This is a genomic window from Chthoniobacter sp. (genome assembly GCF_040003245.1).
In the GTDB taxonomy this organism is placed as follows: domain Bacteria; phylum Verrucomicrobiota; class Verrucomicrobiia; order Chthoniobacterales; family Chthoniobacteraceae; genus Chthoniobacter.
This window is the reverse complement of sequence record NZ_JBDUCX010000012.1, coordinates 1-43,867: the sequence shown is the minus strand read 5'-3', so window position 1 is coordinate 43,867 and position 43,867 is coordinate 1. Positions and strand designations below refer to the sequence as shown.

Genomic DNA, 43,867 nt, shown 5'->3' with positions numbered 1-43,867 from the left:
GCGGAGATCGAAAACCAGACCGTCTTCGGCGGAGTCGATCTTTCCATCGTCTGGCGTTTCATCACCGTCACCACCGTCGGCCAGCTCAATTTGACGCGCGGCCTCCTGCTGCTACTCGCGGCGGCCGCGGTGCGTTTTCTGCCCGGCCTGTGGAAATGGAGTATCACCGGCTTGCTCACTTTCGGCGCACTGGTCGCCACCGCCTTTGTCAGCCACGCCGCCGCGCAACCCGACGGACGCGCCGTCTTCATCGCCTGCCAGATCGCGCATCTCGCTGCCGTCACCGGGTGGATGGGAGTGCTGCTGCACCTCTTTGTCGCGCGACGCCATTTGCTCACGCCGGACGCCGCGCCGCTGCTGGCGGAAATCGTCCGCCGCTTCTCTCCTTTCGCCATCGCCGCGACCTCCCTCCTCGCACTCACCGGCGTCCTGACCGCCTGCCGTTTCCTGCAATCGACCGGCGCCCTCTTCACCTCCGCCTACGGCCTCACGCTCCTGGTGAAGCTGACTCTGCTCGCTCCCGCCCTGTCCGCGGGGTTCATTAACTACCGCATCATCCGTCCGGCGTTGCTCGGCGCGGCCGGCGATGTGCTCCCGATCTTGCGGCGCTTCCGGTGCACGCTGGAATTGGAAGTCACCGCCGGTGTCCTCGTCATCACCGTCGCCGGCATCCTCGGTTCGGTGTCGCCGCCCGGCGCCGATGGCGAGCTCTGCCTCGCAAAACATCAGACGCAAGCCCTGCTCACCCCGCACTGGCCGACCAGCCATGTCGACGACTGGATGGCGCCTGATGACCCTCGCGGTCCCACGCTCGACGACCTCCACTATTCGGAATTCACCCATAACTGGTCCGGCGTCATCGTCACCTTGCTCGGCATCGGCTGGATGGTCCAGGCTTCCGGCGGACGGTTCAGCCTCTGGGCCGGCCGCATCAATCCCTTCCTGCTTCTGCCCTTCGGCGGGTTCATCGCCGTGCTGGCCAATCCCGAACTCTGGCTGCTGCACTACGTCAGCCCATGGGAAGCCATCACCAATCCGCAAATCCTCGAGCACCAGATCGGCGCCGCGCTCGTCTTCGTACTCGCCTGGCTGAGCTGGCGCGACCTGCGCAAGCCCGCCGCCCTGCGGCCGCTCGGCTACCCGCTGCCCGTCATCATGATCGTCGGCAGCCTTCTCCTGCTCGGCCACGCGCACTCCACCCCCGCCGTGTCCGACGAACTGACCAATCTCATCAACGTCCAGCACGCCGTCCTCGGTGCCTGCGGACTGTTCGCCGGCACGGTGCGCTGGTGCGTCCTGCGCGACTTGATCCGCGGCCGCTGGGCCAACCTGCTCTGGCCGGCATGGATCATCGCGCTCGGGCTTTTCATGGCATTCGTCTACCGAGAGGCGGTCTGAAGACAAATAAAGCTTGACTTTTATCTCAGGGCGTGCTAGCCTGTTCGTCTCAATATAGGGAGAGGTATGGCCGCTGGGGTTCCGGAGGGTTTGAGCGGCAGGGGAATGGAAGCTCTCAGTTCACGTATGCATCATGACATTTCATCAGTTAAAACGGCTCGTCGCTCCGGCGGCGGCCGCAAGCCTGCCGCTGGCGTTTGGACTCCAGTGTAATCCAGCTCAATCGTGCCTGATCGTGCTTAATCGTGCCTCAAAAATGATTCCCCGGGCAAACGGTGGCCTTCCAAAAGCCAATCAAGGCGGATCAAGGCCAATCAAGGTAAATCAAGCCTTTGAAATTTTCTCCCCGCCCCTCCTCCCCGCAGCTCCCAAACCCCTGATGCCACGCAGATTTACGCACTCCCGTATTACGGAATCCCGTAACTAGGCTCAGAGGATTCTCAAGGTAGTCTAGCCGCCGTTTCCCGCACCAAACTTGAACATGAATTCCGGCCGTATTTGCCGCTCCCTTTCCACCCTGTTTCTTTCCACCGCCCTGGCCGTCTCGGCCTCGGCGGCTTCCGCGCCCAAGATGGCCGAAAAAGAAGATCCCAACGCCCCGGTCAGCTATTTCAAGAAGATCCGCCCGATCCTCCAGGCCCAATGCCAGGGCTGCCATCAGCCGGCCAAGTCCAAGGGCGGCTATGTAATGACCGATTTCGCCAAGCTGCTCGCCGGCGGCGAGGAGTGCACCAAGGACAAAAAGCAGGCCGTCGTCGCCAAGGATCCGGCCAAGTCGTTTCTCATCGAGCAGATCACCCCCGACGGTGGCAAAGCCGAGATGCCGCCCAAGAAAGCGCCGCTGCCCGATACGGATATCCAGCTCATCCGCCGCTGGATCAGTGAAGGCGCCATCGACGACACGCCGCCCAATGCCCGCCAGCGTTTCGATCTCGACCATCCTCCGATCTATCAGCGCCCGCCCGTCATCACCTCGCTCGCCTTTTCGCCCGATGGCACTCTGCTCGCCGTCGCGGGCTTCCACGAAGTGCTCCTGTGGAAAGCCGACGGCTCGGAACTTGTCGCCCGCCTCATCGGCCTCAGCGAACGCATCCAGAGTGTGCGCTTCTCACCCGATGGCAAGCGCCTGGCCGCCGTCGGCGGGCGCCCGGCGCAGATGGGCGAAGTGCAGATCTGGGACGTCGAAAAACGCAAGCTCACGCTCAGCGCGGCCATCGGCTTCGACACCGTCTACGGTGTGAGCTGGTCGCCGGACGGCAAGGTGGTGGCCTTCGGCTGCCCGGACAACTCGATGCGCGCCATCAACGCGGAAACCGGCAAGCAAGTGCTCCAGGCCAACTCCCACAGCGACTGGGTGCTCGGCACCGTATTCACCCACAAGGGCGACCAGCTCGTGAGCGTGGGCCGCGACATGAGCGCCAAGCTGACCGAAGTTGAATCCCAGCGCTTCATCGACAATATCTCGTCCATTACTCCCGGCGCCTTGCGCGGCGGCTTGCAAAGCGTGGCGCGGCATCCCGAGCGCGATGAATTTCTCGTCGGCGGCGCGGATGGCGTGCCGCAAGCCTATCGCCTGGTCCGCAAGGTGCAGCGTCGCATCGGCGATAATGCGCTTTGCATTCGCAAATGGCCCGCCATGGAAGGCCGCATCTACGCCGTGCAGTTTGCGCCGGATGGCAAGTCCTTCGCCGCCACCAGCTCGCTCGACGGCACCGGCACGGTGAATTTCTACAACTACGATTTCGACACCGAGATGCCCGCCGACATCCTCGCCATCGAGAACAAGGCGGGCCGCACCGAGGAGGAGAAGAAGAAGGAGGAGGATCACTTCACCAGCAATGTGAAGCTGCTCGCCAGCGTGCCCTTCAACGCCGGCGTCTACGCCCTCTCCTACCAGCCCGACGGCAAGGCCGTGGCCGTGGCCGGTGAAGATGGCAAGGTGCGCATGATCAGTGCGGCGGACGCCAAGGTTCTCAAGGAATTTGTGCCCGTGCCGATCGGCGCCGGGCCGCTCACCACTCAAACCGTCAAGCTCGACTCGAAGTAATTTTTCCCAAATCCATGAAATCCGTTGTTCGTTTCGCCTCCCTTTTCGCTCTCGGCGCCGCCTCCGTCTGGGCCAATGCGCTGACCCCTGAAATGGCCAAGACGCCCGCGCCGGAGGCTCTGCCCCCCGGTGCGCAAGTGACTGCCCTCGAGGTGCAGCCCACAAAGATCGCGCTCAGCGGCAAGTACGAAGCGACGCAACTCGTCGTCACCGCCCGTCTCGCCAGCGGCGATATGGTCGATGTCACGCGTCTCGCCAAGCTCGCTCTCGATGGCGGCGTAGCCGAAGTCACGTCCACTGGCCAGGTCAAGCCACTGCACAATGGCACCGGCGCCCTGCGCGCGGAAATCGGCGGCAAGAGCATTTCCGCACCGGTCCTCGTCGCCGATATCGTCGACAACCAAACCGTGGATTTCATTCGCGACGTGAATCCCGTGATGACCAAGCTCGGTTGCAACGCCGGCACCTGCCACGGCGCGAAGGAAGGCAAGTACGGCTTCAAGCTCTCATTGCGTGGCTACGATCCGATCTTCGACGTCCGCGCGCTCAAGGACGATCTCGCCGGTCGCCGCCTCAATACGGCTTCTCCGGAAGACTCGCTCATGCTCCTCAAGGCCACCGCCGGCGTGCCGCACGAAGGCGGCCAGCGGACCAAGCTCGGCGACAAGTATTACGAAATCCTCCGCTCGTGGATCGCCGATGGCGCCAAGCTCGACCTGAAAGCACCGCGCGTCACAAAGATCGAGGTTTTCCCGCACGATCCCGTCGTCCAGGTGGTCGGTTCGCGCCAGCAGGTGCGCATCGTCGCCACTTTCAGCGACGGCAAGATGCGCGACGTCACTGCCGAGGCCTTCGTCGAGAGTGGCAATAGCGACGTGGCCAAGACCGATGGCGGCGGGCTCATCGATACCCTGCGCCGCGGCGAGGCGCCATTGCTCGCCCGTTACGAGGGCAATTACGCCGCCACCACGCTTACCGTCATGGGCGACCGCACTGGTTTTGCCTGGCAGCAACCCGAGACCTGGAGCCGCATCGACGAACTCGTGGCCGCAAAGTGGGAGCGAATGAAGATCCAGCCTTCGGACCTGTGCAGCGATGCGGATTTCCTGCGCCGCGTTTATCTCGATCTGACCGGCCTGCCGCCGAGCGCCGAGGAGATGCGCGCCTTTGTCGCCGAGACCAGCCCGGCCCGCGAGAAGCGCAATGCGGTGATCGACAAGCTCATCGGCTCGCCGGCCTTCATCGAGCACTGGACGAACAAGTGGGCGGACATGCTGCAGGTGAATTCGAAATTCCTCGGCGGCGAAGGAGCGAAAAACTTCCGCATCTGGATTCGCGAGCAGGTCGCGAACAACAAACCGTACGACCAATTCGCCCGCGAGATCCTCACCGCCACAGGCTCGACCAAGGACAACCCCGCCGCCAATTACTGGAAGATCCTGCGCGAGCCGTCGGAAGCGATGGAAAACACCACGCACCTCTTCCTCGCTACGCGCTTCAACTGCAACAAGTGCCACGACCATCCGTTCGAGCGCTGGACGCAGGACCAATACTACCGCCTCGGCGCTTACTTCACGCAGGTGCAACTCACCGGCGATCCTGCCAGTGGCAAAGCGGTCATCGCCGGCACCGCGGTGGAAAAAGCCCGCCCGCTTTACGAGATTGTGAAGGACACGACCGTGGGGGACATGATTCACCTGCGCACCAACAAGGTCGCCCCGCCCACCTTCCCCTTCGAGACGAAGATCGAGACGCCGGTGGCGGAAAAGGCTCCCCGCCGCGAGCAACTCGCCGCCTGGATGACCAGCCCGGACAATCGCTACTTCGCCGCCAGCTACGTAAACCGCCTCTGGGGTTACCTCACCGGTGTCGGCGTGATCGAGCCGCTCGACGATATCCGCGCCGGCAATCCGCCGACCAATCCGGAGCTGCTCGACTATCTCAAGACCGAGTTCATCAATCACGGCTTCGACGTGCGCCATGTGCTGCGCCTCATCTGCCAGTCGCGCACTTATCAGCTCGGCGTCTCCACCAACAAGTGGAACGAAGACGACAAGATCAACTACTCCCACGCCACCGCACGCCGCTTGCCCGCGGAAGTGCTCTATGACGCGGTGCTCAAGGTCACCGGCGCAACCACCCATCTCCCCGGCGGCGTGGGCGCGCAGCAACTCCCCGATTCGGCGCTCGATCTACCCAGCGGCTTCCTCGCCAATCTCGGCCGGCCCGCTCGCGAGAGCGCCTGCGAATGCGAGCGTTCCAGTGACCTCCGGCTCGGCAGCGTCATGGCGCTGCTCGGGGGCCCGGCGGTCGCCGACGCCATCGGCGATAACAAGAACGCCCTTGCCAAGCTGGTCTCCACGCAGACCGACGATGCCAAACTGGTCGACGAAGTTTTCGCCCGCGTGCTGAACCGGCCCGCGACCGCGGAGGAAATCAAGAAGACCCTCGCCGCCTGGGCGACGATCACTCCCGAAAACACCACGCTCGTCGCCGAGTGGCAGGCCAAGGAAAAAGAGCAGGCCCCGATCATCGCGAAGATGGAAGCCGACCGCGTCGCCGCCATCGACGCCGCCAGGAAAGAGCTCGCGCGTTACGAAACGGAAATCGCTCCGAAGGTCGCTGCCGCGGAAAAGAAGCGGCAGGCCGATATCGTCGCCGCGGATGCCGCCGCGAAGGATTACGAGAAAACCAAGCTCGCGGCTGCCCAGGCGAAGTTCGAGGAGACGGTGCCGATCGCGCGCACCTACACCGGCTGGCAGCTTCTCGACCCCACGGACTTGAAGGCCACCAACAACATCACGCTCACCAAGCAGGCCGATGGCTCCATCAAGGCCGGCCCGCAGACCGCGCAGAATGCCGACTACGTCGTGACGGTGGACACCAAGCTCGCCGCCATCACCGGCGTGCTGCTGGAAGTGCTGCCCAGCGCCGATGAGCCGGGCTTCGGCCCTGGCCGCGCCGGGGGCAATTTCGTCCTCACCGAGTTGGTGGTGAAGGCCGCCGAATACCGCGCCAATCCGGTGAACGAAGTGGACTTCGCCAGCGCCATAGCGGACCACAGCCAGGAGAAGTTCGACATCAAGGGCGCCATCGACGGCAAGAAGGGCGACGCCAACAATGGCTGGGCCATCGCGCCGCAAGTGGGCGTACCGCACTATGCTGCGTTCACCTTCAAGAAGCCGCTCGGCGATGACAAAGGCTCGCGCCTGCGCTTCGAGATGAACATGCCACGCGCCGGCATGTTCACCATCGCGCACTTCCGCCTCTGGGCCACCACGTCAAAACAGCCACTCACCATCGGCCTGCCGCTGGCGGTCGTCGACGCACTGAAGAAGCCCGTCCCGACGCGCACGAAGGAAGACCAAATGGCGCTGACCAACTACTGGAAGGAAGCCGATCCCGACTTCCGCAAGCTCACCCTCACGCTGGGCAAGAACCAGATGCCGCTGGCCATCGACCCGGGCGTGCTCGAGCGCCGCGCTGTGCTCGCGAAAAATGAGGAGCCGATCAAGCTCGATCCCAAGCTCGTGCAGCTCCGCCAGGATTCCACGCAAAGCAACACCCAGAACGCGAACAAGCGCCTCACCGGCGCGCAGGATCTCGCTTGGGCGCTCATCAACAGCTCCTCTTTCCTCTTCAACCACTAACCCACCCAGACCACACCAAAACTATGCTGCGTATCCCTGGACAACCCGGTCGCGATCTCTGCGACACTCATCTCGGCGTCACCCGCCGCGATCTCATCCGTATCGGCGGCTCCGCCATTCTCGGCTGCACGCTCGGCTCCCTGCTGAGCTTGAAGGCCCGGGCAGCAGCGGCGCCTCTCACCGACGCGGTCGGCAAGGGCGGCCCCGGCTGGGGCAAGGCCAAGAGCGTCGTCATGGTCTACCTGCAAGGTGGACCGAGCCATCTCGACATGTGGGACCCGAAGGAAAACGTGCCGGATAAAATCCGCAGCCCCTTCACCAATATCAAGACGCAGATTCCCGGCATCAATTTCACCGAGATCCTGCCCAAGCTCGCGAAGATCAACGACAAGTTCACGATGATCCGCTCGATGAGCTACACGCCCAACGGGCTCTTCAATCACACCGCCGCGATCTATCAGATCATGACCGGCTACACGACGGACAAGGTCTCGCCCTCTGGCCAGCTCGAGCCACCCAGCCCGAAAGATTATCCGAATTTCGGCTCCAATATCATCCGCCTCAAACCGCCGGAGGTGCCGATGCTGCCCTTCGTGGTGCTGCCCCGGCCGTTGCAGGAATCGAACGTCGTCGGCAAAGGTGGCAATGCCGGCTTCCTCGGCAAGAACTACGATCCTTACACGCTTTTCCCCGATGGCGACGATCTCGATATGACGAAGATGAACCGCATCAAGGTCGACGACCTGAACCTGCGGCCCGACGTCTACGCCCAGCGCCTGAAACGCCGGGCCTCCCTGCGCCAATCGATCGAGGACACCATGCCCGACATCGACAAGGCCGTGGAGAATTATCACCTCGATGAATACTACGGCAAAGCGCTCGACCTCATCACCAGTGGCAAGGCACGCGACGCTTTCGCCATCGATCGTGAAGACGAGAAGACCCGCGCCAGCTATGGCCTGAACACCTTCGGCCAGTCGCTGCTCCTCGCCCGCCGTCTCGTGGAAGCCGGCACCCGTGTCGTCGAAGTCATCTGGCCCAAGGTCGCCAATTCCGACAACCATTCGTGGGACATGCACGTTGGCCTGAGCAGCCGCTTGAAGAACCAGGCCGGACCGATGTTCGACCAGGCCTTCAGCGCCTTCATCGAGGACCTCGATCAGCGCGGTCTGCTCGACGAAACGCTCATCGTCACCCTCGGCGAATTCGGGCGCAGCCCGGAGAAAGGCCTCAGCACCAGCGGCAACGTCAATAGCGCCGATGGCCGCGACCACTGGCCCTACTGCTACACCGCGTGCCTCGCTGGTGCCGGCGTCAAGCGTGGCTACGTCCACGGCGAATCCGACGCCACCGGCTCCAGTCCGAAGTCCGACCCCGTGCATCCCACCGAACTGCTGGCCACCATCTACCACGCCTTCGGCATCGACTCCGACACCATCGTCTACAACCATCTCAACCAACCGCGCGAGCTGGTCAAAGCGAAGCCGAACACCGCGTTCTTCGCCTAAGAGGCTATACTCAGATCATAGCAACCTCGCCTTGGAATCTCCGCGGCGAGGTTGTTTGCTTTAGTGGTTCCAAATCAAGACCCACCGGCCGTATGCGCCCGGTGTATTCTCGACTTTGGCGGGCGATCCGGCTATAATGACCCCATGCCGTTAAGCGACGAAATGATCGACCGCCTGCTCGCTTCGCTAACGGCGGAATGGGACGTCAACAATCAGGATGTCGACCTTACCCGGCGTCTGGCCAGTGCGTGGGAGGATCGCTTTGGCCAGAAGCGCGACGAAGAAAGTCTGGACGGCGCGTATTACTACTATCACCACCTCAACAAGCTGCTTGCCGAAAGCGACTCTCTGGTGGCTCGCAAAGTAATTATCTTGCAGAAGCAAAAAATCGAGCTGCGCATCAAATCCATCGAAGACTGGCTCGCACAAGGCGGCGCTTTACACGCAGAGGCGCAAGCCTATCGAACGGAATTGCAGGAACTTAAAATGGAATTGGCCGTTCTGTTCTCCAAACCGATGCCTCCTGGCCCTCCCGCCAAACTCTTCCTGGATCTCTCCGCGGACAGAGACTCGCCGCCCTCGTCCGGTTCGGCGAGTTTCAGCGCAAACTGATCGCGGGATCGACTATTTGGCTGCTGTCGCTGAGACGAGCTTCGCCTTCGTCTCTTCCCAGTTCTTATTCGGCGTCGCTTCCCACACGCGGAGGTTTTTGAAAGACGCGGTCTGACCTGAAATCGTGAAGCCAAAGTTGTCTTTCTCTTGCGCGATCACTTCGTGCGCACCGAAACCGACTTTGTCTCCATCCAGACTGGCCAGCATCTCCTTGCCGAGAAGTTCGATCACCAGCGTGTGCCACTCACCCGCGCTGACCGGCGTCGTAATATTCTGAAACACCACCGCCTTGTCCGGCCCATCGTGGTCATGATCGTCTTTCTGCACGGTGAAGCCATTCGGGCGGATCAGCACCCGGCAGAGATGCCCCTTCGCATCGTTGATACTGAAGGTCGTCGTTTTCGCACCGTCGAGTTTGAAGGAATACTGGAAGACGACGTCCTGAAATTTGAACTGGCGGCGAACCACGCCGGGATGGTTGTCCGCCGGCACTTCCTCCGCATGCCACGCTCCGTCCACCACCTCCCACTTCCCTTTCGCCACGTGCCATTCCTTGGCCGGCGCCGCATTGAGATCATCGCTCAAGAGCAATTTACCCCGCTCCGCGAGCAGGGTCTTCGGCTCGGCAGAAGCATCGGCCGCCCAAGCGGAGATGCCGAAGGAACCAGCGGCCAGCGCGACGCAAAGATGCAAACAGAAACGACGGGAGAAGGAGGAGGGCAACATAGGTTTGTTATGAGTTGCGATGAAACGCTGACCACTCCGAAAAGTTGCAGATCTGTTTCCTACTGTTCCGCCGGCGCTTTCTTCTTCGCCACCTCATTCGGATGTGCGGGATCGTAGTCCGGATTCGGCGTCGGCATTTGCGCGCCCATTGCTTCCCGCCAGGCATGCAGCGTAGCTTTCATTTCCGCCGCCTTGGCGGGCTGGCTCGTGGCGAGATCGAGCTTCTCCTCCGGATCGTCGCTCAAGTGAAACAGCTCCACGTGATTGTCTTCGAAGAATTCGACGAGGCGCCAGTTGTCCTCCAGCACCGCGCTGTATGGCGTCGCACCACCGGGATGATAGTGCGGATAATGCCAGAAGAGCGGTCGCGGCGGAATCGCACCGCCCCGCAGCACCGGCGCGAGACTCACTCCCCGCTGCTGGTCGAGTGGCTTTGCGCCGGCCAGATCCAGCATGGTTGCCGTCCAATCCAGCGAGATCAACGGCGTGGCATTGACGGTTCCGGCCTGGGTGACTCCCGGCACGAGCGCAATCGCCGGTACCCGCACCCCGCCTTCATAAGCCGAACCTTTGCCCGCGCGCAGCCCGAGATTCGATGTCACCTGGTTGAGGATCAGCCCGCCGTTGTCCGAGGTGAAGATCACGATCGTCCGGTCGGAAAGCTTGAACTCATCGAGCTTCGCGCGCAAATGCCCCACGCTGTCATCCACGCTTTCCACCAGCGCGGCGTAAGTGGCGTTGTGCTGCGGATCATTCGCCGACGCACGATCCTTGTATTTCGCAATCACTTCCGGCTTCCCCATCAGCGGCGTGTGCACAGCGTAATGCGCGAAGTAGAGGAAGAAGGGATGGTCCTTGTTTTGCTCGATGAATTTCTCGGCTTCGACAGTCAACCGGTCGGTCAGGAATTCGCCCGGCGGGCCATCGGCAAGATTAGGATTCTTGTAGGGCGAGAAATAGGTGCCTGGCTGACCCTTGCCGTTATCCGCAATGGCCACGTCGAATCCATATTTCTCCGGTCCGTCTTCGCCGAGATGCCACTTGCCAATCGCCGCGGTTGTATATCCCGCCGCGTGCATCGCCTGCGGCAGCGTCCGTACATCGTGCGTCAATTGCTTCGACCAATCCGGGATGCGCAGCTTCGCCTTTGGCCGGTTATGGCCGGCGATCCAGTCAGTAAGATGCAGTTCCGCCGGGTAGCGGCCCGAGATGATCGAGGCGCGTGTGGGAGAGCAGACGGTGCACGCCGAATAGGCATGGGTGAATTTCATCCCATCGTGCGCCAGCCTATCGATATTTGGGGTCTGATAATATGGGCTGCCGAAACAGGTGAGATCCGTCGCCCCAAGGTCATCGACGAGGATGAATATGATGTTTGGCTTGCCCGGCACCGCATCCGCCGCGCTGCCAGTAGCCGTCAGCGCCGCAATGCTAATGAGCCCAATCGCTCTCATGAAAAAAGAAGATAGATGCATAACGAAATCAGTCCCCCGCGTCGGTAAAGGGTGGGCGTTCGAAGGTCAGACCGTCGCCGGTTACACGCGGGTCAGCGGCGTCCTTGAGCTTTTTCATCAGGTCCGCCGCCAGCTTTTCCTTCGTGGCGGTATAAGCTGGGTCGGCGGCGACGTTCTGCGTTTGATCCGGATCCTTGCGCAGGTCGTACAATTCCTCCGCCGGCCGTTTGCCAAAGGCGTGGTCGAAGTGCCATTTCCACTGCGGGTCGTCGCGATGCATGATCAGCCAGGCCTTCGTCGGGCTCGCATCCATGTCGGGATACGCCGCGTGCGTGTTCGTCTCCAATTCCTCCACCGGCGGAAAGCCGCCCGCGCCCGCGGAATACGGCGCGCCCATGGGCCAGCGGTCTGGCGCGAAATTGCGGATGTAGAGATACTCCAGCGTGCGCAGACAACGCATCGGATATGGCAGATTATCCTCCCTCGCGGTGGCCACGTGTCGCTCGCGGCCGCTCAGCACCCACGTGCGCTCGGGATCGATCTGCCCGCTCTTGTCCGACTGCAACAACGGTTTCAAGCTGCGCCCATACAGGTCCGCGGGCGGCGTCACTCCACCCACTTCCATGAAGGTCGGCGCGAGATCCGGCAGGCGCACGAAATCGTCCACCACCCGCCCACCCTTGCCGCCCGGCACCCGTGCGACCAACGCCACGCCGAGCCCGAAATCGTAGAGATTGCACTTGGCCCCCGGCATGCCGCCCATCCCGTGATCACCGCTGATCACGATGAGCGTGTGATCCAGTGCACCGGCCTCTTCGACCATTTTCACTAGCACGCCCACGTAGGCATCCACGGCCTGCGCCTCGCCCAGATTGTCGGCCACGTCCTGCCGCACTTCCGGCACATCCGGGAGAAGCTTCGGCATCTTGCCTTTCACCGCCTCCGGATCGATGCCCCAGAGTTGCTTGCCCGAGCCCTTCACCCATGGGCGATGCGTGTTCGTCGGGCCAAAGAAATACAGCCACGGCTGACCCTGCTTTTGGTCGGCGAGAAACGCCTTAAAGTTGCCGCGCACCTGGTCGAGAATCTTCTCCCGCGCGGCGTCCACCGTTGCCCCGTCGGCCACCATCTTGGTCACGTTGCTGGAAAACTTATTCGGCAGGCGGCCGGATTTTTCGTAGGCGTACTGCTGTCCGCCGATCGGCGCATCCGCCGGCTTCCCAGGGCTCCACACCTTGTAGCTCTTCCCAATCTGATAGCCGGAATCGCGCAGCAGCAGCGGGAATGACGGGATCGCACTGTCCCAGACGGCACCATTGAGGATCGCCCCACGGCCGCAGTTGAAAAAGTATCTCCCGGAAAGCAACGAACTGCGGCACGGCGTGCAACTGGGCGCATTGACGAACGCGTTCTTGAAGAGGACGCCTTCGTGGGCCATCCGATCAATATTCGGCGTCTTGACCACGTCGTTCAGCGTCGGGCGGCCATCGAGTCCCTTATAGCAGCTCGCATAGCGCCCCCAATCGTCGGCAAAGATGAACAGGATATTCCAGCGCTCGGCGGCGGCAAACGCGTGGCCGGCAAAGAACAAGGCGAAACCAACGAGGAGCAAACGTTTCATGGGGGATGGTAGGACAACGACGATGTAGCAGTCAGCTTAGGGGGGTTGAACCGCAGAGTTCGAGAAATGGCGCACACTAATTTCCATCTGCCTGCACTTTTCCGCGCCGGCTTCTTCCCCTGCACGCGTCCGCATGCTAGCTGTCGCCATGGCCCAGACATCCGAAAGTTCCCCTTCCCTCACGAGTTCGCTCTCCCGCCGCACGTTCCTCGGCCGGACTGCCGCCGCGCTGGGCCTCACTGCGCTCGGCTCGCCGCTGCGCGCACAAGGCAAGGCCGTCGCCACCTTCGGCCTCGGCTACACTTTATACGGCATGAAATCGCTGACGCTCGACGACGCACTCAAGACGTGCGCCGAGATCGGCTATGACGGGGTCGAGTTGTGTCTCCTCGATGGTTATCCGACCACGCCGGCGCAATTCGGAGCAGCCGAGCGCACAAAGCTTCGCGAATCCCTCGCTTCGCTCAAACTGCGCGTCTCCGGCTTGATGGAAAACTTCAGCGCAATCGCGGACGACACCCAGCAGGCGAAGATCCTCGAGCGGATCAAGGCAGCCGGACAACTCGCGCACGATCTCGCCCCGGACTCTCTGCCACCGCTCGAGACCGTGCTCGGCGGTAAACCCGCCGAGTGGGACCAAGTAAAGGATCGCATGGTCGAAAACCTGCGCGCCTGGGCCAAAACCGCGGAGGAGGCGAAGATCATCCTGGCAATCAAGGCGCACGTGATGAACGCCGTCCAAACCCCGGAGCGCCTGCTGTGGCTGTGGCACGCGGTCAATCACCCCTCCCTCCAACTCGCCTACGACTACAGCCATTTCCAAGTGCAGAACCTGACACTCGATGAAACCCTCGCCGCGATCCTGCCGCACACGAGCTTCATCCACGTGAAAGACGCCAGCGGCACACCGGAGAAAGTGAAGTTCCAGCTACCCGGCGAAGGCACCATCGACTACGGCGCATACTTCAAGAAGCTACAGTCATTCGGCTACCGCGGCGATGTCGTCGTCGAGGTCAGCGCCATGCTCTTCAAACAGCCGGAGTATGATCCCAAGGAAGCGGCCCGCAAATCGTACGCCGGCTTGATGGCGGGTCTCGAGAAGGCCGGTCTCACCCGCAAGCGTTAAGCCGCGCGCCAGTTCAACCGGCTCACCTTTCCATGCGCCGGATGTGCCGTGTCGTGCGCGTGCACTTCCAGCGACATACCGTCCGGACGGAGGTTGCAATCCACCCAACCAGTGACTTCCGCCTTGTTGAAGGGATACCCGATCGCCGGCAGATTCACGAGGAGCAGGCCGTCCTGCTCAGTGAGCCGCCACGTGTGGGTATGACCGAAGATCAACGCCTTCACGTGGCGGCGGGGCTGCAGAATTTCCATCAACTCCGCCGTATCGAGCAGCCCGGTCTTTTTCCCTTCGATGAATACCGGGTCGTGATGCACCATGACCAGGGCCGGTTTGTCTGCGCGTGCATCGAGCGCCTTGGAAAGCCAGGTGCGCTGCTCGTCGCCCAGGACTCCCGGTGTTTTGTTGGTCACATCCAGCGAATCGAGCATGAACCAATTGGCGTGGCCGGCTTCCACGATCGAGACCTGCTTGCTGGCCAGCGGTGGAGCCGCGGGACGCGCGTCCTTGATGGCTCCCCAGAATACCTCCCGATCATCGTGATTGCCGAGGGTCATATGAAGCGGCAGGCCCGCCTCGGAGAGCGGCTTCAGAAGACCGGTGAACGTCGCGTAATCCTCCGCCAACCCGTGGTTAAACGCGCAGTCGCCATTCACCAGCACTCCAGCGGGCGACGAGGAAAGAGCGCGCACTCCGTCCACCACCGCGCGCAAATGATCGGCCATGTTCACATCGAATCTGATCATGGAGGCATCCGCCGCCACGTGGGTATCGGAGAAAAGCGCCCACCGATTGGGATCGGCTTTCAAATCCGCCGCGCGCAATGCCGGGATCGTGAGCAAACCGGCACCTGCGACCAGCGAACGACGCAGGAACTCGCGGCGGGAAACAGGAGGAAGATGAAAGGGCATGGGGCGGTGTTTGGACTGAACCCTACATTCTCATTTCGTCAAAATGCTTTCGAGCACCTGTCCGTCGCTATCCGGCATTTTCAAGCCGAGCAACGCAGCCATGGTCGGCGCCACGTCGGTATTGTTGATCGTCCCGAGCTGGGAGCCGGTCTTGATGCCCGCACCCCACGCGACAAACGTCCCATGCAATCCTGCCTGGTTCCGATCGTAGCCGTGCGTCCCTTTCACATCGTCCGTCTTCGGCGTGACCAATAGATCGCCGGCGAGGGAGTCGGAAAACGAATACCCTTTCTTCGCCGAGAGCACCACGTCGGCCATCTGTGGGTTCTTCAACGGATCGGCCATGCCATATTTTGCATAGTCCTTCGGGGTGATCACGAGATCGACGCCCTCGACCTCCTTGAACATCCCCGTCAGGCGGGCGATGAGCGCTTCGCGATTCGCCTGGTCGAGCACATAGAGGAAAGTCGCGCCGCCCTGGTTGACCGCACGCACCTGGCCGCCGGTAATCTTCGTCCCTTCCGCCGTCAGCAGGCCTTCCTTGCGCAGCAACACGTTGGGCTGAATCTGCTGCTGGTAGGGGAAGAAACCGTGATCGGAGGCCACGATGAGCGTCGCCTTTCCGGGGAAACTCTTCTTCAACTCCTCCCACACTTCACGCACGCGTTCGTCCGCGAATTTCACCGCCGCGTACGCCTCCGGTGATTGCGGACCGTGCGCGTGCTCCACATGGTCCACCTCCACGAGGTGCAACAGCGCGACATTCGGGCGGTGCGTGCGCACCACGAAGTCGAGCATCTGCGCATACATGCGGTCCCGGTCCTGCCCTTTCCCCGTCTTCCACCATTCACCCTGCTTTTCGTAGGGAATGCCGGCAGCCTTGAACTCGGTGAGCAAGGACGGCGTGCCGTATTTTTGAAACAGCTCGTCGGTCGCCACGTCGGGTACCGTCCAGTCGAGCGTCTGCGCGCCGCGGCTCGCAGGCCAAATGATCGCCGCGGTCTTCAAGCCGGCCGCCTTGGCGACGTCGTAGATGGTAGGTGTCTTCACGATCTCGTCCTTATTGAAAATCGGATCTGGAAGCAGCGAGACCACGGCGCCCTTGGCGCGGTCGAAATAGCTATTGCCGATCACCCCGTGTTTGCCCGGGTTCACGCCAGTCACGAGGGTCGTGTGGTTCGGCCACGTCACCGTCGGCATCGAAACCTTCATCTTTTCCGCCCGCGCTCCTTCCGCGGCCAGTTGGCGGATCGTGGGCATCTCCGCCTTGGGATCGTCGAAGTAGTAATGCGCGAGGCCATCGACGCTGATCAGCACGACGATGCGCTCGGACGCGGGATCGAGCGCGAAGGACGGTGTCAGCACGGCGAGGGACACGACGAGGAGGGAGAGGAGTCTTTTCATCAGGAGGAGTTTCAGGGGTAATGGGACAACCCTAATAAAGCCTTCGCCATTAGGGTTGGAACGGTAAATAGGCTTGTTGCATTAGGCATCAGGTCAGATTGTGAAAGCGATCACGGTATCCCGTGCATGAATGCGCATCCCCCAGTGGTACGACTCCTGACTTTCCTGCTCGCCATCGGCGCGCTGGCCGCGCGCGGTGACGAACTGGTCAAGCCGCACGAAGCGCAACTCCGCGCCAGCGTCACCAAGAGTCTCGCCTTCCTCGACAAAGAAACCGACGCGTGGATGAACGAGCGGGATTGCAACGCCTGCCACCACATGCCGGGATTGATCTGGAGCCATCGGGAAGCGCAGCGGCGCGGTTTTGCCATTGATCAGGCCAAGTTTGATGAGTTTCTGGACTGGTCGGTTTCGCGGGCGAAGAAAGGCAAATCGGCCGACGAGGTCATCGCTCTCATGAAGCTCGCGATGGGCGAGCAAGCGCCGCCGGAGTTCACCAAGCTCGTCGTCGACAGCCAGCTCCCCGATGGTTCGTGGAAACTTGGCGGGCAGTTTGCCACCATGCAGCGGCGGGAAGCTCCCGAGGCGACAGGGAACTCGCTGCGACTTTTCCTACTCGCTCTCGGCTCGCAGCCGGCGGAGCAGTCCCTAGCCGATGGGGCACGCACCAAGGCCGCAGCAGCACTCGCGAAACGTGATCCGCCAAAGTCCTTGGAGACGCTCATTTTCCGCGCTCTTTATGCCCGGCGTTTCGGCCCGCCGGATGAAGTCACCAACGCCCGCGAGGAAGTCCTGAAACTTCAGCACCCCGATGGCGGCTGGGGCTGGATGATTGGCGAGGAACAAAGCGACTCTCTCGCCACCGGCCAGGCGCTCTACCTTCTGCAGCAGTCACCCGAGGTCTCTTCCGTGGAAGCCATCGCCCGCGCGCAGGGCTGGCTGGTCAGCCATCAGCGCGAAGACGGTGGTTGGTCCATCGACATCACGCGCATCAGCCGGCTCGACCGGAGCGGGCCGGCAAAAGCCAAGTCGTTCAAGGACGCCACCGGCATCTACACGTTCTGGGGAAGCGCCTGGGCGACCATCGGTCTGGAGCAAGGCTTCCCGATCAAAGAGCCGCAAAGCGCTGCGGCGCAGTAACCGCCGCCTGGCAAGGGTAACCTTCGCCGGCTACTTGGTCGTCGGCATGTACCGGTAGTACACTTCGAGCATCAAGATGCAGAAGTTCGTCCGGTAAAGCGGCCCGTTGCCCTCCACATTGCGCTGAAATTCACCGACGGCCTGCCCCGCCATCGGCGGCCAGCTACCGTCGGGAGCTTGATTCTTGACGAGTTCACCTTGGAAAAGGCGGTTCCAGGTATTCCACGCCGCACCGCCCACCATGAGGCAAGCCTGCGTATTGTAATACCACGCGTAGAGATCGGCCTTGTCACCCTTGTACTCGACCGGGAAATCCTTTTTCGTGTGGTCCATGATGTATTCGATGCCCTCACGGACGCTCTTGTCCTTCTCCTGTTTCCAGAAGTAGGTGCACAACACACCGACGCCGGTGAGGCTGTATTTTTCCGAGGCGGCATTACGGTAACCGAAGCCACCGTTTTTACCGCGCACGCGCTGCAAATTGAGCATGGCCTTGTCCAGCGAGGCATCCACGCCGGCGATGTCCAAGCCGCTCAGGTGCGCGGCCTTGAGCGCCTGAATTTGCCAGCCGCTCACCGAAGTATCGCTCTCGGTCTTGTCGTAGGAATACATCCAGCCGCCGTCCGGTCCCTGCCCATCGATGATATAGCCGACAGACTTCTTCAAAAGATCCACAACCCGCTCGTCCTTTGTCATCGTGTAGTACTCACCCAAGGCGTAGGTGACGATTCCATGGGCGTAGACGCCGCCCTGACTGAAAGCTTTCTCCATGCTGAGACGCCCGTCGTTTTTCGCGCCATTCGTCCTCACCCAATCCAACGCCTTCTGAACCGTCGGCCCGAACTCGGCCGAGACCGGAGTTTCCCCGTGACCGAGGAAGGAGAGGATCGAGAAACCGGTAAACGCCGCCTGGATTGGCCCCCCACCTTTTCCCCAGGAGCCATCGGGATTCTGGATCTTCACCAGCCAGCGCAGACCTTTCATCACCGCTTCTTCGCTCTCCTTTTTGCCGCCATTCATCTGCATGGCCGCTGCGCGGGCGGTGCCACCGACGCGTGAAGCCATCGTTCCCGGGATACCTGCCCCACTTTTCCCGATCGCCTTGGAAGCGCTCTGAATGGCCTTGGTCATGTCATTGGTCGGCGCGCTCATCACGGGCGCAGCCGACGCCACCTGGAAGGTCGGCGTGCTGATATTGTTCGTGGTGATCGCGCTCAGCGACGGCGCATTCAGCTGCGGAGTCTGCGGCGTGAATTCCTGCTGCGTCAAATCCGGCGGCTGTTCCGGCGGAGCCTGGACTTGCGTATCACTCGCCACGAGATCGCCACCCGACGCCGCAAAGTCAGGCGTATCGGTCGCTTGTTTGTAAAGGACAACGCCGCCGCCGAGGAAAATGAGGATGGCGTGCAGGAGGGCCGAAAAAGTCAGGAAGCGCGAAGCCGCGAGGCGTTCCTGGATCCGAACGAACAAGGGTTGCTTCTTCTCGGGGGTATACATGGAGATAATAATTGCCCTCAGACCGTTACCCTGTCAATGGCAACTCCTTCTGTGGAGGTGTCATTTTCGCCCGAATTCGACAAAAGTGGTGCGAGAAAAGTCGTCCCAGCGCTTTTGCAGGGCTTCGAGCGGCGGAATACCCGAGTGCACGTAGAGCGCATAACGCAGGCGCAAGGGCTGGCCGGGCGGGATGACGATCTCGCCCGCGAAGGTGAGTGACGCGCCCATCCAGCCATCGTTGCGCACATGGAAGGGCGTGGGGTGACTGGGATTGCCGGGATGGTCCAGGAGGGTGATGCCCTCGCTGGCCTGCGGCGTGATCGGCCCGGAGTAATCGACCCAGCGCGCGGGTTTGCGGAAGCAGCCAGCTTCATCCACGCCGCCTTCCGAATTGCGAATGGTGCCGCCACCGTCGTTCACGCCGATGGTCTTGGCCATGCGCACAGCCACCATGCCGAAGGCGCTCTGCCCGAGCGTGACCGGCGCATTGGGCGGAGCCTCGAGCTGCGAATCGATGAGCAGGAGCCACTCGCCATTTTCCAGCACTTGCACGCCGGTGCGGCGATGCTCGGTCATGAGCGTCTTCCCGTCCTTGTCCTGCCAGGCGTTGAGCGTCTCGATCGAGGCGGCATCCGGCCCGTCCTCGAGGCGCAGGAGTTTCTGATGTACGATGTGCCCGACGCCATCGCCCCAGAAATTCACGCCATTCACAAACTGGTGCGACATCCACACGGAGTTGTGATGGCTGTGGGTGACGGGATCGTGCGGATGCCCGATCCGCGTGAGCGAGCGGCCGGACGGGCCGATGACCGGGAAGACAAACGGGCGGAAGCCATCGTGGCCCGCGCAGTAGCGCGCGATCTCCACGCCATCGCGCTGGAAGGAGACTTCGTCGTGGGGTTGGGGAATGGCCTGGACGCGCGGGATGGGCTGGGGCTCGGCGTGGAGGTTGGAGGCGAAGAGGGCGATCGAACATCCAACACCCAACATCCAACATCCAACGTCCAATGGCGCAAGCGCGCGGCAAAGCGTATCCCCCATTGGATGTTGGGCGTTGGATGTTGGGTGTTGGATGTTCTGCCTTTCCGTTTTCATTGGGATCTCATTTCAGCCCCTGCGCCTTGAGCACGCTCTCGGGAAGCGGCGGGGCGGGCGTGGGAGTTTTGGGGAATTGTTCGCGGATGATTTCCCATTCGCGATGGCCGTCCTGATAGATGAGCCAGAACGCCATCGCGTGCATGAGGTGCGCGTAGCCGCCGGCATCGCTCAGTTCCCAGCCCCCCGCAGAGACCGATGGCGTATGCCATCCGCTGGGGATGATGCCGCGCTCCTTCCACACCTTGTTCCAAAAATCGATCGTGCCGAGCACGCCATTTTCCAGCCGCTTTTGCACCCGCGCAGCCTCGCTGCGAAGGCAGACGGTCTGCTGCGGCGCAGTGTCGATCCCGACCCGGTAGCGACCAAAATCCACGCCGTTGATCCAGGCGTTCTGCGCGGGGACAAAGGTGTAGGGAATGCGCACCTCGGCGATCCAGCCGTCGCCGTTGCCCTGCTTGAAAGCGTCCGGCTTGAAGGCCGCGACGTTGAGCAGCGCCTCGCCTTTTTCGTTGACCAGCGTGCACAGCCCTTCCTTCGTCACCGTGAGTTTGCCGCCCCGCGTGAAGGCGGGCTCCGGTGGCGGCGTATCCTTTTTGTCATCGTCATCGTCCTTTTTGTGCGTTGGCTTTTTCTTGGCGGTGGGACGGCTCAAGTCGCGCGCGTCGGATTCCCGGATCGCGATCTTCGCGCCGGTTTTCTCCACGATCCGTGAGGCATGCCGTTCGCCGGTCTCTTCCTGAAAAGTCACGGTCAATTGCGGACGCGTCGTCTCGATGAAAACGTGCAGGTTGCGCGGATCGCTGATCAGCGTGACCCGCGCGGCATCATCACCCAAGGGCGCGGACTTCGCATACACCGCGTCCTTCACGCCATCCGTCGTGGGCGGTTCATCCACCAGGCGCACGATCGCCTCACCCGCGCCGGGTTTCGCCATATTGTCCCAGAGCGCGGGTTGCGCCTTGAGTTCCGGCAGCAGCGCCGCGGCGATCCACGCGATCTGCGCGCCACGCGAGCCGTAGAAGTTCTTCGCCGTGGAGCTGTAATCGGCCAGCTTTCCTTTCCCGTCTAGCGTGGCCGGCGCGCGCTGCAGATCGAAAAACCAGGCGCCATACGGATACGGCCGGTCGTCGAAAAAAGTCTCCATCCCGACGATCGCGCCATAGGAACGCGCGATGGCACATGTCGCGAAGCCGTGCGGGAACTCACCCGAGATCAGCGCACCGGCGGTGCCCTGCCGATAAAGCCACGCCAGCCCATCGTCATACACCGGCAACTGCACCGCCTTCTTTTCGAACAATCCCGCGTAGCTCAGCAAACAGGCGCGCGGCGAGAGATCGGGCGCCTTGTACTTGAGAAAGGCATCCGCCTGCCCGGCCGAGACGGCCGCCGCAACGTCGATGCCCGAGATCGGGCCGAAGTACTCCTGCTTATAGTCGCGCAAGTGCGTCACCGCCTCGGCCACCTGCGGGTCGCGCGTGGAGAGCCACACATTGAGCAGCGCATCGGCGAGGTCCTGCGCGAGATGATTCGAGCCCGTGAAATAGCCATCGGGCATCGGCTGCCCATTCTTGCGCTGGAAACCCGTGCCATCGTCCCACCCACGCGGCGCCCAGCCTTTCAGCGGCGCCGACCACGGATGCTTGTCCTCCTCTGTCGGCTGCATCTTTGGGAAGAGCTGGTCGCTGTGGTTGAGCAGGTTCGTGTAAAACGGGATCTCGTACTTTTGCGCCCGCGCCAGCCAGTCGCCCTTCGGGTCCGCGCGCTGCGCCACCACCAGCGCCGACATGAACCACGCGCCGTCGTGCATCGAATCGAGCCCGAACTCCTGCATCTTTTTCCCGTCCTTCCAGAATTCGTAGACCATGCCGTAGGTCTTGTGCGCGGGGTCGGTGACGAGGTGGTTCTTCTCCACGAAATCCGCCAGCTCATGCATGAAACCGAGGAGCCTCTCCCGCGGCCAGGCCTTCACGTCGGGCGCGGGCGGCGGCACATAAGGCTTGAGCGCCAGCTCCGCCGGTGTCTCGCCACGGGCGAGCATGGCACAGAGGGACAGGGCGGCAAGTGGGAGGGAAAACTTCATGCGCACGCGCAGCTTAAACCCCGCTTTTGGCCTTTCGGGCGAGAGAAAAGCGCGAGCGGCAGGCGGGGAACGACCCTTCCGGCCAGCACAGGAGCAAAAATTTGCAGGCACGATTAGACACGATCAGGCTGGACTGGGCTGAATCGCAAGCAATGGCCGTCGACCCCCAATGGACCGTTCCGCTGCGCTGCAAATTTTTGAAAGGCTTGATTCACCTTGATTCGGCTTAATTTTCTCTGAAGGGCCGGACCAGTGCCCCAACTGGGATTCGGTGCCCTTCGACCACCGGGAATCCCGGTGGCAGGCCATTTGGAGATCATGTCGGATATCATATGTCATTGCGGTAACGACTGCCTTTTCCTCCACCCACGCCGCTGGCCCAAACCTGATGGGCCGTCCTTACTCTACTGCGAAAACAAATTAGCACATCTTCGCTTCATTGTCAATAACAATCGGCACGGCCGTGCTATTCCCCCGCGATCTCCCTGCGATTGGGCGCGGGGAAATTGAGATCGCATTTTGACAATTCTTTGACAACTCCCGCAGCGCATTCGCCTAGGGTCGGGCATATCCCTTCCACCCCATGAAAACTCCCCTCCTCGCCCTCGCCGCCATTCTGACCGCCCCGCTACTCTTCGCCCAGGAAGCCGTCCTGCCTGCCGTGCCGCTGATCTACACCAGCGGCAGCGCCGTGGTGCGGGTCGTGCCCGATCTCGCCGATCTTTCCTTCGAGGTCGAGGTGCGCAATGCCGACCTCGTCCTGGCCCGCAAACTCCAGGGCGAACGCGCCCAGAAAATCCTCGGCGCGCTCCGGGCCGCGGGCGTCGCCGAGACCGAGCTCCAGTCGTCGCAAGTGCAGATCGCGCCGAATTACACTGATGGCCGGCAGGAAGGAGAACAGGTGCGCTTTTATCGCGTGTGGCAAACGATCAGCGGCACCTTGCACGACGTAAAGAAAGTCCCCGATACCACGGCGAATGTCGTCCTCGCGGGAGCGACGAGCGTGCGGGAGATCAGCCTGCGCACCTCGCAACTGCGCGTCTACCGCGACAAGGCCCGCGCCCTGGCCATCCGCGCCGCCAAGGAAAAAGCCACCGCGCTGGCGGCGGAACTCGGGGCCAAGATCGGCCGGCCGCACTCGATCACCGAGATTCCCGACAATGGAATCGGTTTGGTCACCGGAAACGGCTTCAACAACATCCAGCAGGTCGCGCCGGACGCCGAGCCCGGCGACGGCACGATCCCCGCCTTTGCCCCCGGCTCCATCACGGTGACCGCCAGCATCAGCGTCGCTTTTCGACTGGAATAAGGAACATTTCGCGGAAGGAGAGTCATGACCACACCAAGCCATTTTCTCCGGCGTTCGCTCTGCCTGCTCCTCGCGCTGTGCGGCGCCGCGACCACCCAGAGCGAGCCCTTGCCTAAGAACTGGCGGGCGCAACATTGGCGCGATATCGGTCCGTATACCTACAATCTTCGCGAGGCGGATGCCGTGGAACTGCATCGGTTCGAAGACAGCCCGGAGGCCAAGGAACCGGAGGATCCGTCGAAGATGAAGATCGTCGACACCAAACGTTTCACCGGGGCGGAAGCGGCCCGGATCGCACAGCTCTGGCGCGACCAGGACTGGGTGGGTTTCGGCGCCTCCTGCCATGAGCCGGTCTATGGCATCACCTTTTACCGCGGCGACCAGAAGCTGTTCTTTGGCAGCATCTGTTTCGGTTGCCAGAACGTCTATCTCTACGGCGGGAAAACGGACACGGCGGGATTCAATCGCGAAAGCCGCGCCTATCCCGTGCTGCGGAGCCTGTTCAAGGAGATCTGGGGACAATAAAACCGCGCCCGCCACCTCACACCGCGCTCGCCCCGGTCGCCGCGCCGTGCTGCAATGCCACCATGAAACTGTTGGTCGTTCTCCTCCTCGTCGTCCATCTCCTGCTCCATACGGCGGCGGCGGCCACGGGATTCAAGACCGAACGCCTTTCTCTCTACCAACCGGACGAAGTGCTGCGCGCCCGGCTCACGAGCACGGAGAGCCTCGCGGAATACTTTAAGAAACTGGAAGCCGTCTGCACCGATTTCTTCGCCACGGCCACCGAGCCCGAGACGCTGCATATCGTCGTCGCCGTCAAGCCGGGGAAACAGGCGCGCTTCTGGTTCGTGTCCTCCACGCGTGAGGATGACAAAGGACTCGAACCGCTGCGCCAGAAGCTGGAAGCGGTGCCGCCACTCGAAGTCTTCGCCGGACCCCTGGCCTTCGCGATTTCCGCGAGGATCGCCGGTGGGGACGGGAAGAACGGCTTCAAGGACAAGAATGTCGGACCACCGATCCCGAAGGAATGGGCGGAGGCGGTCAAGGGCGCGAAATCCCCGGTGCAGGTTCCTGATGGGTTCCTCGCCGCCGCCTGGCCGGATGCACCCGGAATCGCCACCGCCGTGCCCGCGCCGGCAGGCTTTGTCAATCAAGTGCTCGAGCCCACCGGCGGCCGGATCTTCCGTCCGAAGGATTGGTTCTACGTCGAGAACCACCATGGGCCGGTGTATATGTGGACGCTCTCCCGCGAAGATAGCGCGGACGATCATGCTTACGCCACGGGTGTGCGGATCCAATTATTCACCGGGGTCCAGAAAGGGACCGGCAAGACGCCCCAGGAATTCATCCTCCAATTTGTCGCGAACAAGACGAAGCAGGTCAAAGTGATCAAGAGCTGCGAGGCAAAGGACCAGGGGCTTTTCACCCGCATGTGCCTCGAAACCGAGGAAGGCCCCTATCATATTCTCTACTCGCTCTTCTGGGGCAGCAAGGACCTGGACCTCGCCGTCATCTCCATCTCCGGCACCACCAAGGAGCTTTGGGACAAGTATTCTCCCACCTTCGACCGGATGAGCGAATTCGAGCTCATCGACATGAAACGCTTCGAGCCGGCGAAAGAAATCGATCCCCCAATGACGCGCATCGAGTCCCGCCAGATCTCGCCGCAGATCGCCCCGGACTCCTTCGCCGCGAAGCCCAAGATTCTCTACCGGGCCGGCACCTCGTACCTGCGCTCGGAAGAACAACTCGATCCCGAGCGCAAGCTGCAGCAATTGATCCTTGTCCACGAACCGGACATCTGGTTTTGCAATCTCGTTGCGCACGAGGGAGAGCATATCCTCGATCACGGCCCGACCTATGCCGTCCACGCCCAGATCCTGACCAAGGGACCCACGTTCTTTTCCACTTTGGAGTTTGGCAATGAAGCGCGCTTCTTTGCGGACCATCACGCGACCGCGCTCCCCGCGCAAACGCTCGACGGCCAGGCTTGCGAAGTTTCCGAGTTGAAGGGCGGCACCTATCGCCTCGTGCTCTTCCTGCGGACCGATACCCACCAGCCGTTTCACCTCGCTGTTTTCAAGGACGACAAACCGGACTTTTCCCTCCGCTATCTCAACTACCAGACGGATCTCCCTTTTGACGCGGCCCTTTTCACGCCGCCCAAGGACGTCACCATCACCGAAGAAAAGCCGGAGGCGGAGAAGTAACGTCACAACCCGGTTTGATTGATCAATAGGAGAGGTAGCTACTTATGAAACGATCCTTCCTTTTTCTCCTGTTGTGCTGCCTACTGTGCGGCGTCTATCCTACAGCCCATGGCAAGGTGGTGTCCCGGGAAGGCCGGGCGGCTTACAATTGGAGCGTGATCACCTCGGCGTTCGTCGACGGCAGCGCCGTGACGGATATGTATCGCGGAGAGGAAATCTATGTCAGCGGGGAACGCACGGATTCCAAAAAGGCTTTCATCGTCAGGGTCTTTATCGACAATGAACACACGGCGACGGTGAGGCTGCTGCACCCGAACGGCAAGGCGTCGAATGACCCCATGCAGGGAATATTCAAGAATTCGAACCGCTATGGAGTGCTGGGAATCGTGCGGTCCGTCGACCCCAAAACGATGGCAGTGGAAGTGGAAACCATTTCCTTCAAGAAGGAGCCCGGATTCTGAGAAAACCCAGCCATTTCCCCTCTCCATCCACTAAACTTACACCGCGCTAAAGAGCTCGTGCGAGAGGACGCTCAGGCAGTAGATGGCTGCGGTTTCGCTGCGGAGGATGATGGGGCCGAGGGTGACTGGGCGGCAGCCGGCGTTTTTGGCGAGGTTGACTTCGGCGGGGGTGAAGTCGCCTTCGGGGCCGACGAGGATCAAGACGCGGGCGGGCTTCTTCGGGCCGGCTTCGGCGAGGGCGTGCTTGATGTGGCGCGAGTCGGGTTGCAGCGAGGCGATGAGCAGGAGATCGAACTTCTCGCCGGACTGGAAAAACTCCTTGGGGGTCTGCGGCTTGGCGACAGTTGGCAGCCAGTTTTGGCCGCATTGCTTGGCGGCCTCGACGGCCACGCGTTGCCATTTTTCGCGCTTGGCGAGACCTTCACCGGCGTCGCAGCGCACGACGGTGCGCTCGCTAAGGAGGGGCACGATGGCGGCGGCGCCGAGCTCGGTGGCTTTTTCCACGATGAGGTCCATGTTCTTCCCCTTGGGGATGGCCTGGCCAAGCGTGATCTCGCAAGCGAGCGGGCTGCTCTTGGCCGCGGAGATTTTCTTCAAGGTGACCTTGCCCTTGTCGACACTGGCAAATTCCACGGTGGCCTCGGCGCCCTGGCCGTTGAAGAGCGTCGCACGGTCGCCCACTTTCATGCGGAGGACGTCGAGGGCGTGATGCATTTCACCCGCGTCGAGGGCAAGCTTGTCGAGATTCCAGGCGTGGGGCGGGAGGTAAAAGCGGGGCATGACGATCAGCCGAAAAATTCCTTGGCCTTGTCGAAGAAGCCCTTGTGGAGCGGCGAGTTTTCCTCGCCCATGAGCGCGGAGAATTCCTCGAGTTTCTTGCGCTGCTCGGCGTTGAGGCGGGTGGGCACTTCCACAGCCACGCGCACGACGAGATCGCCGCGGGAGTGGGAATTGAGCGACGGCACACCCTTGCCGCGGAGCTTGAAGGCGGTACCGCCCTGGGTGCCGGCGGGGACTTTCAATTGCGCCTGGCCCTCTAGGGTAGGCACGGAAACCTCACCACCGAGTGCGGCGACGCTGAAGCTGACCGGCACGTCACAGAACAGGTTGCTGTCTTCGCGCTCGAAAATTTCGTGCTCCTTGATGTGCACGACGACATAGAGATCGCCGGGCGGACCGCCCCGCAGGCCGGCTTCGCCATTGCGCATGGAACGCAGGCGCGAGGAATCCTCGATGCCGGCGGGAATCTTGAGCTTGATGCGCGAGACCGCCTCCATGCGGCCCTCACCACCGCACTTGCGGCAGGGACGCTCGATGACCTGGCCGGTGCCCCGGCAGCGCGGGCACGTCTGCGACACTTGGAAAAAGCCTCGCGAACTAATGACCTGGCCGCGGCCGCCGCAATCGCGGCAGGACACCGCGCGCGAGCCGGATTCCGCGCCGGAGCCGTTGCACACGTCGCAAGTTTCGAGCTTGGAGACCTCGATCTCCTTGTCGCAACCGAAGGCCGCCTCCTCGAGGCGGATTTGCATATCGTAACGCAAGTCCGAGCCGCGTTGTTTGCCATCGCGGTCGGGGCGCTGGCCGGCGCCACCGGCGGCGGCCCCGCCAAAGAATTGCTCGAAGATGCCGCCACCACCACCGCCGCTGGCGCCAAAGACTTCGCGGAAGATATCGAACGGATCGTGAAAGCCACCGGCCGCCCCGCGGGCCGCGCCGCCACCCTGGGCAAAGGCCTGGTGGCCGTAGCGGTCGTAAGCGGCTTTTTTCTGCTCGTCGGAGAGCACATCGTAGGCTTCACCGAGTTCCTTGAATTTTTCTTCCGCGGTGTGATCGCCGGGATTCTTGTCCGGGTGATACTTGACTGCCAGTTTCCGGTACGAGCGCTTGATCTCGTCGCCCGTGGACGTGCGGGTCACCTCGAGGACTTCGTAATAGTCGCGTTTTGTGGCCATCCCCAATTATTTCGCGGGAGCACCCTTGGAAACCACCACCATGGCCGGCCGCAGCAGGCGATCGCGCAGCTTGAAGCCCTTGCGCAGTTGCCGGATGACGACGCCTTCCGGGACCGTGGCGCTTTCCTCCTGAGCGACGGCCTCGTGCATGTTCGGGTCGAAAGGCTGGCCCTCGGCGTTGACAGGCTCGGCGCCGCTGGCGGTGAGGAAATCGGCGAGTTGTTTCGCCACCATATCCATGCCGGCGATGATGGGCGAATTGGCCGCGCTGGCACGGGCGGCGTTCAGGCCGAGCTCGAAGCTGTCGAGGATCGGGATGAGGCGGTCGAGGAAGCTGGCATTGGCGTACTTGATGGCGTCTTCCTTCTCGCGCGCGGCGCGCTTGCGGAAATTGTCGAAGTCCGCCTGGCTGCGCAGGGCGAGGTCGCGGAATTTCTCGATGTCACCCTGTAGTTGGGTGAGGAGAGAGTCTTCGGTCTGTTCAGCCGAGGTGGCGGCGTCGGTAGTGTCGTTGCTCATTTTTTACGGATAACGATTAAAGTGATGTCGTCGTGTTGAGGATGTTGGCCGACGAACGCCCGAAGGTCGTCCGTCAGTCGCGTAATAATCCCGGCCGCACCGTCGGACGCGCTCGCCTGGATTGCTTTGATGACGTTGGCCATCCCGAATTCCTCCCCTTCACTGTCGAGGGCCTCGGTCACGCCATCGGTGTAAAGCACCAGGCAGTCGTTGGTCTCCAAGGTCAGGGAAAAATCGTTCGTGACTCTATTGAACACTCCTCCGCTGTCAATGCCCAGAGCCATGCCCGGGGGGTTGATCTTCGAAACGGTCTGGTCACGGGCCGAGTAGAGCAACGGAGCGTCGTGCCCCGCCCGGCTCAGGGTGAGGGTGCCGCTGTCGCGCTCGATGATCGCGTAGGCCATGCTGATGAACATATCCTCTTTAATATCGGGGAAAAGCTGCGCGTTGACTTCCCGCAGGACGTAAGAGGGCGAAAGCTGGCTGCTGGCCTGGCTGCGCAGCACGCTGCGGCACATGGCCATGATGAGCGAGGCCGGCACGCCCTTGCCGGAGACGTCGGCGATCGCCACCCCGCAGTGGGTCTCATCGACCTTGATATAGTCGTAATAGTCGCCGCTCACCTGCCGCGCCGGGACATTGATGCCGCTGATCTGGAAGCCGCTGATTTCCGGCGCATTCGCCGGCAGCAGGATGCGCTGGATTTCGTGCGCCACCTGCAAATCCTGGTCGAGCCGCTTTTTCTCCGCGGCATCGGAAAAGATGGTGGCCGTGTAGAGGGCAAAGGCCGACTGCTCGGAGATGGCCTTGAAGATCTGAAAATCGCTGGGCGCAAAATCGTCGCTGCCCGGTCCGCGGGCGATGGCCAGGACGCCGAGGCTTTCCTGCCCGTAGAAAAGCGGACAGAGCATGGCGGACTTGGTGCGGAGCGGACCGACGCGCAGGGCCACGAGACGGCTGTCTTCCCCGCGGAGCAGCAGCGGTTCCTGCTCGCTCCACACGGCGCCGAGCACGCCGTCTTCCGGCGACACGGTGCGCAAGCGCAAATAGCCGGGCCACGAGAAATTCGCCTCGCGGGTGAGTTTCTCGGGCACGTCGAAAAAGGGCGGACAATTGCGCGTGGCAAAGGCTGGGCGCAAGAGATCGCCCGCCCGATCCGAGAGGTAGAGCGCCCCGCCATGGGCGTCGAGGATGCGCAACGCGCCTTCCACGATGAGCACGTGCAGGTCGGTCGGCTTGCTGACCGCAGTCAGCGCCGCGCCGAGACCGTGCAGGAAATCAAAGACGCGTGTCTCTTCGAGTTGGATCTTCTCCCGCGCGCGGCGCAGGGCATCGATCATCTCCCGCTGTCGCCGATAGACATAGGCGAAGGTCCCCGCCGTGAGGACGAGCAGCGCAAGGAGAGCGGCGGGCCACATCAGCGCCTAGCTGGCGAGGTGGAGATCCTGCTTCAGATATTCGAGGACATCCTTGAACTTCGCGGCATTCGCCTCATTCGCTTCGACGCAGGCCTCGTGGGCGGCCAGCATCGTTTGCGCCTGCGTGGTTTTGTCAGGAGCTGCCGCGGCCAGCGGAGTCTGGGCCGCCACGGGAGCCGAGTTGCGGGCTTCAATCACGAAAAGCTGGTCCAGCCCAAGATTGCTCAGGAGGTCGCTGTTGCGCTCGTTCAAGTTGGTCACCCGCAGGTTTCCCTGGCCGAGTTCGCGCAAGCGCAGGGCGATGCCGGCGAGCGTCCCCATGAACGTGGAATCCATGACGGTGCAGTTCATGAGATCCACCGCAAATTCGCGGAAGCCGCGGTTGATCATTTCCTTGGCAAACTCCTTCAGGCCCGTGCTGTTGAGGAACGAGCCCTTGCCTTCCACTCGGACCCACACGGTGCGATTGGCAGTGCCGACGAGAATGGATGGCTGAATGTTCACAGCTTCAGAAAAAGATAAGTGTGGCCACGGTGGACCCGGCGTCAGGGTTTACCCGACACGGAGACAATAACGCCATGCGACAAAATTGCATCTCCCAATCAGTTCCAGAGGAAAGATTGATTGAGGCCGACGATTTTCCCGTTTTCGATCAAGACCACCCGCCAGCCGCAAACCTTGCCATCCTCGATGTATTGGTCACCGAGAATATCGAATTCGGACATAAAGGAGCCCTTGGCATCCTTGTAGTTGTATTCTTTGGCCTGCACGAAGGCGCCGAGGTTTTGCTGGCGATACTCAAAACGGACGGTGAGGTCGGTCTTGCGATTGGAGCGCCAGAAGAACTTGAAGTAGTGGCCGTAGCGGGCACGACGTTCGTAACTGTTTAACGCACCGTAATTGACCCTCGAGCGCTCGAAATTGATCATCGCGTCGAAGGACGGCTTGTTGATCTGAGGATCGTTCAGCAGGATGATGGACTTGCGGAACTGGAAGGAGTCGTCCAAGGCGAGCGGGAGGACGTTGGCTTTGTCGATAGTATGCGAGAAGTCATCACCGATCTTGTTCCGGCCATTTTCACCGAAACTGGCCGTGGCGGCAGCGAGAGAGGCCAGCAGCAGAAAGAAGCGTTTCATTTGGGGGTGGAAATTAAGCTCCTTAAGCAAACCGTGTCAATCATTGCACCGGGGGAATCCACGGAGGGTTGCCGCGCCTTCAAGTCGTCGATCGGCGACATTCAGGCGTAGGTGCCCAGAGCGTCGTGCACCCCTTCCACGGCCATGCCGCCTTCACCGACCGCCGCGGCACAGCGTTTCACCGAGCCGGAACGGACATCGCCCGCGGCGAAAACTCCGGGACGGCTCGTCTCCAGCGATCCGGGCGGACGTCCGGCACCCTGCCAGGCGGGCGCCTGCGCCACCGTCAGCCCAGTCTTGATGAATCCCCTCTCATCGCACTCGATCTCGGGCGGCAGCCACTCGGTGCAGGGCTTGGCGCCGATCATGGAAAAGACGGCCGGAGTCTGCACCGTGCGCCGCTCGCCGGTTGCGGTGTTTTCCAGCTCGATCTCCCGCAGCGAGCGATCGCCGGACATCTTGCGAATCTCCGTGTAGCAAAGGATCTCGATGTTCTCCTTCGTCTCCACGCGCGTGGACAGGTAGCTCGACATGCTCTTGGAAAGATCGGCGCCACGGATGACCAGCAGGACCTTCGCCGCGCACTCGGAAAGGAACATGGCGGCCTGCCCAGCGGAATTGCCACCGCCCGCCACGATGACGGTCGCCCCGCGACAGAGCGAGCCTTCCATCGCGGTGGCGGCGTAATAGACGCCGGCGCCTTCGAACTTCGCGCGTCCTTCCGCCTCGATGCGCCGATACGCGGCGCCGGTGGCGATGATCACGCATTTCGCCCGCAGCACCGCGGGACAACTCTCGACCCGGATATTGGCGCGATAAGGGCCCTCGCTGAAACTGAGCGACAGCGCTTGGTTGGGAGTCGAGAACTTCGCCCCGAAACGGATCGCCTGAAGCTGCGCCCGGCTGGTCAATTCTCCGCCGCTGATGCCGGTCGGAAAACCAAAGAAATTTTCGATCAGGGAGGACGAGGCCGCCTGTCCACCCGGGGCGTAGCCTTCCAGCACGACGGTCTTGAGCCCTTCGGATGCCGCGTAAACGGCGGCGGCCAACCCGGCGGGCCCGGCGCCGATGATTACCAGATCGCAGAAAATTTCGTCCGCATCCTCACGCTCCAGGTGGCGGAGTAAGCCGGCCACTTGCGCGACTTCGCGTAGCGAAGGCCGCCGGAGGGGACGGCCATTCGCATCGATCAACGCCGGCAACTGGGGGCTGGCCAGGTGCAGGCGCTCAGCCAGAGCCCGGCCGTCGTCGCTTTCCACGGCGATGAGCCGATGCGGGATATGGTTTTTGTCGAGGAAATCGTGGATCAGATGACCCTCCTGGGAATCGCCGGCCGCCAGCACCCGCAGGCCGGCAAATTCGCGGTCCCGCTGCAGGCGCTCGCGCCGCATGATGAAGGCATTGACGAGCGGCCTTCCAAGGCCGGGCAATTCCACGAGCGCCCGCCGCAGTTCGACGGCGGGGACTTCGAGAATCTCGGACTCCGGCGCCTTGCCCCGCGTGCTGGCCAGCGCCGAGGTACCGTTGAGCATGGCGACGTCGCCGACGAAATCGCGGGGCCCCGGTTCGGCGAGGATCTGCTCGTGTCCATCCCGCAAATCGAAGACCTCCAGCCCGCCGGACAAGACCACCGCCATGGGATAGTCGCTCTGGCCGGCCCGGAAAATCACTTCTCCCTCCCGCACGATCCGGCGGCGGCCCAAGGGCTCGAGCATCGCGAGTTGCCGGTCGTCCAGCTTGGGGAAGGCAATGCTGGCGGTGTCTAGATAAAATTGCTCGTCCGGGTCCGGTGTATTCACAGGTGGTGGATTGATGCCGTTCATCAAACCATGAACCACACGAAATGCACGCGATCAACTTGGTGAACCGTCGCCTCTGGCCCTATTTTGCCGCCGCCAAGTCGATTTTCCGCAATGGAGCCAATGGAACCAATGGAGCGATGCACATTTTTCGCCGAGTTGTGCGAAGCTTGCGGGCATGAACTCCCACCATCCCCCGCCCCTCTCAACGGCCACATCGTTCACTTCCGACCGGTCTTCTTCGGAAACCAAGGAACGCCTCACCACGAAAAATCACCCGCCAAATCCAAGAGCCCTGGCGAAGAAAGAGCCTACGGTTTTAAGGTGCCTTAAGCCCTCTTAAGCCGATTTAAGGTGCGAGTTTTTTTCAGGAAGGCCTTGAACTCTATTTCGCCAGGATGTCTTCGATGACTTTCTCGGTCAATTCATGACCGTCCAGAAAAGGGAAGCCTTCCCAACGCACGATGCCGTTTGGATCGACGATGATGCAGTGGGGAATGCCGGTAACTTCCAGGGTCTTCTTCATCCGGGCCTTGGGGTCGATGGCACTGGCGTATTCGATTTTCGGGTTGGTCAACTTCTTGACGGCGGCCTCGGTTTCGTCGGAGACGCCGATGACCACGAGCTTGTCCGCGAATTTCTTTTGAAAACCGTTGAGCTCGGGGATGGCTTTGCGGCACGGAGGGCACCATGTGGCCCAGAAGTCGATGAGCACGAATTTGCCCTTGGTGGCGGGTTCGGCGGTGAGCCATTTCTCGACGACGAAGTCGGGGGCCTTCTGGCCGATGACCGATTTGGCCCAGAGTTTTTTGTCTTGGGCAGCGGCGGAAAAGACGAGACCCGCGGAAACGACCAATGTCAGGAGGAGGGATTTCATGATGCCATGGTATGATCGTCAGGGCGCGGGAGGCAATCTGGCTGTCGCGCCGCAGGGGGTGGCAAACCATCGACGACCGTGGGAAGATGTGGGATCGCACTGCATGATTTCCGTCCGCTATCACCGGGGCCTTGAATTGCCCGAGCATGGGCTTTGGCTCGACCCGGAAGACGCGCAGCCATTCGCCTTTGTGTCGCACGCCCATGCGGATCACATCGCGCGGCACCCGGAATATATCGCCAGCGCGGGCACGGCCCGGCTCATGCAGGCACGGCTCGGCGGCGAACGGGAGGGGCACATTCTGGAGTACGGGCAGCCGGCGCGCTTTCGCGATTTTCAGATCACGCTTCTGCCCGCCGGGCATATCTTCGGTTCGGCGCAATCGCTGATCGAAAGCGAACACGGCTCGCTGCTCTACACGGGCGATTTCAAGTTGCGGCCCGGGCTTTCCGCCGAGCCCACGGAATGGCGGCACGCGGAAACGCTGATCATGGAGACGACCTATGGCCTGCCCAAATATCGCCTGCCCCCGACGGAGGAAGTGATCGCCCGCATGATCGCTTTTTGCCGCGAGGCGCTGGAAGACGATGCAGTGCCGGTGCTGCTCGGCTATTCGCTGGGCAAGGCGCAGGAAATCCTCTGCGCGCTGCTGGCGGCCGGGCTGACGCCGATGCTCCATGGCGCGGTTTACAAAATGACGCACATCTACCGGCAGCTGATGCCCGGCTTTCCGGACGGCTACGTCCGCTACGCCGCCAACGATGTCGCGGGCAAAGTGCTGGTCTGTCCGCCGAGTGCGAATCGCACGATCATGCTCACCCGGATCAAGAACCGGCGGGTGGCGGTGCTCACCGGCTGGGCGCTCGATCCGGGCGCAACCTATCGCTACGGGTGCGACGCGGCGTTTCCGCTGAGCGATCATGCGGACTACACCGATCTCGTGCGCTACGTGGAACTCGTGCAACCGAAGCGTGTGCTCACGCTGCACGGCTTCGCCGCCGCCTTTGCCGCGGACTTGCGTGAGCGCGGCTTCGAGGCGTGGGCGCTCAGCGAAGAAAACCAGCTCGAGCTTTCGCTGCGCCGCCCGCCGGCGGCGCCCCGGCCGCAGCGCGCGGCGGCGCCCATCGAGACGGTGGTGCTCTCCGAGTTCGGCACCTTTGCGGCCCTCGGCGAGCAAATCGCCAATACCACCAGCAAGCTGAAGAAGATCGCGCTGCTCGCGGAATACCTGCGTTCGCTCGACGCCACGCAGCAGCCGATCGCCACGCGCTTTCTCACCGGCCGCGCATTTGCGCAGAGCGATATGCGCACGCTGCAAGTCGGCTGGGCGGTGATCGAGCGGGCGGTGATCGCGGCCGGCGGGCTCGACGAGCAGGAATTCCGCGCAATCTCCCGGCAGTACGCCGACGCGGGCAAGACCGCCTACGAGGCCCTGCTGGAGCGGACCACGCCGCAGGATTTTTCGCTCACCGATGCAGCAGCGTTTTTCGATCAGTTGCAAACGGCGCGCGGACCACTGGTCAAAGGCGAACTGCTCCAAAAGCGGCTCGCCCTGCTCACGCCGCTGGAGGCGAGCTATGTCGTTAAAATTCTCACCGGCGACCTGCGCATCGGCTTAAAATCAGGCCTCGTCGAGGAAGCGATCGCGGCGGCCTTCGGCGCGGAACTGCCGGCAGTGCGCGAAGCGCAGATGTTCACCGGCGACCTCGGCGAGGTCGCGGCTTTGGCGGCCCGGAGCGCGCTGGAGGAAGCGACCCTGGATTTATTCCGCCCCATCCAGGTGATGCTCGCCAGTCCGGAACCGACCGCGCAAGCGGTCTGGGAGCGCATCGCCGCCAGTCACGCGCCGGCGGCGTGGACGGAGGACAAGTTCGACGGCATCCGTGCGCAGATTCACTTGGGCCGGGGACGCGCGGAAATTTTCACCCGCGATCTGCGGCTGATCACGGGGCAGTTCGCCGACCTTGCCCGCAACGCCAAAAACTACCTCGGGGAGGCGATTCTCGACGGGGAAATCCTCGCTTTCGAGCAAGGGCGCCGGCTCACGTTTTTCGACCTGCAAAAGCGGCTCGGACGCAAGACGGAGGACGATCTCTTTCGCGGCGCCAGCGACATCCCGGTGGTCTTCAAGGCCTTCGACCTGCTCTTTCTCAACGGCACTCCCCTGCTCGAGCGTCCGCTCGCCGAGCGCCGCCTCGCGCTGGAATCGCTCGCCTTGCCGCCAGGCTTGGAAGTCGCGCCGATTCATCGCGTGGCCTCTGCCGCGGACATCGAAGCGGCCTTCCTCGCCGCGCGCGCCCGCGGCAATGAAGGACTGATGATCAAGGACGGTGCGAGCCTGTACACGCCGGGCCGGCGCGGGCAGGCCTGGCTGAAATTCAAAAAGGAACTGGCCACGCTCGATGTGGTGGTCGTCGGCGCGGAACAAGGCCACGGCAAGCGCAGTCATGTGCTGAGCGATTACACCTTCGCCGTGCGTGACGACGCCAGCGGCCAGCTATTGACCATCGGCAAGGCCTACTCCGGCCTCACCGACGAGGAGATCGAGGAACTGACCGAGCACTTCACCGCGACCACGATCACCCGTGCCGGCCGCTATCGCGAAGTATCCCCGGAAATCGTGCTGGAGATCGCCTTCGATTCCATCCAACCGAGCGACCGCCACGCCAGCGGTCTCGCCATGCGCTTTCCCCGCATCAAAGCCATCCGCCGCGACAAGACTCCGCAGCAGATCGACACCCTCGCGCACGCGCGCAGCCTCGTCGCCAATGGCCACTCCCACGATTAGCCGCCGATCGTTTCTTTGGTTGCGTCAGGCTCAGCCACACTGCCAGAAAAACCAGCCTTCCGGTACTCCGGCTCCCTTGCGCAAAAAGAGATAGGCGATTCCACGGGAACCAAAATTCGGACCTTCGCAGCAATGGGAACGGCCATGATGGCGGTGGGGATCCTCGATGGCCCCGGCGACCTGGTCGCCGGGCTCCCGAAAGAAGCTGTAGCGGTCATCCAATTGACCCACGAACTTCCAGCCATCGCGAGGCGTCTCATCGGGACTCTGCACCCATTGGGGGACACTCCCCAGTTTCGTCAAATCGGCAGCCATCTCCTTGACCGCCGATGGCAGTGTGAAATAGGCCGACTCCGAGAAGAAGTGAGCGGCATCCGCCTCGGAAATCTGATCTTCGCGCTCCAGCCACTCCGAAATGCGCACCTCCCGATCGAGCGGCGGTGCATCCGCCGGCAGGTGCGACAAGGCGTTCAGGAGATCTTCGGGCTCCGTCACGAAGCAGGCATTCGCCCCGGAGCCGCCCTCCCAGGTCGAACACATCCCCGGATCATGGTTGCATTGAAAGACACTCAAGATGCGCCCGTCGCGCCCGAGGTTCAGGCGGGCTGCGTGGTGGACAAACTGGGCGAGCAACGACTGCGATCTGCCGCACTCCCGACATTTTGGCCACGTCTCTGCCGACAAACCCCACGGCCGTCCGCCCAGCTTGTCTTCGGGACCGGCTTGCGGTGGCAGCTCTTCTGCGAGCCAAAGAACAGGAAGATAGTATTGCATCAGGTGGGTGATCGCCCGCGGCCACCATCACAACTTCGCCACGATCCTCACAGACAAAATATCGCTGTGATAAGCGGACAGCAGGCCGAGGCTTTTCCCATCGCCCAAGGGATCCTTTATCAAGTATTCCCGGCCCTCCCGCCCCACCAACAAGACCCAGTGCAACACACCGGGACGATAGACGATTTTCACCAGCACAGGATTGCCCGCCGCGAGCGCGCCATTGATGTCGCGGTGCGACGGGTTTTCGGGAATGTCGATATGGACCCGCTTTTGCGAGATGTCCCGCAGCGTGTCCCACTTGATCCAACCACGCTCGGTGTAGCCATCAGCCTGGATGAGCTTTTGATTGAGCTCGGCGGGATTCAGCGCGATGCCGTGTTGCGCGAGGGCCATGCACAGGCAGCAATTCGTGCAGCCCACCGCACGTAACTCTTCGCCGCTACCGCCGATTTTCTCGTGGGCCCATTGCGGATCGGCTTGCAAGTAGATCGTTTCCGCGGCCAGCACTAAACGCGGCACCGCTTCCTCCGCCCATGGCGAGAGGCCGGCGGGCCCATGCTTCGCGGGCGGACGCGGCCAGCATCGCCAGACCACGAAAGCGCCCACGGCCACGACCGCCACGACGACGCAACAGGCAAATATCTTCCAAGCGCGATTCATCCGATGCGGGTGACGCCGCCCGTCCTCTGGCGGTTACACTCCAAGGTTCTGCGGCTGCTTACGACGCCGCGTAATACTTCGGATACCGGTAGTAGTAGTAATCCGGCATCTCGGCATCGATGCAATTGAGGATGAGGCCGAGGACGTTCACCTGGCGCTGATAGAGCGTATTCAACGCATTCTTCGAGAGGCGCGCGGAGGTGAAGGCCGCGCGGACGACCATGAGCGCCCCGTCGAAATTCGGCGCCAGGGTGGGCGTATCGTCGGCGGCGAGGATGGGCGCGGTGTTGAAGATCGTGAGATCGTAGGCGTCCTTGAACTCGTCGAGCATGCCGAGCAACTCGGGCTTGAGGAGCAGTTCGCCGGATTGATTGGTCACCGGCCCGCGCGGAATGAGCGAGAGCGTGGGATACTTCGTGGTCTGCACCGCTTCCTTCCACGGCACTTCGCCGCGCAGGATGCTGGAAAGGCCGAAACGCCCATCGGTATCGAAGAGCTGCGCCAGGTCGCCGCGGCGCAAGTCCGCATCGACGAGCAGCACCCGGGCGCCGGACGCGGCCATGGTCACCGCGAGATTGCTGGCGATGGTCGACTTGCCTTCGTTCGGAATGGCACTGGTAATGAGGATGGTCTTCAGCTCCGCCTGGTTGGGCATGAAGATGAGCGAGGAGCGCAAGCTGCGGAAGGCTTCCGCGTAGGTGTAACGCTCGTCCTCGGGCTGGAGGAGCGGCAGGCCCGTTTCCTTGCGCGTGTCCGTCACGTTCGGAATCTGACCGAGGATCGGCTCGGAGAAATGATCGAGCATTTCCGTCGAGGAAGACACGCGGTCATCCGCACGATCCATGAGGACGAGGACGATCATGCCCACGACGAAGCCACCGATGAGCCCGATCAGCAGATGCTTGACCGTGCCCGGCGCCACCGGCCGGGGAGGGGTGGCGGTGTGCATGACGACCAACGGGTCGGGAGTGGTCGCTTTGGGATCGAGCTCACGGCTGTTGCCCAGCAGCTTGTCGATCTGCCCCTGGGTGCTGGTCACGGCCGCCTGCAAAGTCTGATATTCGGAATCCTTCGCGCTGGCTTCGAGGACCTTCTTTTCCCAATTCGCGATGCTGCTCTCCAGGCTCTTCAATTCCGCCTTGATCGAAACGACGCGGCTGGCCGCGGCGGCCGCGTTTTGTTCCTTGATCGTCCCCAGCAAGCGCTGGAGGTCATCGAGCTTGATTTGCAGTGCTTGCAGCTTCGGGTGCTTTGGTTTCCAGATCGTCTTCCAATACGCGATCTCCGACTCCTTCTGCACCAGTTGCTGGGTCGTCTGCACGTACTGAACGTAGAGCTCGCTGTTGAAAGGCGCCGACGCAGTGGACGTCCCGCTGGACGCGCCCGCACCCGCACCCTGGCCCCCCGCCGCGGGCGGCGGCTTGGCGACGGGCGCCTGTCCGACCGTGGTCAGCAGTTCATCGGGAGTCAGGTTTTTCAGGCGATCCAATTCGTTGTTCAATTGGGCCTGTTGATTCTTCAAACCGGAAAGAAACAAGGCCGCGCTCTTTCCCTGCTCCGTCCAGAAGGCCATGTTGTTGGCCTTGATGAAGGCCTGAAATTCCGCCTGCTGCCGGGCGTGATCGGCACGCAACTGCGTAAGCTGATCCTTCATGCCGTGCCCAATCTCCTGCACGGTGGAGGCACGGCCCTCGCGGCGCATATCGAGAAACTCTTCGACGACGGCGTCGACGAAGCGCTGGGTGTATTCGCCATTGGGACCAGTGCCGGTCACCGTAAAAATATTGGTGCCTCGCGCGGATGCCGACGCGATGTCCACTCTTCCTGTCAGGGCCGGCGCCTCCAGCGCCAGCCGGCTCTTCGCCTTGTCGAGCACCATGGGACTCTTGAGCAACTCCACGGCGGTGCCAAAGATGTTGTCCCACTTGTCGTTGAACGTAGCGCTGCTGGTCGCGCTCGACACCAGTTCCTCGCGAATGATGAGCTGGCTGGAAGATTCATACATTTGCGGCCGGGAAAATAGCAGGTACCCCTCGTAGACCAAGCCGAGGCCAATGGTGAGAGCCAGTATCCACCAATGGCGGCGGATGAGCGAACGATAGCGGTAGACCTTGAGGCCGAGGCCGGCAGACATTGGGACCGACGGGGCTTGCGGATTGACGGAGTCCATGGCGGTTTAAATTATTTCCAGCGGAAGAAAATCTTCGGGATGAAGATGCGATCACCGTCTTGCAAGACAGGGTCCTGGCCGGCGTCGCCCGATTTGACGATCTTGTCGTAATTGGCCACGATGACCTCCACGCCTCCCCCCTTTTTCTGACGCGTGAGCTGGATCTTGTCATGGCTCCCCCATTCCCCGATTCCACCCGCCTTGAGGATGGCGTTCGTCAACGTGAGGGTCTCACCGGAAATGATTTCCTGCGGGCCGCCCATGCGGACTTCGCCGGAAAGATAAACGAGTCCCGAGCGGACACTGATCGGGCTGATGCGGTCGATGGCCAGCCGCACGGTCGCGTGATAGTAATAGTCGCGCTCCAACTGCTGCTTGATTTCCGACGCGGCCTCGGTGGCGGTGCGCCCGGAAACCTTCACGCGGCCCAAGGGAGGAACGTCCAGTTCCCCCGTGGCGGTGACGACGCGGGGAAAGCCGCCTTCACGGTCCTCCAGGATCTCCACCGTCACTTGATCGCCCGCCGACAGTTTTTTGTCGGGATCCACCACGGACATGCGCTCCTGCGGCATCATCCCCGCTCCCGGTTGCCCCACTCCTGTAGCCGGCAATCCTTGCTGATACGACCCGGACGGGTAGCCCTGCGGCCTTGGCGCAAAGCCTTGAGCTCCTCCCGTTACTGAGACCGCCAATAGTGCGGCGGTGACACTTGCAAAACGGAGAAAGCTAGGCATAGGCCATGTGGTAGGAATTTAGAATTTATAATACAAACTGAGGAAAACCAGGTTCTGGTAGTAGTCCTGGCCATCCAAATTTGAGTCCTTCCATATATAGCGATAATCGAGCCCAAGTGTCAGAGAATTTGAAAAATGATAGCGAAGGCCGAGCGCAGCACCGATCCGGTCGGCCTTTTCTCCCAGCGAACCGGAGGTGGTGTAGTGCTCGTAGAATACCGAGGGACCGAACTCCAATTTCTCCATCACTTTCCAATCGGCGTCGTACTCCACGTTGTAGAGAGTGATGTAGTCCGAGAGGAAACCAACCTCCGCGGTCTTGGAAAAAGCAACCCGGTGACGGAAGAATTCGCTCGGGCGGTTGTTGATCTCAAATTTGATGTAGTAGCTGTTGGAATCTTCATTGTCCTGCAGCGTGCCCCGCACCAACGCTGCATCGGATGCGCTGAGACCCAGTTGATTGATGTCGGCGTTATTGAAATCGCTGCCGCCGTCGAAGGAGAGCTGTTGATACCCGCCTTCGAGATACAGATTGGTGTACTCGGAAATCTGCCATTCGATGAACGGCCCAACCAGGAGACCTTTGCCATCCTGCCGGTCCGAATCCTTGAAATCAATGAAGCTGTAGGAACCGTTCACCCCGACCCGGATCGCCGGGTTCAACTGCCACGACGGTTTCACGAAGACGGTATCGATGGCCCGATCCTGCAATTGGAACGCCGCATCGGAAGTGGAGTTGGAGGTGTCCTGCGTGGTCCACAAATTATAATGGTCATAACCAAAGTTCAATTTGAAGGCTTGATTGATGGCCCATTCCCCCTCGAGTCCCGCCTGGTTTTCCCAACGGGCATAGACGGCCGCGTTGCTGATGTCCGCCACATCGTAGGTATCTTCCTGGTAGCTGATGCGATCGCGGACGGTCCACTTGACCGCTCCCGTGTAAAAGGTCAGGGCCAGTTCCGAGTTCGGCGAAATGAGGACACCGTTCGTGTCAAATTCACTGTGGCTGAAATACTTCGCGTAGCTGAGACCCACGTTGAACCGCAGGGTGTTCAAGTCGCTGATGCGCCATTCCGAATCGATGTTCAGGACGGGCCGGAAGATGAAATCGGAGATGCGATCGTCTTGCGCGAGCTTGATGTTGTCGTTGAATTCGAGGCCCACACCGAGCGCGAAGCCGAAGCGGAAATTGCCGAGAGCGAAATTGTATTTGTCGGTCTCTTCCGCCTCTTCCGTAACCGAGAGATCCTGTCCCGGACGCAGCGGCTTGAGACCGCTGGGAGACGCATCCTGGTAGGTGTAGTCGGAAGGGGTCACTGGGCCAATACCGCCGGAAGAGCGAGAGGTGCCCAAGTCACGGAAAAAGTCCTGTCCACGACTGGTTGACGGTCCTGCAACCACCAATACGGCAAGGGTTAGGGCAAAGTAGCCGGCGAATTTGTTCATAAAATACCTAAATTGCGTCGTTTCAGCCCAACCCTAGTCAGGGCGGCGAAAAAATTGCAACGCTAAAAGCGCGCCAATCGCTAGCGGAATTTATTCTTGATTCCAGCGGGCGCTTCACTGGCGCGGACGACCCGAAATCCGTAATTATCCGTGCTGCTGTCAGCCGCCGCGTGCACGCGGCACGAGGAGAGGAGGCTGAGCTTGAGAGCCCCATTGTACCAAGACGCGCCGCGCAGAACCTTGGCCTTGGATTCGTTATTCCAGTTATCCATGCACCACTGCCAAACATTTCCACCCATGTCATAGAGCCCATATTTATTAGGTTTGAAACTGCCCACGGGGGAGGTCCACGCAAAGCCGTCCTCGTATCCTTTGATGGCGACGTCCGAACCGGTTTCTTCGCCGGTATAGTTGCCGGCTCCCGGCGGCGGCGGCCATGCGGTGCCCCACGGATAGAGATCGGGCATGCCCATATCGCGGGCCTCGGGAGTCTTGCCGACCTCATCCGGCAAGCCAACCGCCTTGCTCCACTCGAGGTCGGTGGGCAGACGATAAAACTCGGTGGCGGGAAGCGATCCGTCGGCGTGTTCTTTCTTGGTCAGCCACTCGCAGAAGGCCACCGCTTCCACCCACGTGACATTCACGACGGGGTGATCGGTTCCTTGCCGGAAGCCCGGCGACAGCCACGAAGTGGATTTCAATTTCACGTCCTTGGCGAAAACTTCGAAGTCCTTCACGCGCGTCAGCCAGATGCAGAATTCGACATCGCCCACCGACGCGAATTTCATCCCCAAGCTATTCGCAGCGCTACTGCCCGTGTTGGTGGCGGGAATTGCAGCTGGCGTCGCCGGGGCAGGTGTGGCCGGCGTTGGGGTCGCGGGAACCGGTGTCGCCGGCACGGGCGCGGCCGGCGTCGGGGTGGCGAGCCGGGCTACTTGCATCGGCTCGGGCGTGGCGGGCTTTGGTGTGGGAGTGGCGAGCGCGACTGGCGGAGTAGCGACTGGCGGGCGCGGCGTGGCGGGCGCGGGTGGCGGGGTCGACGGTGCGGGCGGTGTCGGGAAACTGCCCACGGCGTAATTCTTCAGGTGGTCGATTTTCTCCTTGAGCGATTTCTGCAGATCGAGCGCGGCCTTGGCGTCTTCCACTTCCTTCGCACCTTTGGTCACAGCGGCGAGTTGTTGCTGGCGGGCGCTCTCGGCATCCGCGGCCGCCTTGGCCGCATCGGCCGCCGCCTTTTGCTTTTCCTCCAACGTCTTTTGCGCCGCTTGCAACGCGGTATTCGCGATCTGCTCCGCGGCCTGTTTCTCCGTGCTCTCCTTTTCAATCCCTTCGAGTT

General features: G+C 61.8%; 34 protein-coding genes. 12 read left to right on the top strand and 22 right to left on the bottom strand.

The genetic code is table 11. From position 1 onward, the window contains the following. From ABJF10_RS02940 to ABJF10_RS02920, 5 genes are all read left to right on the top strand, one after another. A partial coding sequence (locus tag ABJF10_RS02940; protein ID WP_348543023.1) for a CopD family protein occupies positions 1 to 1,398 on the top strand: 1,398 nt, incomplete at its 5' end. A 481-nt stretch (positions 1,399 to 1,879) separates the two neighbouring features. Further along, positions 1,880 to 3,445: an LpqB family beta-propeller domain-containing protein gene (locus tag ABJF10_RS02935; protein ID WP_348543022.1), complete on the top strand. Its 1,566-nt coding sequence runs from the start codon at positions 1,880 to 1,882 to the stop codon at positions 3,443 to 3,445. Between the two features lie 14 nt (positions 3,446 to 3,459). After that, positions 3,460 to 7,095, top strand: a complete 3,636-nt coding sequence (locus tag ABJF10_RS02930) for a DUF1549 and DUF1553 domain-containing protein (RefSeq protein ID WP_348543021.1) — start codon at positions 3,460 to 3,462, stop codon at positions 7,093 to 7,095. Between the two features lie 23 nt (positions 7,096 to 7,118). Next, positions 7,119 to 8,603, top strand: a complete 1,485-nt coding sequence (locus ABJF10_RS02925; RefSeq protein ID WP_348543020.1) for a DUF1501 domain-containing protein — start codon at positions 7,119 to 7,121, stop codon at positions 8,601 to 8,603. 144 nt (positions 8,604 to 8,747) lie between these two features. After that, positions 8,748 to 9,215: a hypothetical protein gene (locus ABJF10_RS02920; protein ID WP_348543019.1), complete on the top strand. Its 468-nt coding sequence runs from the start codon at positions 8,748 to 8,750 to the stop codon at positions 9,213 to 9,215. 12 nt (positions 9,216 to 9,227) lie between these two features. Here the strand turns inward: ABJF10_RS02920 and ABJF10_RS02915 are convergent, their stop codons facing one another. Genes ABJF10_RS02915 through ABJF10_RS02905 form a run of 3 tightly spaced genes read right to left on the bottom strand, consistent with a single transcriptional unit; the run spans position 9,228 to position 13,016 of the window. Next, positions 9,228 to 9,941, bottom strand: coding sequence for a family 16 glycoside hydrolase (locus ABJF10_RS02915; protein ID WP_348543018.1), 714 nt, complete (start codon positions 9,939 to 9,941; stop codon positions 9,228 to 9,230). Positions 9,942 to 10,000: 59 nt separating this feature from the next. After that, complete coding sequence (locus ABJF10_RS02910; RefSeq protein ID WP_348543017.1) at positions 10,001 to 11,395, bottom strand: sulfatase; 1,395 nt, start codon at positions 11,393 to 11,395, stop codon at positions 10,001 to 10,003. A 28-nt stretch (positions 11,396 to 11,423) separates the two neighbouring features. Beyond that, positions 11,424 to 13,016 carry a sulfatase gene (locus tag ABJF10_RS02905; RefSeq protein WP_348543016.1) on the bottom strand — a complete coding sequence of 531 codons (1,593 nt, stop codon included), beginning with the start codon at positions 13,014 to 13,016 and terminating at the stop codon, positions 11,424 to 11,426. A 148-nt stretch (positions 13,017 to 13,164) separates the two neighbouring features. Here ABJF10_RS02905 and ABJF10_RS02900 point away from each other — a divergent pair, with 148 nt between their 5' ends. Continuing rightward, on the top strand, positions 13,165 to 14,142 hold the full coding sequence (locus ABJF10_RS02900; RefSeq protein ID WP_348543015.1) for a sugar phosphate isomerase/epimerase: 978 nt from the start codon (positions 13,165 to 13,167) through the stop codon (positions 14,140 to 14,142). Here ABJF10_RS02900 and ABJF10_RS02895 read toward each other — a convergent pair. Further along, entirely contained in the window at positions 14,139 to 15,050 is a 912-nt protein-coding gene (locus ABJF10_RS02895; protein ID WP_348543014.1) for a metallophosphoesterase, read from the bottom strand. The two genes, ABJF10_RS02900 and ABJF10_RS02895, sit on opposite strands and share 4 nt — an antisense overlap. A 30-nt stretch (positions 15,051 to 15,080) precedes the next feature. Further along, complete coding sequence (locus tag ABJF10_RS02890) at positions 15,081 to 16,454, bottom strand: ectonucleotide pyrophosphatase/phosphodiesterase (RefSeq protein WP_348543013.1); 1,374 nt, start codon at positions 16,452 to 16,454, stop codon at positions 15,081 to 15,083. Between the two features lie 126 nt (positions 16,455 to 16,580). On the opposite strand from ABJF10_RS02890, the gene ABJF10_RS02885 reads away from it, so the two are divergent. Beyond that, complete coding sequence (locus ABJF10_RS02885; RefSeq protein ID WP_348543012.1) at positions 16,581 to 17,594, top strand: prenyltransferase/squalene oxidase repeat-containing protein; 1,014 nt, start codon at positions 16,581 to 16,583, stop codon at positions 17,592 to 17,594. 30 nt (positions 17,595 to 17,624) lie between these two features. On the opposite strand, the gene ABJF10_RS02880 is transcribed toward ABJF10_RS02885, so the two are convergent. The 3 genes from ABJF10_RS02880 to ABJF10_RS02870 form a co-directional block, all read right to left on the bottom strand. Continuing rightward, a complete protein-coding gene (locus ABJF10_RS02880; protein WP_348543011.1) occupies positions 17,625 to 19,091 on the bottom strand; it encodes a prenyltransferase/squalene oxidase repeat-containing protein in 1,467 nt (488 codons plus the stop codon). Between the two features lie 60 nt (positions 19,092 to 19,151). Beyond that, on the bottom strand, positions 19,152 to 20,081 hold the full coding sequence (locus ABJF10_RS02875; protein WP_348543010.1) for a PmoA family protein: 930 nt from the start codon (positions 20,079 to 20,081) through the stop codon (positions 19,152 to 19,154). A gap of 112 nt (positions 20,082 to 20,193) precedes the next feature. After that, the gene (locus tag ABJF10_RS02870) at positions 20,194 to 22,269 is read right to left on the bottom strand and encodes a hypothetical protein (protein ID WP_348543009.1); all 2,076 of its coding nucleotides are present in this window, start codon (positions 22,267 to 22,269) and stop codon (positions 20,194 to 20,196) included. 583 nt (positions 22,270 to 22,852) lie between these two features. Here ABJF10_RS02870 and ABJF10_RS02865 point away from each other — a divergent pair. From ABJF10_RS02865 to ABJF10_RS02850, 4 genes are all read left to right on the top strand, one after another. Next, the gene (locus ABJF10_RS02865) at positions 22,853 to 23,578 is read left to right on the top strand and encodes an SIMPL domain-containing protein (protein ID WP_348543008.1); all 726 of its coding nucleotides are present in this window, start codon (positions 22,853 to 22,855) and stop codon (positions 23,576 to 23,578) included. A 24-nt stretch (positions 23,579 to 23,602) separates the two neighbouring features. Next, on the top strand, positions 23,603 to 24,103 hold the full coding sequence (locus ABJF10_RS02860) for a hypothetical protein (RefSeq protein WP_348543007.1): 501 nt from the start codon (positions 23,603 to 23,605) through the stop codon (positions 24,101 to 24,103). 62 nt (positions 24,104 to 24,165) lie between these two features. Continuing rightward, positions 24,166 to 25,791, top strand: coding sequence for a hypothetical protein (locus ABJF10_RS02855; RefSeq protein ID WP_348543006.1), 1,626 nt, complete (start codon positions 24,166 to 24,168; stop codon positions 25,789 to 25,791). A gap of 44 nt (positions 25,792 to 25,835) precedes the next feature. Beyond that, on the top strand, positions 25,836 to 26,252 hold the full coding sequence (locus ABJF10_RS02850; protein ID WP_348543005.1) for a hypothetical protein: 417 nt from the start codon (positions 25,836 to 25,838) through the stop codon (positions 26,250 to 26,252). 36 nt (positions 26,253 to 26,288) lie between these two features. On the opposite strand, the gene ABJF10_RS02845 is transcribed toward ABJF10_RS02850, so the two are convergent. The 8 genes from ABJF10_RS02845 to ABJF10_RS02810 all read right to left on the bottom strand — a co-directional run bounded on the left by ABJF10_RS02845 (position 26,289) and on the right by ABJF10_RS02810 (position 33,956). After that, positions 26,289 to 27,032 carry a 16S rRNA (uracil(1498)-N(3))-methyltransferase gene (locus tag ABJF10_RS02845; protein WP_348543004.1) on the bottom strand — a complete coding sequence of 248 codons (744 nt, stop codon included), beginning with the start codon at positions 27,030 to 27,032 and terminating at the stop codon, positions 26,289 to 26,291. A 5-nt stretch (positions 27,033 to 27,037) separates the two neighbouring features. Beyond that, complete coding sequence (gene dnaJ, locus ABJF10_RS02840; RefSeq protein ID WP_348543003.1) at positions 27,038 to 28,207, bottom strand: molecular chaperone DnaJ; 1,170 nt, start codon at positions 28,205 to 28,207, stop codon at positions 27,038 to 27,040. Positions 28,208 to 28,213: 6 nt separating this feature from the next. Then, positions 28,214 to 28,726: a nucleotide exchange factor GrpE gene (gene grpE, locus ABJF10_RS02835; RefSeq protein WP_348543002.1), complete on the bottom strand. Its 513-nt coding sequence runs from the start codon at positions 28,724 to 28,726 to the stop codon at positions 28,214 to 28,216. Next, on the bottom strand, positions 28,723 to 30,144 hold the full coding sequence (locus ABJF10_RS02830; protein WP_348543001.1) for a GAF domain-containing SpoIIE family protein phosphatase: 1,422 nt from the start codon (positions 30,142 to 30,144) through the stop codon (positions 28,723 to 28,725). The genes grpE and ABJF10_RS02830 overlap by 4 nt, the downstream gene beginning before the upstream one ends. A 6-nt stretch (positions 30,145 to 30,150) precedes the next feature. After that, positions 30,151 to 30,648 carry an STAS domain-containing protein gene (locus tag ABJF10_RS02825; protein WP_348543000.1) on the bottom strand — a complete coding sequence of 166 codons (498 nt, stop codon included), beginning with the start codon at positions 30,646 to 30,648 and terminating at the stop codon, positions 30,151 to 30,153. A 98-nt stretch (positions 30,649 to 30,746) separates the two neighbouring features. Continuing rightward, positions 30,747 to 31,280 (bottom strand): hypothetical protein, encoded by a 534-nt coding sequence (locus ABJF10_RS02820; protein ID WP_348542999.1) that lies wholly within the window; start codon positions 31,278 to 31,280, stop codon positions 30,747 to 30,749. A gap of 101 nt (positions 31,281 to 31,381) precedes the next feature. Further along, positions 31,382 to 33,079 (bottom strand): FAD-dependent oxidoreductase, encoded by a 1,698-nt coding sequence (locus tag ABJF10_RS02815; protein WP_348542998.1) that lies wholly within the window; start codon positions 33,077 to 33,079, stop codon positions 31,382 to 31,384. Positions 33,080 to 33,464: 385 nt separating this feature from the next. Continuing rightward, positions 33,465 to 33,956 (bottom strand): redoxin domain-containing protein, encoded by a 492-nt coding sequence (locus tag ABJF10_RS02810; protein WP_348542997.1) that lies wholly within the window; start codon positions 33,954 to 33,956, stop codon positions 33,465 to 33,467. 103 nt (positions 33,957 to 34,059) lie between these two features. Between ABJF10_RS02810 and ABJF10_RS02805 the strand changes: the two genes are divergently transcribed. Beyond that, positions 34,060 to 36,744, top strand: coding sequence for an ATP-dependent DNA ligase (locus ABJF10_RS02805; protein ID WP_348542996.1), 2,685 nt, complete (start codon positions 34,060 to 34,062; stop codon positions 36,742 to 36,744). Positions 36,745 to 36,774: 30 nt separating this feature from the next. Here ABJF10_RS02805 and ABJF10_RS02800 read toward each other — a convergent pair whose 3' ends face one another. From ABJF10_RS02800 to ABJF10_RS02775, 6 genes are all read right to left on the bottom strand, one after another. Further along, entirely contained in the window at positions 36,775 to 37,518 is a 744-nt protein-coding gene (locus ABJF10_RS02800) for a hypothetical protein (RefSeq protein ID WP_348542995.1), read from the bottom strand. Between the two features lie 27 nt (positions 37,519 to 37,545). Continuing rightward, positions 37,546 to 38,181, bottom strand: a complete 636-nt coding sequence (locus ABJF10_RS02795; protein WP_348542994.1) for a cysteine peptidase family C39 domain-containing protein — start codon at positions 38,179 to 38,181, stop codon at positions 37,546 to 37,548. A 58-nt stretch (positions 38,182 to 38,239) separates the two neighbouring features. Continuing rightward, positions 38,240 to 40,315 (bottom strand): polysaccharide biosynthesis tyrosine autokinase, encoded by a 2,076-nt coding sequence (locus ABJF10_RS02790; RefSeq protein ID WP_348542993.1) that lies wholly within the window; start codon positions 40,313 to 40,315, stop codon positions 38,240 to 38,242. A 47-nt stretch (positions 40,316 to 40,362) separates the two neighbouring features. Further along, positions 40,363 to 41,085, bottom strand: a complete 723-nt coding sequence (locus ABJF10_RS02785; protein WP_348542992.1) for a polysaccharide biosynthesis/export family protein — start codon at positions 41,083 to 41,085, stop codon at positions 40,363 to 40,365. 18 nt (positions 41,086 to 41,103) lie between these two features. Then, entirely contained in the window at positions 41,104 to 42,402 is a 1,299-nt protein-coding gene (locus ABJF10_RS02780) for an outer membrane beta-barrel protein (RefSeq protein ID WP_348542991.1), read from the bottom strand. Between the two features lie 209 nt (positions 42,403 to 42,611). Continuing rightward, positions 42,612 to 43,867 (bottom strand): SUMF1/EgtB/PvdO family nonheme iron enzyme (locus ABJF10_RS02775; protein WP_348542990.1); only part of this gene is annotated, 1,256 nt, incomplete at its 5' end.

What these genes read in the sequence shown, in the direction of transcription:
- ABJF10_RS02935 (WP_348543022.1), top strand. Translation starts at nt 1,880, where the DNA reads ATGAATTCCGGCCGTATTTGCCGCTCCCTTTCCACCCTGTTTCTTTCC.
- ABJF10_RS02930 (WP_348543021.1), top strand. Translation starts at nt 3,460, where the DNA reads ATGAAATCCGTTGTTCGTTTCGCCTCCCTTTTCGCTCTCGGCGCCGCC.
- ABJF10_RS02925 (WP_348543020.1), top strand. Translation starts at nt 7,119, where the DNA reads ATGCTGCGTATCCCTGGACAACCCGGTCGCGATCTCTGCGACACTCAT.
- ABJF10_RS02920 (WP_348543019.1), top strand. Translation starts at nt 8,748, where the DNA reads ATGCCGTTAAGCGACGAAATGATCGACCGCCTGCTCGCTTCGCTAACG.
- ABJF10_RS02915 (WP_348543018.1), bottom strand. Translation starts at nt 9,941, where the DNA reads ATGTTGCCCTCCTCCTTCTCCCGTCGTTTCTGTTTGCATCTTTGCGTC.
- ABJF10_RS02910 (WP_348543017.1), bottom strand. Translation starts at nt 11,395, where the DNA reads ATGAGAGCGATTGGGCTCATTAGCATTGCGGCGCTGACGGCTACTGGC.
- ABJF10_RS02905 (WP_348543016.1), bottom strand. Translation starts at nt 13,016, where the DNA reads ATGAAACGTTTGCTCCTCGTTGGTTTCGCCTTGTTCTTTGCCGGCCAC.
- ABJF10_RS02900 (WP_348543015.1), top strand. Translation starts at nt 13,165, where the DNA reads ATGGCCCAGACATCCGAAAGTTCCCCTTCCCTCACGAGTTCGCTCTCC.
- ABJF10_RS02895 (WP_348543014.1), bottom strand. Translation starts at nt 15,050, where the DNA reads ATGCCCTTTCATCTTCCTCCTGTTTCCCGCCGCGAGTTCCTGCGTCGT.
- ABJF10_RS02890 (WP_348543013.1), bottom strand. Translation starts at nt 16,454, where the DNA reads ATGAAAAGACTCCTCTCCCTCCTCGTCGTGTCCCTCGCCGTGCTGACA.
- ABJF10_RS02885 (WP_348543012.1), top strand. Translation starts at nt 16,581, where the DNA reads ATGAATGCGCATCCCCCAGTGGTACGACTCCTGACTTTCCTGCTCGCC.
- ABJF10_RS02880 (WP_348543011.1), bottom strand. Translation starts at nt 19,091, where the DNA reads ATGTATACCCCCGAGAAGAAGCAACCCTTGTTCGTTCGGATCCAGGAA.
- ABJF10_RS02875 (WP_348543010.1), bottom strand. Translation starts at nt 20,081, where the DNA reads ATGTTGGGTGTTGGATGTTCGATCGCCCTCTTCGCCTCCAACCTCCAC.
- ABJF10_RS02870 (WP_348543009.1), bottom strand. Translation starts at nt 22,269, where the DNA reads ATGAAGTTTTCCCTCCCACTTGCCGCCCTGTCCCTCTGTGCCATGCTC.
- ABJF10_RS02865 (WP_348543008.1), top strand. Translation starts at nt 22,853, where the DNA reads ATGAAAACTCCCCTCCTCGCCCTCGCCGCCATTCTGACCGCCCCGCTA.
- ABJF10_RS02860 (WP_348543007.1), top strand. Translation starts at nt 23,603, where the DNA reads ATGACCACACCAAGCCATTTTCTCCGGCGTTCGCTCTGCCTGCTCCTC.
- ABJF10_RS02855 (WP_348543006.1), top strand. Translation starts at nt 24,166, where the DNA reads ATGAAACTGTTGGTCGTTCTCCTCCTCGTCGTCCATCTCCTGCTCCAT.
- ABJF10_RS02850 (WP_348543005.1), top strand. Translation starts at nt 25,836, where the DNA reads ATGAAACGATCCTTCCTTTTTCTCCTGTTGTGCTGCCTACTGTGCGGC.
- ABJF10_RS02845 (WP_348543004.1), bottom strand. Translation starts at nt 27,032, where the DNA reads ATGCCCCGCTTTTACCTCCCGCCCCACGCCTGGAATCTCGACAAGCTT.
- dnaJ (WP_348543003.1), bottom strand. Translation starts at nt 28,207, where the DNA reads ATGGCCACAAAACGCGACTATTACGAAGTCCTCGAGGTGACCCGCACG.
- grpE (WP_348543002.1), bottom strand. Translation starts at nt 28,726, where the DNA reads ATGAGCAACGACACTACCGACGCCGCCACCTCGGCTGAACAGACCGAA.
- ABJF10_RS02830 (WP_348543001.1), bottom strand. Translation starts at nt 30,144, where the DNA reads ATGTGGCCCGCCGCTCTCCTTGCGCTGCTCGTCCTCACGGCGGGGACC.
- ABJF10_RS02820 (WP_348542999.1), bottom strand. Translation starts at nt 31,280, where the DNA reads ATGAAACGCTTCTTTCTGCTGCTGGCCTCTCTCGCTGCCGCCACGGCC.
- ABJF10_RS02810 (WP_348542997.1), bottom strand. Translation starts at nt 33,956, where the DNA reads ATGAAATCCCTCCTCCTGACATTGGTCGTTTCCGCGGGTCTCGTCTTT.
- ABJF10_RS02805 (WP_348542996.1), top strand. Translation starts at nt 34,060, where the DNA reads ATGATTTCCGTCCGCTATCACCGGGGCCTTGAATTGCCCGAGCATGGG.
- ABJF10_RS02800 (WP_348542995.1), bottom strand. Translation starts at nt 37,518, where the DNA reads ATGCAATACTATCTTCCTGTTCTTTGGCTCGCAGAAGAGCTGCCACCG.
- ABJF10_RS02795 (WP_348542994.1), bottom strand. Translation starts at nt 38,181, where the DNA reads ATGAATCGCGCTTGGAAGATATTTGCCTGTTGCGTCGTCGTGGCGGTC.
- ABJF10_RS02790 (WP_348542993.1), bottom strand. Translation starts at nt 40,315, where the DNA reads ATGTCTGCCGGCCTCGGCCTCAAGGTCTACCGCTATCGTTCGCTCATC.
- ABJF10_RS02785 (WP_348542992.1), bottom strand. Translation starts at nt 41,085, where the DNA reads ATGCCTAGCTTTCTCCGTTTTGCAAGTGTCACCGCCGCACTATTGGCG.